Raw genomic sequence first — 56212 nt, forward strand, 5'->3', positions numbered from 1 at the left:
CCGCTTCGATACCCAATGGATATTCTGATGAAACGCTGGCCGGCATCAAACGACTACCGACCCACGCACCTAGGCCGTCCGCACGCCTCAGGCAGGGCGTCCTGCCAAGCCGGTCAGGATCTCCTGGACCACCGAGGCGGTGGTGCGCAGGGCATCGACGACAGTGCGTTCCCGGGCGGCGGTGAGTTCCTCCTCCGGAACCGAGACGGACAGGGCGTCGTGGCCCGTGCCATAGCAGTCCAGGTGCACCGCCAAACAGGCCACACCCTCGGTGTTCTGGCCGATCTCCCGCGCGTAGCCGCGTTGGGCGACGAGCGCGAGCTCCTCGTGCAGGGCGTTCGGGGACGTCAGCGTCCGGGGTGTCAGGGCCTCCAGTTCACGGATGGAGCCGTCGGCCGTCGCGGGGTCGGCCGGGGGCAATTGCGCCAGGATGGCCTGGCCCAACGCCGTGGCATGGGCCGGCAGCCGGCGCCCGACCCGGGGAATGGGCCGCTCCCGGCCGGGGGACTCCCAGGTGGCGAGGTAGACGATGTGGTCACCATCGAGCCGGCCGAAGTTCACTGTGGCGCCGAGACGCCGGCCCAACAGCCCCAGATGCGGGCGGACCACCTGCAGCCAGGGATCGGCGTCGAGGTAGGTGGTCCCGGCCAGCAGCGCGCGGATTCCGATGCCGTACGTGGCTCGGTGTGCATCGGTGCGGACCCATCCGGCGTCCGTGAGGGTTTTGAGCAGCGCATAGACGCTGCTGCGCGGGGCGCCCATGGCGGTGCACAATTCGCGGATGGTGACCGGATCTCCACCCCGCGAGGCGAGGAGTTCAAGGACCTCGATGGCGCGTGCCGCCGACTTGACCTCGCGGACTCCTACGTCCGTGGCGGGGTGGGTGCCCATCTGACCTCCAGCGTGTGTGTCGCACCAGCATAGGCAGCACGACGTCCAATCCGCGGTGATCCCGACGGGAAACGCGGGGCGGGGTGGTCCGGGTCAGGGGCGCTTGCCGACCCGCGGTTTCACCGCGTGCACCGGACAGCCGGCCTCCAGCAGCACGCGCTGGGAGGTGGAGCCCAAGAGCAGCTTGCCCACGGGGGAGCGCCGCCGGAGCCCGATCACCAGGTGCGCGTCGGCCTCATAGGAGGCATCGATCAGCTCATCCCCGAGATCGGCATCGGCGGCCAGCTGGCGCACCTCGAGCCCGACGCCGGCCCCTGCCGCCCGGTCCCGGAGTGCCGCGAGCTCCGTTCCCTGCGGCTGGTTCTCCCCGGCTGGGCACAACAGCACGACGCCGGTGCCGCGGATTCCTGCCTCCTCGAGGGCCGCGTCGATGGCCGCCTGGGCTTCGGGTGTGGTGCCGAAGCCGGTGTAGATGCTCATGGGTGCTCCTGCTGTTATCGGCTAGCGGATCGGGGTGGTCAGGGTGCCGGTGGCCAGGTAGCTGCGCAGGTTCTCCAGGACAAGCGCCGCCATGTCGGCCCGCGTCTCGTGGGTGCCGCTGGCCACGTGGGGCAGAAGCACCACCTGGTCGAGCCCGAGCAGTTCCTGGGGCACGTGGGGCTCATCGGCGAAGACGTCCAGGCCGGCGCCGGCCAGTCGGCCGTTGACCAGGGCGTCGACGAGGGCTTCCTGGTCCACGACGGTGCCGCGGGAGATGTTGATCAGGTGGCCCTGCGGCCCCAGGGCATCCAGCACGGTGGCGTCGACGAGTCCACGGGTGGAGGGCCCGCCGGTGGCTGCGACGATGAGCACGTCCACGGAGGAGGCCAGCTCCTGCGGGCTGGACCGGTACCGGTAGGGGCTCCCCTCGACCTCGTGGCGGTTGTGGTATTCGATGGTGCAGCCGAAGCCCTCGAGCCGGGTGGCGATGGCCTGGCCTATGCGGCCCAGGCCGAGGATGCCCACGGTGCGCCCGGTGGCTCGGGTGGTCAGCGGGAAATTTCCCTCGGTTTCCCAGGAGCCGGCGCGGACGTACCGGTCGGAGGCGCTCGTGCGGCGCAGGACATCGAGGTACAGCGCCAGCGCGGTGTCGGCCACGCAGTCGTTGAGGACATCTGGCGTGTTGCTCACGGTGATGCCACGGCGTTCGGCCTGCGCCACGTCGGTGGAGTCGTAGCCGACGCCAAAGCTGATGACTGCCTCAAGATGCGGAAGCCGGGCCATCAGGTCGGCATCGACGCCGAAGCGACCCGAACACACGGCGACGCGGACCGCATCGCCGTGCTCGTCGAGGTGGGCCTGCCGGGCCGGGGCATCGTCGGGAAGCCGCGTGGCGCCGAACTCTTCCACCAGCGCCGCCGAGACCACCGGATTGACCGGGCCGACCTGCAGGATGTTGGTGCCGGTGATGCCGGCAGGGGAGGCGGCCGGTGCCGCTGCGGGTGAACTCATGCCTCGAGGCTACTGAGGGGCATCAATGCGCGTCCAACACGCAATTAGCATTGATCGATACCGGCCCGGCATGGAGGTCCCGTCACCCCCGGGATGTAGCGGAAGTCACACTGCCCCGCGGTTCACCCCGGACCGTTTCCGCGTCGTCACGGGCGATATCGGCTCTTGACGCGCCCCGGGTCCGTCCACAAGCTGGTCCATAGGACGCAGCTTTCGGCTCCCTATGTAGACGGCTCGACCACTCGATAGCCCCACTCGCGAAGGAAAACAACGATGTTTGATATGCGGAAGACCCTGACGGATCCGGCCCGGCGCCGCCCGTTCGCCACACTGGCCGTCCTGGCCGTCGGCTCCAGCCTGGCCATGACCGGCTGCGCCGTGGCCAACTCGAACGACGCCGGGGGTGCGGGCTCCGGCGCGGCCTCGGACACGCTGCGGGTGGTCCTGCAGCAGGAGCCACCGACCCTGGAGCCCTGCGAAGCCAACCTGACGAGCACGGGCGTGGTCGACCGCTCGACCATCACCGAGCCCCTCATCGAACGCGACCCCACCAGCGGTGAGCTCCAGCCGAAGCTGGCCACCGAATGGAGCTCGGACGACGACACGACCTGGACGCTGAAGCTGCGCACCGGTGTCACCTTCCACGACGGCAGCACCTTCGACGCCACCGACGCCAAGACCACGATCGACCGCGCCGTGAACTCCAAGCTCGCCTGCAACGTCGAAGGCTACGTGTTCGGCGATGAGGACCTCAAGGTCAAGGTCATCGACCCCGAGACGCTGCAGGTCACCGCCCCGAAGGCCGACCCGATCCTGCCCCTGCGCCTGTCGTTCCTGGAGGTCGTCCCCAGCGAGACCTCCAGCACCAAGAAGGTCCGCGAACCCATCGGCACCGGGCCCTACAAGCTCGAGAAGTGGGACGCCGGCCAGAAGATCACCCTGGCCGCCTATGACGGCTACTGGGGCGACAAGCCGGCCTACGCCAAGGCCCAATACGAATGGCGTTCCGAGGGCAGCGTCCGTGCCGCCATGATCACCGCCGGCGAGGCGGACATCGCCACCGGACTCAGCCCGGAGGACAACATCGGGGACCTCGGGGTCCCCTACCCCAACAACGAGACAGTCGCGTTGCGCATGCACAACAACAAGGCGCCGTTCACCGACATCCGGGTCCGCCAGGCGGTCAACTACGCCATCGACAAGGACTCGATCGTCAAGAACCTCTATGGGGGCCGTGACAAGGTCGCATCCCAGCTGGTGCCCGAGGGCGTCGTCGGCCACTCCGATTCGCTCGAGGCCTGGCCGTACGACCCGGAGAAAGCCAAGCAGCTCGTCGCCGAGGCCAAGGCCGACGGAACCGACACCTCGGCTCCGATCGACATGATCGTGCGCACCGCACAGTTCCCCAAGATCGAGGAACTCGGACAGGTCATCCAGGAACAGCTGACCCAGGCCGGGCTGAAGGTCAACCTGAAGATGCTCGAAACCAGCCAGCAGCTGACCTACCAGGTGCGCCCGTTCGCCAAGACCAGCGGCGACCTGATGCTCATGGTCCAGCACGGCAACCAGGCAGGGGACGCGGCGTTCACCGTCGACCAGTACATGCTCTCCAACGGCGCCCAGAGCGCCTTCGGCACCCCGGAGCTGGACGCCCTGATCAAGAAGGCCGACGCCGCCACCGGCGAGGACCGGCAGCAGGCCTTCGAGAAGGTCTTCGCCTACCAGAACGAGCACGTCGTCCAGTTCGCCCACATCGCCCACCAGACCGGCATGATCGGCAAGTCGAAGGCGGTCGACTACACGCCGAACTCGTCCACGGGCGACGAGCTGCGACTGGCCGAGGTCACCCCGGCGAAGTAGCCGGGGAGCCATCGAGGAGGAAACGAGCCACACATGCTGACGTATCTGCGGAAAAGGATCATCTCCAGTGCACTGCCACTGGTGGTCGTCGTGGTCGGGGTCTTCGCCCTGGCCCGCATGACCGGCAACCCGGCGGCGCTGTACCTGCCGCTGAGCGCCACACCGGAAATGCGCGCCGATTTCATTACCCGTAATGGACTGGACCAGCCGCTGCTGGTGCAGATGGGCAACTACTTCGGCGGCGTCCTGCACCTGGACTTCGGCACCTCGTTGCGGACGGGGGAGGCGGCCGGGGCCATGGCCCTGCGCGCCTTCCCCGCCACCCTTCAACTGGCCGGCGTGACGATGGCCCTGGCCATCGTGCTCGCCGTGCTGGTCGGCAGCTGGGCCGCCCTGAAGCCCAACGGCGTGATCGACCGCATCGCCAGCTTCTTCTCGATGGCAGCCGCCTCGATCCCCGACTTCTGGCTCGCCATCGTCGGGATCCTGGTCTTCGCCATCACCCTGGGCTGGGTTCCGACCTCCGGGGTGGAAACCTCAGCGGCCTGGATCCTGCCCATCGCGACCCTGCTGATGCGCCCGTTCGGCGCACTCGTCCAGGTGGTCCGCGGCGCCATGGTCTCCGCCCTGTCCGAGCCCTACATCCGGCTTGCCCGCAGCAAGGGAGCCGGCCAACGACGCGTCATCACCCACCACGCCCTGCGCAACGCTGCGGCACCGGCCCTGACAGTGGCCGGTGACCTGACGGTCGGGTTGGTCAACGGTGCGGTGGTGGTCGAGACGATTTTCGGGTGGCCGGGCATCGGCAAGCTGATGATCGACTCGATCCTGCAGCGCGATTTCGCCGTCCTGCAGGCCTGCGTCCTGCTCACGGCGATCGCGATCTTCACCCTGAACATCGTCATCGACCTGCTCTACGCAGCCCTGGACCCCCGCGTCCGCCCCGCAGCCTCCGGCCGCCGCCGGGCACGGCGCACCGACACGCCACCGACCACCCCCGCCCCCTCCGTCGCCCCCACGGCCATGGCCGGCGCGGCACGGTCCTAGGAGGAGAGCACCATGAGCACCACAGAACCACTGCACGACGCCGGTGCACCGGAACCGTCGTCGGCGCCATCGGCGCGCAACGCCAGCAGGTCCACCACCCCCTCGATGTTCCGCCTGCTGTTGCGCGACAAGTTCGCCACCACCGGCGCCGTCATCCTCGTGATCGTCCTGGCCACCGCGGCGTTCGGGCCGGCCCTCATGGGCGACCTGGCCACCAAGCAGAACCTGATGTTCGCCAACAAGGCACCCTTCGACCCGGCCAACGGCTGGGAGTACCTGCTCGGCTCGGATTCCCTGGGCCGCTCCGAACTGGCCCGGCTGGTCGTCGCGACCCGCACCACCCTGCTCGTGGCCATCCCCGCCGTCGCGGTCTCCCTGCTCGTGGGCTCGCTCTGGGGCGTCTGGGCCGGCTACCACCGGGGGATCCGCGAGACGGTGTCCATGCGCATCGCGGACATCATCATGTCCTTCCCCTCGCTGCTGCTGGCCGTCGTCGTCCTCTACGTCTTCAGCCCCTCGATCGCCAACATCGTGCTGATCCTGGCGATCACCCGCATCCCCATCTACCTGCGCACCGCACGCGCCGAATCCGCGGAACTGCAATCGCGCACGTTTGTCGATGCGGCGCGGACCTTCGGAACCCGGCCCAACGCGATCATCCTGCGCCACGTCATCCCGATAGTCACCCCCACCTTGTTGACGCTGGCCACGCTGGAATTCTGCTACGTGATGCTCGCCGAGTCCTCGCTGAGCTTCCTGGGCATCGGCATCCAGCCGCCGGACATCAGCTGGGGCCTGCTCGTCGCGCAGGGGCGGCAGTACCTGCAGACGGCCTGGTGGCTCTCGATCTTCCCGGGCATCGCCATCGTCGTCACGGCCATCGCCGCCAACATGCTCGCCGCCTGGCTGCGCATCGCCACCGATCCCGCGCAGCGGTGGCGGCTGGCATTGCCCGGACGCAAGAAGATCATCACCTCCATCCGGACCAAGGAGTCGAAGTGAGCATGACCGCAGATTCGTCCGCCACCATCGAGGCGCCCACCCGACGCGAAGTGGTCCTGGACGTCGAAGGACTCGACGTCGACATCAGGACACCGTCCGGAACCGTCAGGGCAGTCTCCGACGCGGGTTTCACCGCCTATGCCGGGCAGACGCTGGCCCTGCTGGGTGAATCCGGCTGCGGCAAGTCCATGACCGCCAAGGCGGTCTCCGGGCTGCTGGATCCCATCGCCCACGTGGCCGGTGGGAGCGTGAAGCTCAACGGCCGCGACCTGGCTGGGGCCTCCGAACGCGATCGGCTGAAGATGGCCGGCACCGAACTGGGCATTGTCTTCCAGGACGCTCTGACAGCGCTGAACCCGGTGTATCCGGTGGGTGTGCAGATCGGGGAATCCTTCAGGATCCACCGCGGCATGAACCGCAAGCGGGCCCGCCAGGAGGCCATCGAGCTGATGCGCCGCGTCGGGATCCCCGAGCCGGAATCCCGGGTCGACGCCTACCCGCACCAGTTCTCCGGCGGCATGCGCCAGCGCATCCTCATCGCCATGGCCGTCGCACTCGGACCCCGCCTGCTCATCGCCGATGAACCCACCACGGCGCTGGACGTCACCGTGCAGGCCCAGATCATGGAGCTGCTGCGCCGGCTGCGCACCGAGGAGGACATGGCGGTCGTGCTCATCACCCACGACCTCGCCGTCGTCGCGGAGGAAGCCGACGATGTGACAGTCATGTACGCCGGTACGGTGGCCGAATCGGGGCCGGTTGACCAGGTCTTCTCCCGCCCGGCCCACCCCTACACGCGTGGACTGCTGGACTCCGTGCCGGTCAACGCCGAACGCGGATCGCAGCTCTCATCGATCGCCGGGAGCCCACCGGAACTCAAGGACATCCCCACCGGATGCGTCTACCAGGACCGCTGCCCGCTGGCCAGCGCCATCTGCCGGGCGGAACGACCTGCCCTGCGTGAAGTGGTGCCCGGCCAGTTCGCCGCGTGCCACTTTGCCGGAGAAGTCCACCACGGCACGACCCCTCAGGAGGCACGGTCATGAACACGACCTTGAAGCACGGCCCGGACCCCGTGTACGTGGCACTGCGCGTCACCGACGTGACCAAGACCTTTCCCGTGGCCCGCAGCTCCTCGGGCAACAACCGCCTGCGCGCCCTCGATGGGGTGAGCTTGAGCGTGGGCCGCGGGGAGACCCTGGGGCTGGTCGGCGAGTCGGGATGCGGCAAGTCCACGCTGGCCCGCACGCTCATGCTCCTGGAAAAGCCGGACTCCGGAACGGTCGACTTCGAGGGCCACGACCCCTTCTCGTTGCGCGGCAAGGAACTGCAGGCCTGGCGGCGCCGGGTGCAAATGGTCTTCCAGGACCCCTTCGCCTCGCTGAACGCGCGCATGACGGCCGGCCAGATCATCTCCGAACCCTGGGCCACGCACCGCAGCCTGTACCGAACGGCCCGTGAACGGGAGGCCCGGCTGCGTGAACTGCTGCAGCTGGTGGGGCTGCGGCCCTCCGACGCCCGGAAATCCCCGCAGGAGTTCTCCGGAGGTCAACGACAGCGCATCGGCATCGCCCGCGCCCTGGCGCTGAACCCGGACCTGATCATCCTCGACGAACCGGTGTCGGCCCTGGACCTCTCCGTGCAGGCCCAGGTGCTGAACCTCCTCAACGACCTGCAGCAGAAGCTCGGAGTGAGCTACCTGTTCATCTCCCACGACCTCTCGGTGGTCCGCCACGTCACCGACCGCGTCGCGGTCATGTACCTGGGGCGGGTCATCGAAACCGGCAGCACCGAGGACGTTTTCGACCGGCCCCTGCATCCCTATACGGCTTCGCTCATGTCGGCGTCGCCGCGGCTTGACCCGGCGACCCGGCCGACGGAACGGATCGTGCTGCGCGGGGAGCTGCCGTCCCCGCTGGACCCGCCCTCGGGCTGCCGGTTCCGCACCCGGTGCTGGAAGGCCCAGGACATCTGCGCCCAACAGGCCCCACCCCGGGTGACCGCGACCGAGGCGGGACGCGTGGCGCTGCCGATGCCCTCGATCGGCGAGCCCTTGGAGCACGCCGCCGAGTGCCACTTCCCCCTGGCCGACCGCGCCGAAGCCGGTCTGGCGACGAGCGCCGGCGGGGCGTGAGCCCGGGCGAGTACGCCATATTGGCCCTGGCCCTGCTGGTGGGCTCGGGCCTGCAAGGGTCGATCGGTTTCGGCGCGGGCCTGGTCGCCGCGCCGGTCATCGCCCTGGTGCGCCCGGACCTGCTGCCCAGCCTGGTGGTCTGCTCGGCACTGGTCATCACGACGGTGGTCACGATCAGGGAGCGCTCGGAACTGGATCTGAAGGGCGCGGCCTGGGCCCTGGCCGGACGCATTCCCGGCTCGGTCCTCGGCGCCTGGATGGTGGTGGCGATTTCGACCGTCGCCCTGTCCTGGGTGGTGGCACTGAGTGTCCTGCTGGGCATCGGTTCGGCATTCCTGGGCTGGAGGCCGGCTCCGACACGCCGGCTGCTCGTGGGTGCGGGGGCGCTCTCGGGCATCATGGGGACTGCCACATCCATCGGCGGGGCACCGATGGCGATCGTCTGGCAGGGACAGGAACCGGCGCGGCTGCGCGGGACGATGAGTGCGTTCTTCCTCGTCGGGTCGTCGGCTTCCATGCTCCTGCTGGCCGCCGCCGGCGCTGTCACCTCGCAGTCGCTGGTGGCCTTCGCCTGGCTGGTGCCCTTCGTCTTGGCCGGAGTCGGCCTCTCACGGTTGTTCAACCGGATGCTCGATGCCGCGCGGCTGCGGATCGTCGCACTGGTCGTTTCCGCCGGCGGGGCGGTTTTGCTGGCGGTGCGCCTGCTGCTGCCGGTGTAGCGGCCCCCGGCAGCGGACACGATGAAGGCCCCGGCTTGGGGGAAAGCCGGGGCCCTGATTCATCACTCGCACCTTTGAGGTAGTCACCACTCTAGGCGGGCAACCTAGGTACCGGCTGTATGGGGGCAGTGCGTTCGCCCCACATCCCGGCCGGTTCGGGATTGTGCTCAGCGGGCCGGAAGGCCCATGAGCCGTGCCCCGTTGTCCCACAACACGGCGCGCATCCAGTCGTCCCCCAGCCCAAGCCGGGCCAAGGCCTCCAGCTGGTGGGCATAGGGGTAGGGGATGTTGGGGAAGTCGGAGCCCAGGACGATCCGGTCCCGGAGCCCGGGGAGCCGTTCCACATAGCGTGGAGGCATCGGGGCGAACTGGTTGGTGAAGTCGGTGCCGACCATGGTCGTGTCCAGATGGACGCCGGGGTACTGCTCGGCAAGATCGGCAAAGGCATCGTATTCGGGCATGCCCTGGTGCGCGATGACCAGCACCAGGCGTGGGTGGCGTGCCAATAGTTGGCGTACCGGTTCCGGGCCGGTATGTTCGCCGCTGCTCGGTGCCGACCCTGCATGGATGACCACGGGAATCCCGGCTTCCTCGAGCGCCTGCCAGGCCTCGTCGAGCAGCGGGTCGGCCGGTGAGAAGCCGCCGACCGTGATGTGGATCTTGAAGAGCCGGGCACCCCGGGCGATTTCATCGCGTACTTGTTGGCCGGCCCCGGCTTCGGGGTAGAACGTCGCGCACTGCACAGCGCCGGGAACACGCTCGGCGAACCCCCGGCTCCACTCGTTCAGCCACGCTGCCATGCCGGGCTTGTGCGCGTAGGACAAGGCGGGGATCGCCTGCAGCCCCAGCTTGCGGAGCGTGTCCACGCGGGTCTGTTCATCGGTACGGTACTTGATCGGCCAGGCACGCCCGTAATGTTCCCGCGCCTCGTCGAAGTAGGCCCAGACCTTGTGCATCATCGGTTCCGGAAGGAAGTGGACGTGGATGTCGGCCAGGCCGGGGAGCCCCAGAGCGCGGACGAAGGCGGGGATCTCGGCATCAGAGGCCGGTCCGCGTCGGGTGGTGGTCATCAGTCCTCCTGGGCGTCTCGGGTCGGAGTGGGACCCGCTGTCGGCAGTCTAGGTGGAAACGATGGGCGACCTCGAATGCCGACGGACCAGGTTGATCGGCGTGGTGCCGTGGGATATCGCCTCGATGTTGGCCGCGATGTCCGCTGCCCGCCCCACAAAGGTCGCGGTGGCATGGCCCGAGTTGTGGGGTGTCAGGATCACATTCTGCAAGGTGGTGAAATCGACATCGGCCGGCGGGGTCCGCCGCGGCTCGGGAGCGCCCCACCAGACATCGAGTGCGGCGCCACCGATGCCCTGTCCGCTGGTCGGCGGTTCCCGGAGGGCATCGAACAGGGCATGTTGGTCGACCACCGGTCCGCGCGAGACATTGACCAGGAGTGCGTCCGGGCGCATGGCCGCCAGCTCCCGGGCGCCGATCATGCCACGTGTCGCGTCCGAGAGGGGGACGGTGACGACGACGACGTCGGACTCCTCCAGCAGCCGTGGCAGCGCCCCGGGGCCCCGCACCCAACGGGGCGCGATGCCCCCGGGCAGGGCCGCCGTCGGGTCGGAGCGGATGGCCACCGTATCCGCTCCCCAGGCGGAGGCCAGGCGCAAGGTCTCGGTGCCGATGCCCCCGAGCCCGATGGAGCCCACCGTGAGGGAATCGAAGGAGCGGTGGGGCGGAACCGCCGCGTCGTTCGCCAGGTTGCTCCACTGCCCTCGGCGCAGGGCCGCGTCCGTGGGGAGCAGGCGCCGCTCGAGCGCCAGCACTGACATCATGACATGCTCGGCGATGGGGCGCGCATGGTGGAACGTATTGGCCAGCAGGGTTCCAGCCGGCAGGGCGTCCACGGCGATCCGGTCCAGGCCCGCGCCGGTCACCTGCACCAGTTCCGCGCCACAGTCCGCCGCGGCTTCCCCGGAGAGCCGTGAGCAGACCAGCACGTCGCATCCTGCGATGGCCTCCGGCAGTCGAGGGTCGTGCGGGTCCGTCAGGAAGTTCCAGTCGTGCTCGGGTGCCCCGTCCAGCAGATGTGTGGCGAAGCGTTCGATGATCGGGTCGGTGACCACGATCCGCAAGCGTCGACCACCACCGGCTACCACCGGGGTGCCTTCAGTTCGTAGTCGGGGTGGACGCGCCGCATGTAGCCGGTGTCGTCGCGTTCGACGATTCCGCAGTCAAGGTACTGGCGGTGCAGGCGCGCCAGCGCGTCGGAATCCAGTTCAATGCCCAGTCCGGGCCCGGTCGGCACGGTGACGGAACCATCGGCGAACCCGAGGACTCCGGGCTGGATGACGTCATCGGCGGCGTCCTTCCAGGGCCAATGGGTGTCGCAGGCGTAGTCGAGGTTCGGGGTCGCCGCCGCCAGGTGGACCATGGCCGCCAGGCTGATGCCCAGATGCGAGTTCGAGTGCATGGACAAACCCAACCCGAAGGTCTCGGCGAGCCCTGCCAACGTCTGGGAGCGGCGTAGGCCACCCCAGAAGTGATGGTCGGACAAGACGATGTCGATAGCCCCCTGGGCGATGGCCGGGGGGATGTCGGCGAAACTGACGACGCACATGTTCGTGGCCAGGGGCAGGCTGGTGTTGCGGCGGACTTCGGCCATGCCCTCGAGCCCGGTGGTGGGATCCTCGAGGTACTCGAGCTGTGTCTGCAGGCGGCGGGCCACGGCAATTGACGTGTCAACGCTCCACGCACCATTGGGGTCGATCCGCAGGGCCACGTCCGGGAACCGGGCATGAAGCGCTTCGATGGCAGCGGCCTCCTCCTCCGGCGGGAAGACACCGCCCTTGAGTTTAAGTGCAGTGAAACCATGGTCCCGGACCATGCGTTCGGCCTGCTTCACGATGCCCGCGGGGTCAAGCGCCGCGCCCCAGGAATCATCCGGTGCCCCGGGGTGGCCGGACCACTTGTAGAAGAGGTACCCGCTGAACGGGATGGAGGTGCGCACGGCGCCGCCGAGCAGATCGCTGACCGGTACACCGAGCAGGCGTCCCTGGATGTCCAGCGCCGCGACGTCGAAGGCCGAGAGCACGCGGTCGGCGGTGGCCGAACCGGTGACCATGCCGCTCATGCCGTGCCCTCCGGAGGTGGTGTCCTCCAGGAGGGCAGCGGCCACCCGGCCGCGCAGGGTGTTGATGTTGAACGGGTCGGTTCCGATGATGGCATCGGCGGCCAGCTGCAGCCGCCGGAGGTGGGCGGCATCGCCATAGGTCTCCCCGAGCCCGGTGATGCCCGCATCCGTGTGGACCTGGATGATGGCGCGCAGCGCGAAGGGCTCGTGGACGCCGACGGTGTTCAGCAGCGGCGGATCGGCAAAGGCGATCGGCGTGATCTCCACCGATTCGATGCGGATCTTCGTCCTGGGTTTCGTGGAACCGGTGCAGGCCGGGGATGTCGTGCGCGTCGGGGAGGACATGATTTCCTTTGCAGGGTCGGCGGGTTGTGTCATCTCACGGTAGATCCACGGATTGATACCTGTCCAAGCTAAGATATGCACTAGAGAATTCAAGGAGTGAATCGATGTTTTCGTTGGTGCAATTGGAGTCGTTCGTCGCGGTGGCCGAGGAACTCCACTTTGGAACAGCCGCCCAGCGGCTGAACATGACCCAGCCGCCGTTGAGCCGCCAGATCCAGATGCTGGAACGCGAAGTCGATGCCCGGCTCTTCGAGCGCAGCAGCCGCCGGGTTGAGTTGACCGAGGCCGGCCAGACCTTGTTGCCGGCGGCGCGCAGGATCCTGGACTTGTGTACGAAGACCGATCTGGATGTCCGCCGTGTGGCCACCGGTGATGCGGGTTCGATCGTCATCGGCTACACCGCCATCGCCGGCCAGACCGGCCTGCCGACGATCCTGCGGTTGGTGAAGGAGCGGCTCAGCGGGGTGTCCCTGGTCCTGCGCGAGGCAGTGTCAACCGACCAGCTGGACATGCTCGCCAACGGCTCCATCGACATCGGGCTGCTGCGTCCGGTGGTCTCGCGCGCGGGAATCGTTGACCGCCGGGTCCTGGATGACCGCATGGTGGCGGCGTTTCCGCTCGGGCATGAGTTGGCCACCGGCCGCGGGGTGATGATCCGCGAACTCGATTCACTGCCGCTGATGATGTACTCCACGGCGGAGGCCCGGTACTTCCACGATCTGGTCCTGCGGCTCTTCGACAGCGCCGGGGCACGGGCGAATGTCACGCAGTTCGCCAGCCAGATCCCTGCCTTGCTGGCTTTCGTGGCCGCCGGGCTGGGCATCAGCCTGGTGCCCGCCTCCACGATGCGCTGGGCGCCCAGGGAAGTCGCCTTCGAGGAACTGCGCGGTCCGGCAGGGCTGGAGCAGCTCAACCACGCAAACCTCCACGTGGCATGGAATGAATCCAACGGGAACCGGGCGGTGGCCCGATTGCTGGAACTCATCCTCGCCGACGACGGCGAGGTCTTTGACGGCGTGCAGTAGCCGGACATGATGAAAGCCCCAGCCGGACGGCTGGGGCCTCTTTTTCATCACTCGCACCTTGATGAGGTACTTAAGACACTAAAACGCGAACCTTGGTGCCGCCTGTATGCGGGGTGGGTATTCGCCCGGTAACCGTGGAGGTCAGTCGCGGATCGGTTCCCTGCGTTCGTGGACCGCGATGGCGTCGTCGTCGCGTCCACTCCAGATCTTGATGATCGCCCAGCCGACGGCGGTCAGCGGCACCGAGAGCACGGCGCCGACGATGCCGCTGAGCACCGTGCCGATGGTCAGGGCGAGCAGGATGACCAGCGCGTGCAGGTGCAGGGCCTGGCCCATGACCACCGGCTGCAGGAAGTTGCCTTCGAGCTGGTTCACCAGGATGACCACGCCGAGCACGATCAATGCCACGACCGGCCCGTTCGCCACGAGGGCGACCAGGGTGGCCAGGATGCCGGCGAAGGTCGCCCCGACGATCGGGATGAACGCGCTGACGAAGACGATGGTCGCCAGCGGCAGCGCCAACGGGACGTTCAAGATCCACAGGGCGATGCCGATGCCCGCGGCGTCGACCAGGGCAACTGTCGCCGTTCCCCGGATGTAGCCGCCCAGCGTCGTGACCGCCCGGTCGCCACTGGCCTTCCATTTCGGCTCGTGGCTGCGCGGGATCCACGACAGGAAGAACGCCCAGATCTTGTCTCCGTCCTTGAGGAAGAAGAACATGATGACCAGTAGCAGGACCAGCCCGGTGAAGAAGTTGCCGGCGGCGGAGAGCCCGGTCAGGGCGCCTGCTCCGAACTGCTTGCTGGTGAGGAAATCGGTGACGGCCTTCACGCCGCCGTCGATCTGGGATTGGCTGATCTGGAACGGCAGGTCCTTGACGAGGTTCTGGACCTGGTGGAACCCCTGCACCCCCTGGTCCACGAGACCGGACCACTGGGACCGGACCGACAGGACAATCCCGGTGCCGATGCCGCCCAGGACCACGAATGACCCGAGGAAGACCGTCCAGGCGGCGAGCATCGAGGACACGACACGGCGCAGCAGCCGCACGAGCGGCCACAGCGCGCTGGTGAGGATCAGGGCGATCAGCAGCGGCAGGACCACGACGCTGACCTGCGCCAGGCCGACAACCGCCGCCCCGGCCAGGACGAGCAGCAACAGGACCTGGCCGGCCCGGGTGGCACTGCGGCCTAGCCCGTTGGACCACAGCAGTGCGACCCGGTCGGTGGGGGCGACCCGGGCATCGGCAGGACCGAGCGCGTCGGCCTGGACATGTCGTCCTCCGGGCGCGAGCGGGAGGGCGGGGGGCGTCTCGCCGGCCCTGCGGCGGCGGAAGGGGCGGAAACTCATGCGGAGGCCTCGATCGTCATGATTCCCACCCTAAGGGAGACACCACCCCGGCACCGGTTAATCCGCGATGTAGAACAGGCGCTTGTTCACGAATTCGTCCATGCCCAGTGGGCCCAGCTCGCGGCCGAACCCCGAACGCTTGACGCCGCCGAACGGCAGGTCGGCGTCTTCGCCGATGCCGTTGACGTTGGCCATGCCGACTTCCAGGCGCTGGGCGAGCTTGCGGGCCCGCTCCTCGTCCGTGCTGAAGACCGCACCGCCGAGGCCGTACTGGGTGTCGTTGGCCAGCTGTAAGGCCTCCTCGTCGGAAGCGACCTTGTAGACGACGGCGACCGGACCGAAGAGCTCTTCGCGGTAGGCACGCATGTCCTCGGTGATGCCGGTCAGCACGGCAGGGGAGTAGAAGGCCGCAGGACCGTCGTGCAGGGTGCCGCCGGCGTGCAGGGTGGCACCCTTGGACACGGCATCCTGGACCTGTTCATGCAGCGCCTCGGCTGCGGCGCGCGAGGAGAGCGGGCCGAAGGTGCCGTCCTTCTCCTCGGCGGGATCGCCGGGCAGGAGGTCCTTGGCCTGGTCGGCGAGGCCGGCGACGAAGTCGTCGTAGATGTCCTCCATGACGATCATGCGCTTGTTGGAGTTGCAGGCCTGTCCGGTGTTTTCGATCCGGGTGTCCCACGCCAGCTTGGCGGCGGCCTTCACATCGGCCGAATCCAGGACCACGTACGGGTCCGAGCCGCCCAGCTCCAGCACCGCCTTCTTCAGGTTCTTCCCGGCGAGCTGGCCGATGATGGCCCCGGCGCGTTCCGAGCCGGTCAGGGAGACGCCTTGGATGCGCGGGTCGGCGATGATGTCGGCGATCTGCTCGTGGGAGGCAAAGACGTTCACGTAGGCACCTGCCGGGACACCGGCGTCGTCCATGATCTTCTGGATGGCCAGGGCCGAGCGCGGGCAGGTTTCGGCATGCTTGAGGATGATCGTGTTTCCGAGCATCAGGTTCGGCGCGACGAAGCGGGCGACCTGGTAGTACGGATAGTTCCACGGCATGATGCCCAGCAGCGGGCCGACGGGCAGGCGCTGGACCATGGCCCGGCCGCCGCCGATGGCCTTGATCTCCTGGTCCGCCGCCAGGGTGGGGCCCTCGTCGGCGAAGTAGTTGAAGATGTCGGTGCAGAACTCCGCCTCGCCCTTGGACTCCGAGAGGGGCTTGCCCATTTCCTCGGTGATCGTCGCGGCCAGCTCGTCGGCGCGTTCGGTGAATAGTTCGGCGACGCGCTTCACGATGGGAGCGCGTTCGGTGATGGGGAGCGCTCCCCAGGATTCGTACGCCGACTGCACTGCGGACACCGCGTCCTGGACCTGCTCATCGGTGGCGGTGTCAAAGGTCTCGACGACCTCGCCGGTGGCGGGGTTCAGCACGCGGTAGCCGGGCTGGTTGGACTGCTGGGCGGTGGGGGACACTGCCTGACTCCTCTTCGTTGAAACGGGCGGCGACCTCGGTTCGGAGGCGCACCAAACCATCATGTCCCGAATGCCCGGGTTTGTGAATCGGGTCACTGCATCTGCACATTTCGGCTCCCGCGCAACAGTGCAGGGGACCGGAAGAGCGGGTCGGGGGATCGGGGCCCGGCCACTTCGCCAGGCCGGGTGCACTCGTCCACGGGTACACCCGCGGGCGGGCTACAGCAGCAGGATGCCGTCCGCTGCCGCCTCCAGGGTGCCGGGAACCAACGAGTAGTAGGACCAGGTGCCGCGTTTCTCGCGGCGGATCAGGCCGGCATCCACCAGGATCTTCAGGTGGTGGGAAACGGTGGGCTGGCCCAGGTCCAGCGGTTCGGTCAGGTCGCAGACGCACGCCTCGCCGTCCGGTCCGGCCTTGATGATGGAGAGGAGCCGAAGCCGGTTGGGGTCCGCGATCGCCTTGAGGATGCGTGCCGCATCCCGCGCGGTGGCCGCGTCGATGCCGCGGGGTTCGCCGGGCGTGCAGCAGGGGTCGACCTGGGGGGTTTCGGTGCTCAACGTGGTGGCCATGCGTCCATTATGCCCTTATATTGATAGTTGTCGATGTATGGGGAATACTGCAGGCATCGATGACCACCCATCCCCGGCAAAGGATCCCAGCAGACCCGTGAACACCAAGAGCACCACACCCCTGGGGACGGGTGAAGCCGCCGTTGCCGGCCGGCTCTCCACCCTGGATCGATTCCTCCCGTTGTGGATCATCGCCGCCATGGCCGCCGGCCTGCTGTTGGGCCGGTTCGTGCCCGGACTGGATACTGCGCTGGACGCGGTGAAGATCGGTTCGGTGTCCCTGCCGATCGCCATCGGGCTGCTGGTGATGATGTACCCGGTCCTCGCCAAGGTCCGCTACAACGAGACCGGGAGGATCGTCTCCGACCGAAGACTGCTGATCACGTCCCTGGTGATGAACTGGCTGCTGGCTCCGGCCTTCATGTTCGCCTTGGCCTGGATCTTCGTTCCCGACCTGCCCGAATACCGCACCGGGCTGATCATCGTCGGACTCGCGCGCTGCATCGCCATGGTCATGATCTGGAACGACCTGGCGTGCGGTGACCGGGAGGCCGCCGCCGTGCTGGTCTTCATCAACTCCGTCTTCCAGGTCATCGCCTTCGGCGCCCTGGGCTGGTTCTACCTCCAGGTCCTCCCCGGCTGGCTGGGACTGCCGACGACGGCTGCAGACTTCTCCTTCTGGTCCATCACCGCCTCCGTCCTGGTGTTCCTGGGCATCCCGTTGGTGGCCGGATTCCTCACCCGCACCGTTGGGGAGAAGGCCAAGGGCCGGGACTGGTACGAGGGCAGGTTCCTGCCGAAGCTCGGGCCCTGGGCGCTCTACGGCCTGCTGTTCACCATCGTGCTGCTCTTTGCCCTGCAAGGGGGAACGATCACCTCACGACCGTTGGACGTGGTGCGGATCGCGGTGCCGCTGCTGGTGTATTTCGTGGTCGCCTTCGGCGCCGGAATGCTCATTGGCCGCGCCCTGGGCCTGGGCTACGCCAGGACCACCACGCTGGCGTTCACCGCGGCCGGGAACAACTTCGAATTGGCCATCGCCGTGGCCATCGGAACGTTCGGCGTCGCCTCGGGACAGGCACTGGCCGGGGTCGTGGGGCCACTCATCGAGGTACCCGTCCTCGTGGCACTGGTCTACGTGGCCCTCTGGGCCCGCCGGCGCTTCTTCGTCCACCAACCCACCGACACATCCCGCCACCCCTCGCCGTCCAGGAGCGCCTGACATGGCCACCGCCGAACCCGCCACGAGGCCATCGGTCCTTTTCGTCTGCGTCCACAACGCCGGCCGATCCCAGATGGCCGCCGCCTACCTGGCCTCGCTGTCCGGTGGCGACATCGAGGTGCGATCGGCAGGATCCGAACCGGCCGACCGGGTGAACCCTGCCGCCGTGGCGGCCATGGCCGAAGAGGGCATCGACCTGTCCGCCGAAACACCCAAGGTCCTCACCGTGGACGCAGTGCAGGAATCCGACGTCGTGATCACCATGGGTTGCGGTGACACCTGCCCCATCTTCCCGGGGAAGCGCTACGAGGATTGGGAACTCGACGATCCGGCGGGACAGGGCGTTGACGCGGTGCGTGGCATCCGCGATGAGATCAAGGCCCGCATCCAATCCCTCCTGGCCGAATTGCTGCCCATACGCTAGGACCCGGCCGGGACCGCTCCTACGACTCGGAGAACCGGCGCCAGATGTCCACGTTGTCGGCGCCCTTGGTGATCCCGTCGATCAATTCCAGTTCCTTCGCGCTGAACGAGGTGTTCTGCACGGCGCTCAGGTTCTCGTCCAGCTGCCGGGTCGAGGACGCCCCGACGAGCACCGAGGTGACACCACCGTCGCGCAGCAGCCAGGCGATGGCCATCTGCGCGAGGGTCTGTCCCCGTTGTTCGGCCAGGCGCGCCAATTCGCGCACGGTGGCCAGGTTCTCCTCGGTCAGCCCGGCCAGCGAAGAGCGTCCGCCGGAGGGCGTCGCGTTCTTGTCCTCGAGGTACTTTCCGGTCAACAGCCCCTGCGCCAGCGGGGTGAACGCGATGGAGCCCATGCCCAGGTCCTGAAGGGTGTCCAGCAGCCCGTCTTCGACCCAGCGGTTGAGCATCGAGTAGGACGGCTGGTGGATGACCAGCGGGGTGCCGAGCTCGTCGGCGACCTTCTTCGCCGCCGCGGTGCGTTCGGGGGAGTAGGAGGAGATGCCCACGTAGAGCGCCTTGCCCTGGCGCACGAGCGTGTCCAGCGCGCCGATGGTCTCCTCGATGGGCGTTTCGGGATCGGGGCGGTGGGAGTAGAAGATGTCCACGTAGTCCAGCCCCAGACGCTGCAGGGACTCCTCCGCCGAGGCGATCAGGTACTTGCGCGAGGCCCAGTTGCCGTACGGGCCGGGCCACATGTCATACCCGGCCTTGGAGGAGACGACCAGTTCGTTGCGGTACGCCTTGAAGTCGGTGCGCAGCATCCGCCCGAAGTTCTCCTCGGCGGATCCGTAGGGCGGGCCGTAGTTGTTGGCCAGGTCGAAGTGCGTGATGCCGTGGTCGAACGCATGGCGCAGGATCGTCCGCTGGGTGTCGAACGGGCGGTTGTCGCCGAAGTTCCACCACAGGCCCAGGCTCAACGGCGGCAGCACCAGCCCCGAGGTGCCGACCCGGCGGTACCCCAGGGTGTCGTGCCGGTCCTCGGCGGCGGCGTAGGGCCGGTGGGACTCGGAGGCGCGGTCGTAATGGAGGTCGTGGGACAAGGCGGTTCTCCTCAGGGGACGACGGGTGGTTTCAGCCCCATGCTACGCGGTGGCGTCCAACACCTGCCGGGCCAGCCGGTGGCCGACGAGCGGGCCCATGGTCAGGCCGGCCGGGCCGAACCCGGCGTTGGCCCACAGCCCCGGGGCCAACTGGCGCGCGATCGGCAACGCCTCCGGGCTCACGGGGCGGATGCCCACCCGGGTTTCGATGACCGTGGCGTCGGCAAGGCCCGGGGCCAGATCCAGCACCCCGTCGTGGAGCTTGCGCCCTCCGGCTGCGGTGCGGCGCGGATCGATTCCGGTCCCGTCCTCCCGAGTGGCCCCGAAGACCAGCCGGGAGCCGCCGAAGGCCACCATGTAGACGTCGGAGAGCGGGTGCACGCTGGGCCAGTTCCCGGTGTCATGTCCGTCGGCGCGCAGGTGGAGGATCTGCCCGCGCTGGGCCACGACGCCGGTCGCCAGGCCCAGCGGGGCAAGCACGGCATCGGTCCAGGCACCGGCCGCGACGACGATGGCATCGGGTGCCAGCGTCCGGCCGTCAACCTCGAGGTGCGCGGAACCGCCAGGGGTCCGGGCCGGGGCCAACGCGGCGGTGGCGGCGATCAGCTCGGCGCCGTGGGCTTGGGCGCCGCGGATCAGGCCGGAGCGCAGGGACCGGCCATCCACGCGGGCGGCTCCGCTGAGGTGCAGTCCCGACAGGCCCGGGCGCAGCGGTGGGAACAAGGAGCTGGCCTGGTCGGGGTCGACCCGGCGCAGGGTGCCGGCCACCCTGGAACCGGAGATCCGTGAGGAGATGCGTTCCGCCGTCGTGCGCAAAAGGTCCTCGTCGTCGTTGACGATCAGGCCGCCGGTGACGCGGAAGTCGACATCGTCCACGCCCACCGCTGCCAACTCGCGGAGCAACTGCGGATAGTGTTCGGCGCCGGCGGCGTAGAGGTCGTAGAAGGGGCCCTCGCTGCTGGTGGCCCAGGGCATGATGATGCCCGCGCCTGCCGGGGTGGCGGCTCCGTCGGTCTCCGGGTCGATGAGCGTGACGCGGGCCCCGGCCCGGGCCAGGGAGAAGGCGGTGGAGGCGCCGGCGACGCCGGATCCGATGACGGCGATCTGCGGGGATTTCGGTGCGGGCATGAGGCCAGACTACGGTGCGTCGGTGGTGTGCGCGGCGGAGCGGGATTAAAAGAGTGAAGCACCGGCCATAGCGGACAAGGAGGCGACAAACCGCTATAACCGGTGCTTCTGATCACTCGCACCTTTGAGAAGGTTCCTTCAGCTTAACCAGCGAAACTTGGAACCACCTGTGTGTCCGGTGGCAGCTCGATGGGAGTGGATGCGGCTCAGTAGTTCGACGGCGGATCGGAGGCGGGGAAGGACTCGTCTTCCCATTCGTCCACGCGCTCGTCGTCGTGGTCGTGCTGCGCCTGGGCGGTCTTCGCTGCTGCCGCAGCGTCGCCATCCGGTTCGGTCGCCGGTCCGCCGGTGGACGGTTCCTGGGGGTTCTCGCTCATGATGTGCTCCCTCGTTCATGCTCTTGTTCCTTCAGTCTCACCCCGAAGCGGTGGCATGTCGAGGGAAGGAGCGGATAACCGGCGGAATGCGTCCTGACGAGACGAGCACCGGCTGGATCGATAGTTGGGGGGAATCATCGATGGTCCAGCCGGTGCTCTCATCACTCGCACCTCCATGAGGTACCTGAAAACACTAAAGGGCGAAGCTTGGCGTTCGCTGAAAATGGCGGCAACGCGACGTGTGAAGGTGGCCTCCTGCCCGGTGGGCTCCGGGATAACCTGAATCCATGGCCGATGCACAGAACCCGGTGGACGGGACCAGGATCTCCTATGACGTGGCGGGGGAGGGGCCCGCCGTCGTGCTGTTGCACGGGTCGGCCCTCTCGCGGGCCATCTGGCGGGGCCTCGGCTACGTGAAGGCCCTGGAAGGGTTCACCGTCGTGCGGATCGATCTGCGCGGGCACGGACGCAGCGGAAAACCGCATGAGCCGGACGCGTACGCGATGGACCTGTTGGTCGCCGATGTGCTGGCGGTGCTGGATGCCGAGCAGCTGGCCAGCGCAGCAGTGGTGGGGTATTCGTTCGGCTCGCGCGTGGGCTTCTCCCTGGCGGCGACGGCTCCCGAGCGGGTGGAGAAGCTGGTCACCCTGGGTGGGACGTTCAGGCCGCAGTCCGGGCAGGTGGCGAAGGTGTTCTTCGACGGCTACCTTGATGCCCTGCGCACGGGCGGAATGCAGGCCTTCGTCGACGGGCAGCGGCTGGATCCGCAGACGAAGGCGGCGTTCATGGCGAACGATTCGACGGCACTGGTCGCGTACTTCGAACGCACCGAGGTCGAACCCGGACTCGACGAGTCCGTGCTGCCCGACCTCGGGTTGCCGTCCCTGCTGATGGCCGGGACCCGGGATGCCGAACGCTACCTGGACTCCCGCCGGGCCGCCGAGCTGATGCCCGCGGCCCGGTTCGTCGCGCTGCAGGGACGGACCCACGGTTCGACCTTGTTCCCCGCGGACGAGGTCCTGGCCGAGATGCTCCCGTTCCTGCGTGCCTGAGCGGTCCGCGGCCTACTTGTTGAAGGCCGAGACCCCGGTGATGGAACGGCCGATGATCAACGCCTGGACGGTTTCGGTGCCCTCGTAGGTGTGGATCGCCTCGATGTCCGCGAGGTGGCGTGCCACGCGGTTCTTGAGCAGGATGCCGTTGCCGCCGAGCAGGTCCCGGGCGTTGGAGGCAATCTGCCGGGCGGTGCGGGTGCAGGTGTATTTCGCCAGCGACGCCTGCACGGGGGACAGCTCGCCCTTTTCCTCGCGACGGGTCATCTGCATGACCATCAACTGCATGGTGGCCAGCTCCGAGTGCATGCAGGCCAACCGTTCCTGGACCACCTGGGCCGAGGACAGCGACCTGCCGAACTGGATGCGTTGGGACGCATATTGCACCGCCGATTCGTAGCAGGCGGTGGCATGGCCGACGGCGGACCAGGCGACGCCCAGGCGGGTGGCGAAGAGGACCTTGGAGGTGTCCTTGAACGAGTTGGCGCCGGGCATGACGTGTGAATCGGGGACGAAGACGTTTTCCAGGCGGATGTGGGCCTGCCAGATCGCGCGCAGGCTCAGTTTCCCGGGGATCGTGGTGCCGGTGTAGCCCTCCCATTCCTGCTGGACGATGAACCCGCGGATGTTGCCCGCCTCGTCCCGGGCCCAGACGATGGTGATGCCGCCTGTGGAGCCATTGCCGATCCACTTCTTCTCGCCGTTGAGCAGGTAGCCGCCCTCGACGCGGGTCGCCCGGGTCTCCAGCGACACCGAGTCGGAACCGTGGGTGGGCTCGGTCAGCGCGAAGGCGCCCAGGACCTCGGCACGGGCCATCTTCGGGACCCACTCGGCGATCTGTTCGGGGGAGCCGCAGTAGGCGACCGAACGCAGTGCCAGTCCGGCCTGCACGGCGCCGATGGTGCCCACCGAGCCATCGGCGCGGGAGAGCTCCATGTTCACCAGCCCGGCGGCCAGCGTGCTCATCGCCGGGTAGCCCTCGACGTCGATGCCGTCGCGCAGCAGGTCCAGGTCGCCGAGCCGGGTGGCGAGCTGGAAGGGGTAGTCGGAGCGGTCCCAGTAGTCGTCGATGACCGGGCGGACCTCGTCGAGGCCGAAGCGGCGGGCGCGGTCCCAGTAGGCGCGGTCCTCCGCGGGGATGTCGGCCTCGCCGAACAGGCCCGCCGGGTCGACGTCGACCTCGCCCCAGAGCTCGTACTCGGGCTCGACGACGCCCAGCGGGAATTCGGCCAGGGGGGAGTCGGCGGCTGGGGTGCTGGTCCAGGAGGTGCTCATGGGGGTGTCCTTCGGCTCGACACGGCCGGGCGCACTGCGCCTGCGGTCCGGGGTTTTCGTTTCCCCCAGCATCGCTGAAACTGCGGTTCAGGTCAAGACACTGAGTCTCACCTGTGGGTGGGCCGGGCCGGGGTGTCCCCGGCCTCGAGGGCCTGGCGGACCGCCTCGATGACCTCGCCGGTGTTGGCTCCAGCATCGGCGACGGCCACCACGACCCGTCCACCGCCGGCCGGATCCGGCACCGGCCCGGTTCCCTCGATCCGGGGCAGGAACAGGGCGGCGAGTTGGGCCAATTCTGCGGACAGCCGTCCGCGCAGGGTGTCGTCGGGGTCGGAGAGCCAGCTGCGCAGGAAGGCGTTGTGCACCGCGACGACCGCCGCCGCATAGGCGACGACGCCCAGCTGCGCGGTTTCCAGCCCGGGGTCGACGCCGAGGGCTGCCCGGATCCCGCGCCGGAAGGCCCGCTCGTAGCGGTGCGTGCTGACCAGTTCGCGGTCCCGCAGCGAGGGGACCTCATGGACCAGCCGGAACCGCAGCGCGGAGGCCTCCGGGCGCGAGGTGTGGTGGTCGAAGACCGCGAGCGCCGCCGCGCTGACCCGCTCGGCGATGCCGCGGCCGGGCACCGCGAGCTGGCGTTGGACCGCGTCGATGACCGGGTCCATGTCGGAGAAGACCATGTCCTCCTTGGTGCCGTAGCGCCGGAAGAAGGTGCTGCGGCTCATGCCCAGGGCCCCGGCCAGCTGGTCCACGCTGGTCGCGTCGAAGCCGCGTTCGACGAGCAGCCGCAGGGCGGGTTCGGGCACGGTCAGGGTCTGGTCCATGCCGGTGAATCTAGCATGCGGCAGGCTCAGTCGCGGGTCGCCTCCGCGGTGACGGGGCGCCGGAAGAACAGGCAGACGACGGCTGCGAAGACGGCCACCAGGCCCGGCAGCAGCAGCGACTGGCCCAGTGCCGTGGAGAACGCGCCATGCAGGAAGGCGGGGATCGCCTGGCCCATGGTGGCCTCCGACCCGGCACCGGCGGCGGCTCCTGCGTTGCCCGAGTGCGGCATCGTGGCGAGCACCGCGGTGGATTCGACGCTGATACGGGCCTCCATGAGGAACGCGATCAGGGCCGACCCCAGCACGGCGCCGACCTGGCGGGTGGTGTTGTAGACCCCGGAACCGGCCCCGGCGTCGGCCTGGCCCAGGTCGCGCGTGGCGGTGAGCGAGACGGAGGGCCAGATGCCGGCGCTGCCGATGCCCATCACCACGGGCGGCAGCAGCAGCACCCACAGCGGAACGTCGGGGGTGAGCAGCAGGCCGTAGGCGATGATCCCGCCGCCGAAGAGCAGGAAGCCCGGGGCGGCGAGCAGCTTGGGGTCGATCTTGTTGGTCATCTTCCCGGCGAAGGGGGCCAGCACGCCGGAGACCACTGCCATCGGGGCGATCATCAGGGCCGACATCGTCGGGGTCATGCCGCGCACCGACTGCAGGTACAGGATCATCGGGAAGCTCATCGCGGTGATGGCCAGGCCCATCGCGGTGATCGCGACGTTGGCCAGCGAGAAGTTCAGGTTGCGGAACAGGCCCAGCGGCAGCAGCGGCTCGCGCCGGTTGTAATGCTGCCAGATGACGAAGCCGGCCAGCACGATCACCCCGGTGATGATCAGCGACCAGACGGTGACCGGCCCGGCGATCGTGCCCCAGTCATAGGTGTTGGCCTCCTGGATGCCGAAGACGATCAGGAACATGGCCACTGCGGAGAGCACCACGCCCAACCAGTCGAAGCTGTGGCTGTGCCGCGGCAGCTGCGGGACCTTGACCCACACCCGCCACATCGCCAGCAGGCCGACCGGCACATTGACGAAGAAGATCCATTCCCACCCCAGGGTGTCCACCAGCACGCCGCCGACGATCGGCCCGGCCAGCGTCGCGACACCGGCCACCGCACCCCAGACACCCATCGCCGCGCCCCGGCGCTGGGCCGGGAACATGCGGGTGATGAACGTCATCGTCTGCGGGGTCATCATCGCGGCACCCAGGCCCTGGACCACGCGGGCGGCAATGAGCATGCCGATGCTTGGGGAGAGCCCACACCACAGCGACGAGGCGGTGAACAGGGCCAACCCGATCAGGTACAGGTTCTTCGGCCCGAACCGGTCACCGAGCCGGCCGGTGACCAGCAGGGGCACGGCGAAGGCGAGCAGGTAGGCGCTGTTGACCCAGATGACCCCGTTGATCCCGGTGTCCAGCCCGCGCATGATCGCCGGCATGGCGGTGGAGACGATGGTGGAGTCCACCAGGATCATGAAGAACCCGATCACCAGGGCCCACAGGGCGGTCCAGGCGGCGCGGTCGTCCGGGGCGGTTTTCGGGGAGGTCTGTGCGTTGGTCACCGATTGAGACTACTCTGCGCCGGGCGGGTTGGGACCCCCGGAAACCGGTGATCTGGCCGACATCCGCAGCGGCCGCGGTGCGCCGTTCAGGCGGTGCGGACGGTCCCCTCCACGCAGGTGATGACCTGCCCCGAAACCCAGATGCCGCCGTCGTGCCCGGAGAGCCCGACCGCTCCGGCCCGTCCCAGCCGGGTCCCCTGGCGCACGGTGTACGACGACGGGGCCAGGCCCGCCGGGATCATCCACTGGGCAATGCCGGCGTTCAGGCTCCCGGTCACCGGGTCCTCGGGCAGGCCCTCGCCGGGGCAGAAGGCGCGGACCTCGAAGTCGGCGGGGACCCCGGAGACCGCCGATTCGAAGGCCGCGGCGTCGCCGGCCGGGCGCAGCGGCTCCAGTTCGGCGCGGGTGCCCTTCGGGCGGTGTTCGGCGGCGCGGGAGTACGGGCCGGCGTCCACCCCGGGGACCAGATGCGGGCCGATCACCCCGATCTCCAGCCCCTCCAGTGCCCCGAAGTCGGGCTCCAGGGCCAGCACCGCGTCGGCGTCGCGCAGCACCAGCACCGCCCACTGCGGCCCGTTGGCCACCCACTGGTGGTCCAGCACGTCTCCGGCGTCCAGGCCCAACCCTGACATCGCCCAGGCCAGCACGTCCTCCTCCAGCGGACCGGTGCGCTGCAGGGGAGGGGCGCGGAAGGCGAGCCGGTTCCCGCCGTCCTCGTCCCGGGCCTCGGTGCGGACCTCGACGAGTCCCGCCCCGCACTCCTGGACGATGACGCCGGGGCGGTGGGGCCGCCCGCCGGCCTCCAGCCAGGCATGGGCGGTGCCCAGGGTGGGGTGCCCGGCGAAGGGCAGCTCCGTCGTCGTGGTGAAGATCCGCACCCGGTAGTCGGCCGCCGGGTCCGTCGGCGGGAACACGAACGTGGTCTCGGCCAGGTTGGTCCAGTTCGCGAAGCGCAGCATCGCCGCCTCGTCCAGCCCCTCGGCATCGAGGACGACGGCGAGGGCGTTGCCCAGATGCGGTGTCGAGGTGAAGACGTCGACCTGGCGGAACGGGCGGAGGCTCATCGCGCCATCGTGGCACACCGGACCCGGCGGGGGTGGCCCCCGCCGGGTTCATGACGTGATGTTTACCCCGGTGCAGGCATCACCACCGGTGCGCGACGTCGATGACCAGGCGTGAACCGGTCCCCGGGCCGTTGAGGATGAAGGTGCGGAACGGCAGCCGGGCGCGCACGCCGAGCCCGAACGAGCTCTGCCCCTCGAAGCTGCCCAGATAGGCGACCTGCCGGAAGGTCCGGTAGCCGGAGACGTCCACCGCACGGGTGCGGCTGGCAGGACGGTAGGTGGCGGAGCCCGACGGGTTGTACGCCGCCGCGCGCACGACCACCCGCAGGTCGGCAGCGCCGGAGAGCGGGACGTGTTTGCCCTGGCCCTCGGTGTATACGGCGCCGACGTAGCGCACGTCGTAGCCGCGGACCTTGCCGCGCAGGTCGATGACCAGGCGGTCGTAGCAGGTGTGCTGTCCGGCGCGTGCGTTGGTGACGCGTGCGGAGGACATCGTGGAGTGGGAATCGGCGAGCGATCCCCAGGTGATGCCGCAGTACGGCGACGCGGGGGCCGCGACTGCCGGTGCAGCAGGGGCCAGCCCCAACCCCGCGACCAGCAGGGCACTGGCTAGGCCCGCTTTCAGTGTCTTCATTGTTCTTCCACTCCCAAGGACGGTGCATTGGCTGATGCCCCATGGTGCGCCGCGTCGGCCCCCAGGGGAAGGGGTTAATCACGTTGGTGCACGAATGAGATGTACGCGGGGATCCGGGCCCGGTGGGCAGCGGTTTGGGTTCACTGTGGTGGAGCAACGGACACGGGAATCGGCCACCGCGCCCTCCGGGGTCACGAAACGGAACCGTGTCATCCCACGGTAGGACGCCGGCCCACAAGGTTCAGCTCCACGGTGGATCCGCCGGCCGGTGGCGCGGCGGGAGAGTGGAGGCATGCAACAGAACACATCGCACCCCTTCCATCCGTCCGCGGGTACCGCACCGGTGCTGTCCGCCCGCGACCTGACCCGCAGCTTCGGCAGCACCACCGCCCTGGACCGGCTGGGGCTGGACATCCAGGTCGGCGAATCCCTGGCCATCATGGGCCCGTCGGGATCCGGGAAGTCCACCCTGCTCCACACCCTGGCGGGCATCGAACGCCCGGACGCCGGCTCCGTGCTGTTCCAGGACCCCTCGGCGTCCACCGGGCCCGTGGAGATCGCCGCGCTGGGCGAATCGGCCCGTTCGCGGCTGCGCCGCGGGAGCTTCGGGTTCGTCTTCCAGGCGGGCCTGCTCATCCCCGAACTCACGGCCATCGAGAACGTCGCAATGGCCCTGATGATCAACGGGGTGTCCCGCGCAGCGGCCCTGCCGCGCGCCGCCGAATGGCTCCGGGCGCTCGGCCTGGCCGGGATGGAGGAGCGGCGGATCGGCCAGCTCTCCGGCGGGCAGGCCCAACGCGTGGCCATCGCCCGCGCCCAGGTCACCGGGGCCACCGTCACGTTCGCCGACGAGCCCACCGGTGCACTGGATTCGGCGACCTCCTCCGAGGTGCTGGACATCCTCATCGACGCCACCGTCGGCCGCGGCAACACCCTGGTCATGGTCACCCACGACCCGCAGGTCGCCGCCCGCTGCCACCGGGTCATCCACCTGCTCGACGGACGGATCCAGCACGACGCCGGTGTCCCCACCCCGGGTGCGGAGGCGCGGTCATGAGGGCCTTCTCCCTGGCCTGGCTGCTGGGCCGGCCCACCCGCGGACGCCTGGCACCCCAGCTGCTCACCGTCACCGCCTACGCCCTGACCACCGCGCTGCTGCTGCTCGTGGCCGCCGGAGGGCTGTCCTTTAGGGCCGTGCACGACGAGCTGACCGGCATGTACCTGATCCTGGCCGGCATCGCCGTGGTCCTGCTGGTGGTCCCGCTGGCCGTGCTCGGCGGTGCCGCTGCCCGCCTCTCGGCCAGGTCCCACGACGAGCGCCTGGCCACCGTGCGCCTGCTGGGCGGGACCCCGGCGCTCGCCGGTGCCGTGACGGTCATCGACTCCGCGGCGCTCGCCGTGGTGGGCGCCGCCGGCGGCGTGGTGGTGTACCTGGCCTCGGCCCCCGTGGTCGGGCTGGTGCATTTCCGCGGCCGGGCCATCGGCGCCGACATGTTCATGAACCCCGGGATCGTGGCTGCCCTGGCGGCTGCCGTCGTGCTGATCGGCATCGTCTCGGCAGTGGCCGGGCTGCGTCGGCTGAACGTCTCGCCGCTGGGAGTGCGCACCCGGGCCGTCGCCCCCGGAGCCCGCTGGATCCGGGCGCTGGTCGCGGGCATCGTGGTGGTGCTCGCCTTCACCGCCCTGCAGCAGCTCAGCGCCTTCCGCGACCTGGCCGTCATGATCGCCGTGATGCTCGGCGCCTTCGCCGCGGTGCTTGCGGTGCTCAACGTCGTGGGTCCCTGGGTGGTGCGCCGGATGGCCGCCGGGTCACTGCGCAAGGCCGAAACCCCCGAGCGGCTGCTCGCCGCCCGGATGATCCTCGAATCCCCGCAGGCCGCGTGGCGCCAGGTGTCGGGGGTCGCCATGACCAGCTTCGTGGCGGTCTTCGGCGGTGCCGGTGCTGCCATGATGCGCGCCTCCGGCGGCGGGGAAGCCAGCGCGCAGGACCTGGCACTCATCGATGACGTGCTGACCGGCGTGCTGGTGACGATCATCGCCTCGTTCATCGGGGTGTGCTGTTCGGCGGTCATCAACCAGAGCGCGCAGACGCTGGACCGCCGCGACCTGTACGCGAACCTGGACCGGCTGGGGATGGACCCGGCGACCATGGACCGCGCCCGGGTGCGCTCGGTGATGGGGCCCCTGGTCTGGGTGTCGCTGGGGTCGGCCATCGTCGGCTGTGTCATGGTGTTCCCCCTGGTGGGCATCGCCCTGGTCGTCTCGCCGCTGACGATCCTCGTCGTCGCGGCAACGCTGGCCGCCGGGGTGCTGGTGGTCCGCGGCGCGCTCACGCTGGCCGGTTCCCGCACCGTGTTGCGGGCCGCCTAGCAGCGGGCGGGGGAGGAACCCGGGCGGGGCATCGGCGGTGGGCAGGTGTCCCGCCCGACGGTGTTCAGAGTCGGGGCGATTAATCAACCTGGGGTGACGTGACATGAATAACACCAGTAACGATGTTCGTTATTCATGTAGGGCAGGCTAAGTTAACAATGGACTCCTGCCCGCCCGGCCGCTTGGGCCGTCATCACTCGTAAGGAACACAGATGTCCTCCATCAAATTGCGCCTCGGCGTCCTGCTGGGTGCATCCGCCCTGGCCCTCACCGCCTGCGGTGGCACCACCTCGGCCGCGGCACCCGCCTCCGGGAACGCCGCCACCGTCGAGATCCAGGACAACAACGGCACCCAACAGGTGGCGACCCCGCCGGTCTCCGTCGTCGCGACGGACAACCGGACGTTCCAGACGCTCTCGGACTGGGGCATCCAGCTCACTGCCGGTGCCGTGTCCCTGATGCCCGACACCATTGCCTACACGAAGGACGACTCGATCGTGGACCTGGGCAGCCACCGCGAACCCAACCTGGAAGCCGTGGTTGCCGCCGAGCCCGACCTGATCGTCAACGGGCAGCGCTTCGCCCAGTTCCACGAGGACTTCACCCGCCTGGCGCCGGAGGCCACCGTCCTGGAACTGGACCCGCGTGACGGGGAGCCCCTCGACGCCGAGCTCAAGCGCCAGACCACCGTGCTCGGCGAGGTCTTCGGCAAGCAGGCCGAGGCCAAGCAGCTCAACGACGATCTGGATGCAGCGGTCGCCCGCGCGAAGAAGGCCTACGACAAGAACGACAAGGTCATGGCCGTGATCACCTCCGGTGGAGACATCGGCTATTCCGCGCCGGGCAACGGGCGGACCCTGGGACCGGTCTTCGACATCCTGGGCCTGACCCCGGCCCTCGAGGTGGAGGACTCCAGTGAGGACCACCAAGGTGACGACATCTCCGTCGAGGCCATCGCGAAGTCGAACCCCGACTGGATCCTGGCCATGGACCGCGACGCGGCAGTGGCCGCCGATGATGCCGCCTACCAGCCGGCCGATGAGCTGTTGGCCAGCTCAGCCGCGCTGAAAAGCGTCCCGGCGGTGAAGGAGCAGCACATCGTCTACATGCCTGCCGACACCTACACCAACGAGGGCATCCAGACCTACACCGAGTTCTTCAACTCCTTCGCCGACGCCCTCGAAGGCTAGGACCGAAGCGGCACCATGACCACCACGACCCAACGCGCTGCCTCCAAGGACAGGCTCTTCGAACCACGGCTGCTCATCGGCGTCGTGGTGGTTGGTGCCCTGCTGGTGTTCTCCCTGTTCACGGGTGTCTACGACATCTTCGGCGGCGAACGCGGCGGGGAGATGTTCTCCATCACGCGGATCCCGCGGACCATCGCCCTGGTGCTGGCCGGTGCGGCGATGGCGATGTCGGGCCTGGTGATGCAGCTGCTGACACAGAACCGCTTCGTGGAACCCACGACGACGGGAACCACCGAGTGGGCCGGGCTCGGGTTGCTGGCCGTCATGATCATCGATCCCGGTGCCAGCATCACCGTGAAGATGATCGGCGCCGTTCTGGCGGCGTTCATCGGCACGATGGTCTTCTTCGGCTTCCTGCGCCGGGTCTCGTTGAAGGAATCCTTGACGGTCCCGATCGTCGGCATCATGCTCGGTGCCGTCGTCGGGGCCATCTCCACGTTCATCGCCCTGCAGACCGACATGCTCCAGAGCCTGGGCATCTGGTTCGCCGGCAGTTTCACCGCGGTGCTGAAGGGCCAATACGAGGTGCTGTGGATCGTCGCGGTGGTGGGGGTCGCGGTCTTCCTGGTCGCCGACCGGTTCACCGTCGCGGGCCTCGGCGAAGAAGTGGCCACCAACGTCGGGCTGAACTACCACCAGGTCATCCTGCTGGGCACCGGGCTGATCGCGGTCGCCACCGGCGTCGTCACCGTGGTGGTCGGGAACCTGCCGTTCCTGGGCCTGATCGTGCCGAACATCGTCTCGATGTTCCGCGGCGACGACCTGCGCGGCAACCTGCCCTGGGTCTGCCTGCTGGGGATCGGCATCGTCACCGTCTGCGATCTGGTGGGACGCATCATCATCATGCCCTTCGAGGTCCCCGTCTCGCTGATCCTGGGGGTCGTCGGGGCCGTCGTCTTCATCGGCCTGCTCCTGAGGCAGCGTCGTCGTGCCTGAGACCCTCACGCCCAGGCGCGCCACCGTGGCCATCGCGCGCTCCACATCCCGCAGCTCGGGCCCCCTGCCCACCGCCCGCGCCCGCCGTCGCTACCGGATCGTGCTGGCGGTGCTCATCGTCCTGGCCGCCGCCTTCGGCTGGGGCCTGCTGGCCTGGGACAACCCCATGCCGGCGGGCACCGCCGGCTTCTGGCGGATCGCCGAATTGCGGGGTACCGGCATCGTGGTCATGATCGTGGTCGCCTTCTGCCAGGCCATGGCCACCGTCAGCTTCCAGACGGTGACGAACAACCGGATCATCACCCCCTCGATCATGGGTTTCGAATCCCTCTATGTCGCGGTGCAGACCGCTGCGGTGTTCTTCCTCGGGGCCGCCGGCATCACCGCGGTCCAGGGCCTCGGGCAGTTCATCGCGCAGGTACTGGTCATGGTCGGGTTGTCGGTGGCGCTTTACGGATGGCTGCTGTCGGGAAAATACGGGAACCTGCAGGTCATGCTGCTGATCGGCATCATCGTCGGCGGCGGGCTCGGTTCCCTGTCCACCTTCATGCAGCGGTTGCTCTCCCCGAGCGAATTCGACATCCTCACTGCCCGGCTCTTCGGTTCGATCTCCAACGCCGAGGTCTCCTACCTGCCGATCGCCATCCCGGTGTGCCTGGTTGCCGGGGGGCTGCTCTGGGTGAGGTCCCGACGGCTGGACGTGATGGCCCTGGGCCGGGACACCACCACGAACCTCGGGATGAACCACCGCGCCGAGCTCATGCGCACCCTGCTCCTGGTTTCCGTTCTCATGGCCATCTCCACCGCCCTGGTCGGCCCGATGACCTTCCTGGGATTCCTCGTTGCCACGCTGGCCTACCAGCTCGCCGACACGCATGAGCACCGGTACGTCTTCCCGGTGGCCGTGCTCATCGGGTTCGTCGTGCTGGCGGGCTCGTATTTCATCATGAAGAACGTCTTCTACGCCCAAGGTGTCGTCTCGATCATCATCGAGGTCATCGGCGGCTCGCTCTTCCTGTACTTCATCCTGAGAAAGGGCCGCCTGTGATCACCCTGACCGACGTCCGCAAGAGCTACGGCGACGAAGTGGAGATCGGGCCGGTCACCCTCGAGATCCCGACCGGCGGCATCACCGCCCTGGTGGGGCCCAACGGAGCCGGCAAATCGACGCTGTTGACCATGATCGGGCGGCTCCTGGGCATCGACGAAGGAGCCATCGAGGTCGCCGGCTACGACGTGGCGGGCACCGCATCGAAGGACCTGGCCAAGATCGTGTCCATCCTGCGCCAGGAGAACCACTTCACCGCGCGCCTGACGGTGCGCCAACTCGTCGGGTTCGGCCGGTTCCCCCATTCACGCGGCCGCCTGACCACCGTCGACGAGGAGGCCATCTCCCGGTCCATCGACTTCCTGAACCTGGCCGACCTGGAGAACCGCTACCTCGACCAGCTCTCCGGAGGCCAGCGGCAGCGAGCCTACGTGGCCATGGTGCTGGCCCAGGACACCGAGCACGTGCTGCTGGACGAGCCGCTGAACAACCTGGACATGAGGCACTCGGTCCAGATGATGCAGCACCTGCGCCGCGCCGCGGAGGAGCTGGGACGCACCATCGTGCTGGTCATCCACGACATCAACTTCGCCGGCCACTACGCGGACCACATCTGCGCGGTCAAGGATGGCAAGGTCGTCGAATTCGGAACCCCCGAACAGATCATGACCGACGACGTGCTCAGCCGGGTCTTCGATACCCCGGTCCAGGTCATCGATGGACCGCACGGACCGCTGGCCGTCTACTACTGACGCCGGCCCGCCGCCTGCTGGCACCGGATCGGCCCGTTGCCTACAGTGGGTCCATGAACTCCCGGACCTTGCTGCGCTTGCTGCCCCTGGCCGCGATGGCGGCCGTCGTGGTGGGTGGATTCCTCCTGCTCCGGTCCGAGTCCCGGCCCGCGACCTTCGGGTGGTTCGCATACGCACCCCTGGCGGAGGGGGCCGGCACCTGGGAGGGGCTGCACGTCATCTCCACTGGCGGACTGGTCGGGACGGCCGTCCTGGTCCTCGGACTGGTGGTCCTGGCATTTTGGTGCGGCCTGCGCCTCGGCGCGCGCCGTCCCCGCACGCCGTAGCACCACGGTGCACGTCCACCGCTGATCCCTGCCGCTGCCGTTGACGCGGAAAAATCCGGCGGCATTAGTCAGGCGTCAGCGTAAACCGTGCGGGCACCGGTGGGCGACGTGCTCGGCCGTGTTTGCGCCGTTGCGCAGAAAATTCCACTTCGCTGTGACAACGACTCATCTTGTCGACTGTAAAGACAAGCTTTCAATCACAAATATTCAATATTGAAGAAGTCTTTCAAAATTAGTCAACACATGCTTAGTATCCGTAGCGTGACCCGGTTCGGCCCGCAATGGAGCGGCCGACGTTTTCGGGAAAAACCGACGCAAGGAGTGCATCATGGGTGTTAAGCGCCCCAGACTGACCCGCGCCATGACCCTGTCCACCGCGGCATTCGTGGGAACCTGTTCGCTGGTGGGAGGGCTCGGGGTCTTCCCGGCCACCGCAGCGGCCCCCACCACGCTGCCCGTCACCTCGGACGCCGTCCCGGTCTCCCAGGCGGCGGCCCATTCGGCCACCGTCAATGTCGGCGGGCTGGAAGCAGGAACGACCTACGACCAGTTCATCGTCACCTACAAGGACTCCGCCCGGACCGCAACGAAGCAGTCGCGCGTCCAGTCCCTCGCCCCCGCGGCACGGGAGGCAGGGGTCGGCATGAAGGAGCTGCGCAGCACGGCCACCGGCGCCCACGTCGTGAAGGCCGATGCACAGATGACGGCGAAGGAGGCCCAGCAGTTCATGGTCGACGCCGCAGGATCCGGAACGATCTCCTCGATCGAACCTGACGTGCGCATGACGATCGCGGCGCCGACCCCGAACGATTCACGGTACGGCGAACAATGGGACTTCACCGGCTCCGCGGGCATGCGCACCCCTGCCGCCTGGAACTACTCCACCGGCAGTGGCGCAGTCGTCGCTGTCCTGGACACCGGGATCACCAACCACTCGGACCTGAACGCCAACATCCTGCCGGGCTATGACTTCGTCTCCGATTCCACCGCCGCCCGCGACGGCAACGGCCGCGACGCCAACCCCGCCGACCAGGGTGACTGGTTCAACGCGGGGGAGTGCGGCTCGGGCCAGTCCAGCAGCTCCTCGTGGCACGGCACCCACGTGGCCGGAACCATCGCGGCGGTGACCGGCAACGGCAAGGGTGTTGCCGGAGTGGCACCCAACGCCCAGGTGGTCCCGGTCCGGGTCCTGGCCAAATGCGGCGGCATGCTCTCGGACATCGCCGACGCGATCGTCTGGGCCTCCGGTGGATCGGTGCCGGGAGTGCCCTCCAATCCGAACCCGGCCGATGCGATCAACATGTCCCTCGGTGGCGGCGGCGCCTGCGGAACCACGTACCAGAACGCCATCAACTCCGCCGTCTCACGCGGGACCTCGGTCGTCGTCGCCGCCGGCAACGAACAGCAGAACGCGGCGAACTCGCGTCCGGCCAACTGCAGCAACGTCATCACCGTCGCGGCCAGCAACAAGTCGGGTGGCATGTCCTGGTACTCGAACTACGGATCGCTGGTCGACGTCACCGCGCCCGGTGGTGACACCTCCACCGCCGGAGGCGGGATCCTCTCCACGCTGAACTCCGGCCGCACGACGCCGGGCGCCGAGGCCTATGCCGAATACCAGGGCACCTCGATGGCCACGCCCCATGTGGCCGGCGTCGTGGCCTTGATGCGCGCGCAGAACCCGGGCATGAGCCCGCGCACCGTGGAATCGTCGTTGAAGGCCGGCACGCGGGCCCTGCCCGGTGGCTGCTCGATGGGCTGCGGTGCCGGTCTGGTCGATGCCGGGAAGGTCCTGGCCAACCTCGGCGGCTAACCGCAGCAAAGCACAGGATGGCGCTGGCCGGAACCGCTCAGGGGGTTCCGGCCAGCGCTCCGTCATGCAGCTGCAACACCCGGTCGGCGCGCCCCGCCAGCAGCGGGTCGTGGGTGGTGACCAGCACGGCGACCCCCCGCTGGGTGGTCAGGGAGCGCAGCAGGTCCATCACCGAGGCGGCGGTGTGCGCATCCAGCTGGCCCGTCGGTTCGTCGGCAATGAGCAGCTGGGGCTCGTTCGCCAGCGCCCGGGCGATGCCCACCCGCTGCTGCTGCCCGCCCGAGAGCTCCCCGGGACGCTGGTCCCGGTGTCCGGACAGGCCCACCAGGTCCAGCAGTTCGGCGACCCGGGCATCGCGGAGGTCCGCGGGGGTGCCGACGATCCGCAGCGGAACCTCCACGTTCTCGGCCGCCGTGAGCATCGGCAGCAGGCCGAACCCCTGGAACACGAAGCCCAGGTGCCGTTGGCGCAGTTCCACGCGGTCGGCCTCCCGCATCGCGGTCAGCTCGTGCTCCCCGATCCACACCTGCCCGGCGTCGGGGCGGTCGAGGCCGCCCAGGCAGTTGAGCAGGGTCGTCTTCCCGGAACCGGACCTGCCACGGATGACCAGCAACTCCCCGGCGTCGACCTGGAGGTCGATGCCCGCACAGGCGTGCACCGCCGTCGTGCCCTGCCCGTAGGTCTTCTCGATGCCGGTGGCCCGGAGCGCCGCAGTCATGGTTTCTCCTGCCCGGGGCCGGCGTGACGGCCCCGTCGTGGGGGCGATGGGGCGGTGGTGGGCGCATCCCCGGGGCGGACCGTGATCTGGTCGGGGTGCAGGGCCAGCCGGACCCGGTCGCGCAGCCCCAGCGCGCTGACGTAGTCGGAGGGCAGCTGCATGCGCCCCGCGTGGTCCAGCACCGCGAATTCCTCGGCGGTGCGCGTCGTGACGCCGGCCTCGGAGATGTTGGTGCTGCGCAGGACCTCGGTGGAGCATCGGCCGTCGCGGATCTCCACGGTGCGCTGGACATGCTCGGCCACCGCCGGATCGTGGGTGACGATCAGCGTGGTGATGCCCAGTTCACGGTTGACCTGGCGCAGGGCCTCGAGGACATCGGCGCTGGTTTCCTCGTCCAGCTCGCCGGTGGGCTCATCGGCCAGCACCACCCGCGGGGTGTTCGCGATCGCCACCGCGATGGCCACCCGCTGTTGTTCACCACCGGAGAGCTCGGTGGGCCTGCGATCGGCACAATCGGCAACCTCCAGCAGGCCAAGCAGTTCCACCGAGCGCCGGTGGGAGGCGTCGCCGCCGGCCACGGTGGCCGGGAACGCGACGTTCTGGGCCGCCGTCAGGTATGGCAGCAGGTTCCGGGAGGTCTGCTGCCAGACGAAGCCGGTGGTCTTGCGGCGGAAGGCCAGCCGTTCGGCGCGGCCCATGGTCGTCAGGTCGTGCCCGGCCAGCCGGGCAGAACCCGCAGTGGGCCGGTCCTGGCCGGCCAGGATGGACAGCAGCGTGGACTTCCCCGAGCCGGACGCACCGACCAGGGCCGTCAATTCGCCGCGTTCGAGCCGCAGGCTCAACCCCTGCAGTGCCTGCACCTCGACGGAGGCATGCGCGTAGATCCGCACGAGCTCCTGGCACAGGATGTCAGGCTCCGGCGGGGCAAGGGCGGGGGCGGTCGGGGTGGTCATGTCAATCTCCGATCCTCAACAGGGTGGATGGATGCTGGCGCCGCGCCAGGACGGCGGCGGCGACAACTGAACACAGGACGACGACGAGCAGCCCGCCGAAGAGCAGCGTGAGCAGGACGGGATCCGGGACGACCACCGGCGACGCTGGACCTCCGGTGAACGGGCGCAGGTCCACGGTGGCGTTGAGCAGGTACGGCAGCGCCACTCCCAGCGGGATGCCGCCCAGGGCCGCTGCGGCGAGCAGCGGCCCGAGTTCCCACACCAGCAGCCGGGAGTCGTCGCGGGCCGGGAACCCCAGTGTGCGCAGCAGCCCCAGGAGGCGGTTGCGGGCCGGGGCGTTCCCGGCCGCGACCAGCAGGATGGCCAGGGCCGACAGCACGGCGGAGACGGCCACCAGGACCACCAGCGCGGCGGCCAGGCCCGCGGTGGTGGGGGCTGCGCGCAACGCCGCCGCCCGTTCCCCGGGGTTGGCCACGCCCAGCGAACCGACGTCCCGGAGCTGGGGCAGCGAGGCGATGTGGGCGCCGATCCCCGCCGCGTCGGCCCCGTCGTCGAGGTGGAGCAGGACCGTTTGTGGCTCCAGGACGGTCCCGCTGGCGTGTTCCAGCCGTTTGGAGTCTGCCAGGATCCACCGGTCATCGGCGGTCAACCCCGTGGCATCCGGGGCCACGGCCGTCACCGTGATCCGGGTGCCGCCGGCGATATCGGCGTCGACGGTATCGCCCACCGACAGCCCCAGGGAGGCCGAGGCGATGACCGGGACCCCTTCCTGGCCGGTGGCATCCAGCCGGGCCAGCGACGCGGGATCCACGGCGCCCGGATATCCTGCCTGGGCCCGGCCCAGCTGCCGGCTGTCGGCGGAGATCAACCGGACACTGAGCTGCCGGGCGCCGGCCTCCACCTCAACCCGTTGGGCACCGTTGAGCGCCGCTGCGGCCGACACCCCGGGGACGTCGGCGATCGCCGCCACCTGGTCTGCGGTGAATCCGGCAGCGCCCACGCGCACGTCGGCGCCGATGGCGGTGCGCGCCGTGGATTCGATGCCGTGGTCGAGCGTGGAGAGGGTGAGTGCCGAGAACGTGGCCATCGACAGACCGATCAACAGGGCCAGGACCGGAATCATCCCCCCGGCGGGGGCACGGTGCGCCCGGGCCGGGCCGAGGAACCCCGTGAGCCCTGGCCGCCGCTGGCGCAGGCGCAGCAGCCAGGCCAGTGGCAGGGGGAAGACGCGCAGCACCAGGACGCAGACCAGCAGGGCCAGCAGCAGGGGAGTGATGGTCAACAGCGGGGCCAGTGCAGGGCCCAGCCGGGCACCGTCGGCGCGCACCAGCAGCCAGCAGGCCACCGCGGCGGCGGCCAGGACGAACAGCTCGGTGGCCAGGCGCAGTTGCCGGGCCATCCGGGTCGCCGGGCGGGCCGGGGCCGCGCCCGTCCGGTCCGTCCAGGGCATCAGGCCCAGAACCGCTGCCGGGGCGAGCCCCAGCAGCAGGGGCAACAGCCAGCCGGCAGTGTCCAGCGGTCCGGGCACGATCGCCGCCGCCGCCCCGACGCCCACGGCGGCCGGGGGCAGCCCCAGCGCCAGCCCTTCGAGCGCGAGCCGGCTGCGCAGTTGCAGCGGCGAGGCGCCCCGGGCCGTGGCCAGCGCCAGCGTCGGGCGGCGCCGCTCCACCACGATCCGCCCGGCCAGCACAAGCGTGGCCAGTGCGATGCCGAGCGGCCCGGCGACCATCATGGTCATGATCTGCCGGGCGGCATCGGTGCGTTCGAGCACCTCGGTGATCTTCTGCGGCGCAGTGGTCTCGAAGCGGGCCGAGACCGTGTTGGGGAAGGGGCCCGAGAACTCGGGGACCTCGAAGGTGCGCTCACTGCCGGCAAAGAGCGCCAACTGGTCCTCCAACCGGGGCGCGGTGGCCGCCGTCAAACCGGAGAGCTCCAGCGGATACCAGATGTGCGTCCTGATCCCGTTGTAGAGCAGCGCCGGTGTCCTCGGGGCCGTGGGGTCCACGAGGACCTGGGCGGAGATCGTGGTGCCGTGCTCGGGTTCGAAACCGATGGACGGTGTGGCCGCTTCGGGGTTCATTGCCCAGTAGCCGGAGGAGGCATCGGAGGGTTCGAAGATCCCCGTGGGCACCAGCAGGAACTTCGTGGGGGCGTCCCCGCGGAGCAGGTGCGTCTGCCCGATGCCCCAACCGGCCTGCTCGGACAGCTCCCGGGAGATCAGCACCGGGATCCTTGCAGTGTCCACCTCACCCTGGGAGACCCGGTCCAGCAGGGAGGGATCTGCGGGCGCCGGCGCCTTGCCCTCCACGATGTCCAGGTGCTCCGCGGCGAACGGGTCAACGGTCAGCGACACGTCCATGGTCCCGATGCCCGACGGCGGGTCCGTCACCGTCCCCGGCCGGGAGGTCGTGCGGAACCGGGCCGGACCCAGCAGATCGGACAGGGGAGGGCCCGCCGCCGCGGCGCTCCGGTTGGTTGCCGCGGCGAAGAGCCCGTACAGGTCCCCCACCTGTGCCGGCAGGGCCACGTCCTGGCCCGCCGGCGCCGGCCCGGTGGGCATCCAGTCGATGGAGACCGCCTGGGGATTGCGGACCCCGGCGGACAGCGAGGAGAGCTCCTGGCGTAGTTCCGCCGTCGTGCTCGATGCCGACAGGCGCGGCCACAGCGCCAGCAACAGGGAGGCCAGCAGCACGATCGCCGCCAGCATCACCGTCCCCGGGGTGAGCCGGTGGAATTGGTGCCGCAGCAGCCGGGGCAGGCGGTAGGTGGTGGGGGTACCGCGCATCATGCGTCCCCCCGCCCGGTGGTGTTCCCGGCGGGCGGGCGGCTGCCGCGGGCCGAGAGCCAGCCGGCGCCGGCCCCCAGGCCCAGGTGGACCAGGATCGCCAGGCCCACGACTCCGGGCACCACCAGGGGCAGGGACAGGGCCTCGGGGACCCCGTGGACCACTGCCCGGACCATGGATGCGTGGGTGAGCGCCACGGCCGCCAGTCCGACGCCGGTGCCTCCGAGGGTGGCCAGGGCACCCAGGAGCGTCATTTCCAGGATCCTGGCCCGCTGCTGGACCGCCGCCGGGAGGCCGAGCGCCGAGAGCAGTGCCACCTCGCCCCGGCGGGTGCGGGCCAACGCCAACACATGGGCCGCCAGCGCGATGGCCGCCACGGCGAAGGTCCCGAACGCCGTGAGCCACAGGACGATCGTGGCCGGGGCGGCGAAGCGCGCAGCTGTCTCATCCACTGCGGTGTCCAGCCGGTCACCGGGGGCCAGCAGGGGTGCGGCGGCAGCTGCCACGGCGGTGGGGTCGCCGGTGTCGACCAGCAGCTGGTTGGGCCGGTGGATCGAGCCGGGCAGGTGCAGTTCGGTGCGTTCCAGCGCCGGGAGTTCCACCAGCACGGCCAGTGTGTCGGTGGTCCCGGGGACCACCTCGACGGTTCCTGCGATCTTGATCTGCACGTTGATTCCGCCGGTTTCGATGCCCAGGACGTCGCCGACGTTGCGCCCCAACTGGTCCAAGAGTGTTTCGGTGACCAGTGCGGGTACCGGTTCCGGCGGCACGGCGGGCCGGTCCACCAGCCGCACGGTGGCGTCTTGGCCGTCGGTGGCGGGAAGGGTGAAGCCGGAGGGGTCGGTGGGGTCGGGGGAGAAGGGTGACTGCTCACCCGGGCGGAGTTCCCCGACCTGCCCGGCGGTGCCCTCGATGGGGTTCGGCAGCAGGCCCAGCTCGGCGGCGGAGGGGAGGTCCAGGTGCTGCCCGTCGGCCGCCAGGGAGGTCAGCTCGACGTGGGTTCCCTCGGGCGAGGCGGAGGCCAGGCGCACGTCGAGGGCGGCGATGGCGGGTGAGGTGATGCCCTCCGGCAGGTCGAACCCCAGGGAAACCTGCCGCCAACCGGAGCGGTGGCCACGCTCGGTGGTCGTGGACTCCAGAGGGACCAGCCGTCCGTCGCTGCCGGTGATCCAGGCGATGGCATCGATCGGATCCTGCCCCGTCGCGGCGCCGCCGCCGGGGGGCTGCGGGCCGATCGCCAGATCGAGGGTGGCCGTATGCGTTCCGGCGGGCAGGCCGACGGCAGGTGCGCGGGGGGTGGGGTGCAGCGCCGCGGCCAAGGTGGGGGCATCGGCCGTGGGAAGTGCACCCAGGGCACTGGCCGTCGCCCCCGGGTCCAGGGCCTGCAGGGATCCGCTTTCCTGGCCGAATCGGGTCGGCAGGGACAGGGCGAGGGTGGCCGAGCTGACGTGGGGAAGCGCGGCGTAGGGTGCCGGGTCCGGCAGCCCCCGGGGTCCCTCGAGCAGTGAGGAGCCGGCCACGTCGATCCTCACCGGTGCCGCGTTGGCCAGCAGGCCGCTGGTCCGGGTGGCCGCGGCAAACGTCGAGCCGTAGGACATCGCCACCACCGACGCCGCGAGGGAAACGGTGACCAGGAAGACCGGCAGGACCAGGGCCAGGGTGTTCCGGGCCAATCCGGTGAGCGTCGACGGGAGCAGGAACCCCGGGCGGCGGCGCGTCGCGGAGGCCAGTGCCCGGCAGGCCAGGGCGACCGCGAGCACGGTTGCCCCTCCTCCGGAGAGAACGAGCAGGGCCGTTGCCCACGCGGCCGGCGGGTTGACCCGGGTGGTCCCGTCGGCCATCCGGAGCAGCGGACTGCCGGAGACCCGCAATTGCCAGAGGCAGAAGGCGGCGACGCACAGGGCGAAGACCAGGGCGATCACCGACAACGCCGACGCATTGCGCCCACCGGGACGTTCAGTGCGCCGCGCCCGATCCAGCCGGAGCACTTCGGCCCGGCCCGCCTGCAGTCCCAGCGCTCCCGCACCCGCCAGGCACCCGAGCACCATGACCGCCGGGACGGCCCACGTGCCGGAGAGCACCGCTGGCACCAACGGAACCCCGGCGGAACTGGCCCCATCGAGCCAGCCGAGCAGCGCCGGTACGGTGGCCACGGCAGCGGCCCACCCGGCCGCAGCGGCCACCAACGCCAGCAGGCCGGTTTCGAGCGCGTTGGAGAGGGCCAATTGCCACCCGGACACCCCGCGCGCGAGCAGCAGACCGGTTTCGCGGCTCCGTGAACCGGCCAGCAGGCGCAGCAACTGGACCAGTGCCACGACGCCGACGGCGGCCAGTGGGACCAACGCGCTGGGCAACATCGCACCGACCGCCTGGGTTCCCTGGTCGGCGGTGCGCAACGCAGCGGCCAGGTTCCCGGAGCCGACGACCCCCGAGTTGTTGATGTGGGGGTCCTGGACCATCGCCGGCACCAACGCGTCGACGCCCGCGCCCAACCGGCCCAGATCGGCGTCGCCGATGTGCCCGGGGTCCGCCGTCAGCGTCCAGACGAGTTGGCGGTCCGGGAACGTCGCGGTCAGCTCCCGTGCCGGCAGGACGGCCAGCGCGGGGGCCGTGGTGGAGCCGCTCGGTGCGTCGGGCGCCAGCAGGGCCTCCCCGGTGGTGGTGGGGTCCACGATGGCCCGCACGGGCAGACGCAGTCCACCTGCGGGGCCGTCGGCCACCAGGACGTCGCCGACGTCGAGGTGCCAGGCATCCGCCGTCGTGCTGGTGATGGCCACCCCGGGGGTGCCCTCCGTGGGGAAGGTGCCTTCGCGGACCGGAAGCCGGTCCGGCGCACCGTCGAAGGACGTGAACTGGACGCTGGCTCCGTCCGCGACACCCCGGACCGGGTAGATGCCGCTGCGCTGCGAAACGGTGGCATCCAGGCCCCCGGAGAGTCCCATCCGCTGCATCAGTGAGCTGGCCGTGGCCTGCTGGGCCGCCGGATCCCCCGAGGCGGTGGTGTGGATGCGATGCAGGAGAGGCGGGGCGTGCACCGGGATGAGGGTCGAGCGCAGGGCCTGGACGCTGGCCAACTGGCTGTAGGCCAGGGCGCCGGCCAGGATCGCGGTCAGCGCCAGGATCGTCACGCCGAGCAGGGCCAGCAGGCGCGACCGTGAGGCAGCCCGCTTGCGTAGTGACGTGGCCCCCACGTGCCGTCCTGACCTGAAGTGTTCCTTTGATGTTTACTTCGTCAGCCTAGAGTGTGATCCGGCCCACCGCCACCGAGGTCTTCTTCGGGCGTCGGAGTGGCGGTGGTGTGGCGGCTCAGCGGCCGCGTGCGGCCAGGCGGACCACCAGTGCGTCGGGGGCAAGGCGCGCGAGGAAGGTGATGACCTTGTACTTGGTACTGGGGATCGACACGGAGCGCCCGGCCATGGCGTCGGTCAGGCCGCTGCGCACGACCTCCTCGGCCTCCAGCCAGGACCAGGACGGGATGGACTTCTTGTCGATCTTCATCCGGTCGTGGAATTCGGTGTGGGTGAAGCCCGGGCAGACCGCCGTGACGGTAATGCCGCGGTCCCGGTAGAAGACGTTGGCCCACCGGCTGAAGTTGACCATGAAGGCCTTGGCCGCCGAATAAGTTCCGCGCGGGGTGAAGGCGGCGGCGGAGGCGACGTTGATGATGCGCCCGCCGCCGATCTCCGCCATGGTCCGCAGGGCGGCGTGGGAGAGGATCATGGGGGTGCGGATGTGGATGCCGAGGTGGGTGAGCTCGTCGGAGAGGTCGTTGTCGGCGAAGTTCCCGGTCAATCCATAACCGGCGTTGTTCACCAAGGTGGTGACGGGCTGGTTGGAATCGGCTAGCCGGTTCGCGACCATCTGCACGCCCGACTCGGTGACGAGGTCGGCGCTGATGGTCTGGACCTGGACGGCATAACGGGCCCGCAGCGACTCGGCGGTGGAGTCCAGGCGTTCCTGGTCGCGGGCCACCAGCACCAGTGAATAGCCCTGGGCCGCCAGCTGCCGGGCGAACTCGGCACCCAGGCCCGCGGTGGCCCCGGTGATGAGCGCGATGACTGAAGGTTGCGCGGAATAATGCGTCTCGGGATGCTGCGTGGGGCTGGCCATGTCTCGACTGTAGCGGGGTGCACCGGCCAGTCCAAAGAGGCGGAGCCGACGAGACGGAATCGTCACCGGGAGGCAATAGGCAAGCCCGGCTTTGCGTAATAACCCGGGCTAAGGCTAGCCTAACAAGACAGTGTTCTTCCGGGTGTTTGCCCGGGCCAACCGCGAAGGGAGTCCAGCGTGGATGCCAGCGTCCTTGTCCGCGCCGAACCACCCCGCGCGGTGTGGGGTCGATGTGCCGGCCACTGATTCCCTAGGCAGCGCCGGAGACCCCGAGCAGGTAGTGCATTTGGGCTGCGACCGAGCGTTCGGCCGCGCCGCGTACCGCGGGGTCCACGTCGGCATAGACCAGATCGGTCACCTCTCCGATGGATGGCCGCGCCCCGGCCGCTGCGCCGCCCAGGCGGGCGAGTGCCTCCCGGACCTGGTCCAGCCGTTGCAGCCGGTGTTCGGCGTACTGCTCGACCACCGTGCCCAGATGTGGGTGCGCCGGCCCGTGGGCCGGCAGCAGGACGGCATGGCCGAAACCGGAGAGCACGTCCAGGCTGGCCAGGTAGTCCCCCAGCGTGCCGTCCGGAAAATCGAGGATGGTGGTTCCGCGCCCCAGCACGGTGTCCCCGGTGAGGACCGAGCCGTGGTGTCCATCGTCGGGCAGCAGGAAGCACAGCGAGTCCGAGGTATGGCCCGGAGTGGTCACCACCTGGATCGCCAGGCCGGCCACGGTGATGACCTCGCCGTCCACCAGGGGTTCGGCGGCCCGGCAATGTTCGGCGAGCGCGGCGCGCACCGGGGCGCCGGTCAGCTCGTGCAACCGGTCGATCCCCTCCGTGTGGTCGCCGTGCCGGTGGGTGATGAGGATCAGTTCGACGGCGCCCTGGCCGGCCAGCGCCTGCAGGTGGCCCTCATCGGCGGGGCCGGGATCCACCACCACGGCGGCGGCATCCGGGGCGGCACGCAAGATGTACGAATTGGTCCCGTCCAATGTCATCGGCCCGGGATTCGGGGCGGTGATCAGGACGGCGGCATCGGTCACGTGCAACGGCGGGGCGGGCGTCGGCTGGATCATGCCGCCAGTCTAGGGCAGCGGCGTCGACCCGGCCCCACGTCCCGGCCAGCAGGATGGCGCCCACCCGGCGCGAGCACACCCCACCAGCGAAGGAACCCATGAACCCCCTGAACGCAGAGCGGCTGTCCCAGGACATCCCCGCCGGTGCGATCACCCTGATCGTCGGCGCCAACGGCAGCGGCACCTCGGCCCTGCTCCGCGACCTGGCGGCACTGCACGCCGCCGATCCGGCCGACCCGCAGGGCCTGTTGGCCGAACCCCACCCGGGGTTCGAGGGGGCCACCGCCCGCGAGTACGTGGCCCGCGGCCGGGCGCCGCAGGGCTCCGCCTCCGCGGGATGGACCGGGAGCGACGACGAGGCGATCGACCGTGCGCTGCTCGCCACCGGGTGCACTGGCATCGCCGACCGCCACGAGGCGGACCTCCTGGCAGATCAGCTCCAGCTGCTCGCGGTGGCCCGGGTCCTGGGCCGGGAGACCGGCGTCGTGCTGCTGGACGAACCGACCAACCACCTGGACGTGGCGCAACGGCTGCTGCTGCTCGACGCGATCGCGGACCTGAACCGCAGGAACGGCACCACGGTGGTCATGGTGGTGCACGACCTCAACCTGGCCACCCGCTACGCCGACCACCTGGTGGCGCTCGTCGACGGCGCGGTGGCCACCTCGGGGCGGCCGTCCGAGGTCTTGACCGCCGAGCTGGTCCAGGACGTGTTCGGGTTGCCGGCCCGGGTCATCACCGACCCCGTTGCCGGATCCCCGCTGGTGCTGCCGATCGGCCGCCACCGGGTCCTGCGGCCCGAGGCTGCGGAGGCGCGGGACACCACGCGCTTCCGCACCACCCGCCTCGACGACGAGGCCCCGACGGCGGACACCGGCCGGGGTGGGGTGCCCGGGGCGGGGGAGGATGGCGGGGAGGCCGCCGTCGTGCAGGAACCGCGACGCCCCTCGGTCGAGGTCTGCCCGACCCTGGCCTTCGGCCTTACGGCTGTCGATGTCCAGGACCTGGGACCCAGTTTCCGCCGGTTGACCCTCGCGGGCCCGGAACTGGAGCACTTCGGCACCGGCGGCCACCCGCTGGATCTGCGCATCAAGGTCCTGGTGCCGCCGCCCGGCGAGGGGGCCGTGGAGCGGATGCGGGCCCTGTTCGCCGACCTGGCCCCGGGCGGGACCATCAGCGACGAGGACGCCTCCGGCTGGTACCGCACGTGGTTGGCCAAGGACCCGTCCGAGCGCGGCTCGATGCGCACCTACACCGTCAGGTCCTTCCGTCCGGCCGGGCACCCCGGCAATGCCGGGGTGGACCCCGAGCTGGACCTGGACTTCGTGCTGCATGTGCGCCGCGAGAACGGCGTGCTGGTGGGCGGGCCCGCCTCCGTGTGGGCCGCCGAGGCCCAGATCGGCGACGAGGTCATCATCCTGGGTCCCAATCGCGCGTTGTGCGGCCACGACTACGGGGGCATCGAATTCCGTCCCGGGCAGGCCCGGCGCATCCTGCTGGCCGGCGACGAGACGGCGGCCCCGGCGATCTGCTCGATCCTCGAATCGCTGCCGCCGGGCATCACCGGCGACGCGTTCATCGAGGTGCCCACGGTCGAGGACATCCAGGGGTCGTTCACCCGTTCCGGCGTGGCAGTGCAGTGGCTTCCCCGGGGGATGCAGGCCCCGGGGGACCTGCTGGAGGCGGCGGTCCGCTCCGCCGTTGCCGTCCCCGGTGCCGGCGCCGTGGACCCGGGCAAGGACTTCGAGGACGTGAACGTCGACGAGGGCATCCTGTGGGAGACGACGTCGGGGTCGGGCCAGCCCTTCTATGCGTGGATCGCCGGGGAGGCAGGGGTCATCAAGTCGATGCGCCGCTACCTGGTCCGCGACGTGGGGATCGACCGCAAGCAGGTCTCGTTCATGGGGTACTGGAGGACCGGCCGGGCCGAGGGGTAGCCGGCGGCGGCTGCGTCATGCCCTGGACGGACCGGCCGGACCTCCGCCGGTGGCGAGGAGCGCCAAGGCCGCCTGGCCCTGTCCCCGGGGGCCCTCGTCGAGAGTCAGCCACGACGTGTGGTGAGGATCGCCAAGGGCCCGGAGGAGCGCGTTGATCCGTTTGCGGTCGCTGCCCTTGTACTGGGCTTTGAGCGTGAGCGGATCTTCCACCGTGGCCAGGAGGACGGCCGCATCGTCAGGGTGCCGGGAGCGGTCCCTGGAATCGTCGAGGTAGGCGGCCGCCTTCAGCATCAGGGCCCCCAGCTGGTCGGGGACGCTGATCGTCGCCGATGTGCCGTCCTCCATCACGACCTTGCAGTCGACTGTTCGTTGAAGCGCTTGGGTGCCGGCCGGAACACGGACCACCGGCCGACCAGCCAGCGTCCACATGTCGGATGGCATGTTCACGGCCAGTTCGAGGCATTGGGGCCACGGGTGCCCCCACCCACCTGCGGGGGCGTCGGCGGTCCACTGCTCACGCACCGCGGAACCCGTCGAGTAGTTCGTCGAGCACACGCTCTCCGGCGCTTCGCTCGCGCGTGGACAGGGAATCCATGAGGTCCAAGGCGATGGCTGCGATCGGCGCCACCTCCGAGGAAGGCACGTACATGAGGTCTGCCTCCCGGAGGACGATGTCCCCGGCTGGGTCCGTTGTCAGTGCGAACGCCTTGGCCAGGGCCTCGGCTGTCCCGGCACCAACGTACCCGTCGACCTGGCGGTGTCCTGTAGCCAGACCGAACCGCAGGGCTGCATTCTGGTCATCCGCGATGGCAGCGGATCCGGTGGAAAGCACTTCCCTGGTGAGGTGATCGGAGATCGAGCGGTGCCCGCGGTAGCGGTGCACTGTCGAACGGTTCCGGGCCAGGGCATGCATCCGGTCGGCGTCCATGGTCGAGTCGCGCAACGCCGTGCGGAGCCGCGACCGGTTCTGCGGTATCAGCCACTCGGCGCTGCCGCCGGCCATGAGATCGATGGCGGCCCAGGCGGTCTGGTGGGCCCAGCCGGGACCGCGGCGTCGAGAATAGCCGGCCAGGCGCTGCACGGAGGCCGGATCCAGCAGGAAGCTGCGTCCGGCACGGCCAGCCAGGGGGAGGCGGCCGCTGGCGACCCATGCGCGGACGGTTTTCACGTCCGTGTCCAGGGCCGCCGCTGCATCCTTCGTGGTCATGTACCGGAGGGGGGCCATTATCAGGTTCACCCCTTCAAGAGGGCATTAGTGGTTATTCTTGATGTAATCACATTACGCCCTTTGAGCACCCGTTAGTGGTTACTGCTGAGGTTTTGCGTGGTCACAACCGGTGGGCCCCATCGGTCCTGCGGTCCGTTGAAGCAGATCAGTTTCCGCCCGGTGCATCCAGGTAGCTGATGCCGGTGAGCTCCTCGGAGAGCTCCCAGAGCCGTCGGGCCGCCGCGGGATCGTGGGCCGCCTCGATGGACTTCGCCCGACGTGGCGCCCCGCGCAATTCACCGGGTCCGCCCGGCCCGAAGTAGTCCCCACCCCGGGCCCCGGGGTCGGTGGCCGCCCGCAGGGTGGGCCGGGCGCCTTCGCCAGGCCGGGGCATCACGGCGTTGAACACCGCACGGACCGGGCGGAGTGCCGGCCGGTCGAAGACGTGGCCGAACAGGTCCGTTCCGACGACGCCCGGGTGCGCGGCGACGGCGATCGTGTCCTGGCCAGCCGCGCGCAGGCGCCGGTCCAATTCATCGGTGAACAACAGGTTCGCCAGCTTCGAGCGGTTGTAGGCGGCGCCGGGGGAGTACCCGCCATCGGCGAACAACGGATTCGCGAAGTCCATCGACCCACCCCGATGGGCCAGGCTGGAGAGCGTGACGACGCGGGAGCCCGGCGCCGCCGCCAGGGCGTTCAGCAGCAGGCCGGTCAGGGCGAAGTGGCCCAGGTGGTTGGTGCCGAACTGCAACTCGTATCCGTCGGCCGTCAGCCCGTACGGGGTCATCATGATGCCCGCGTTGTTGACCAGCAGGTCCAGGCGGTGGTGTGCGGCGGGGAACGCCTCGGCGAAGGAGCGCACACTGGCGAGGACTGACAGGTCCAGGGCCAGGACCTCGGCACGCAGTTCGCCGACAGCGCCCACGGCGTCAGCTCGCAGCCGGTCCAGCGCGGCAGTGCCCTTGGCCGTGTCGCGGCAGGCGAGGACGACGTGTGCCCCGTGCAGGAGCAATGCGCGGGTGGTCGCGAAGCCGAGCCCGTTGTTGGCGCCGGTCACAATGGCCGTCTTGCCGGTCAGGTCACCGATGTCTGCGGTGGTCCAGGCGGTGGTGCGTGGCATGGGGTGCCCTCCTGCCGATGGGGTACGCGTTCACTCCCCACACTAGGCGTGGGGACCGCAGTCCGTTTCCCCGGCGAGCACGCCCAACAGGCGGGCCAGTTCGGCGCGCTCGCCGGAGTCGAGCCGGGCGAAGTATTCGTTGGCCTGTTCGCGTCGTGCCGTTTCGACGCCGGCGCGCAGTTCGTGGCCGGCGTCCGTGAGTTGGACCAGGACGGCCCGGCGGTCATGCGGGTCGGGAATCCTCTCCACGAGCCCCTTGCCCTCGAGCTGGTCCACCACTTCGGTGGCCGATCGCGGGGCGATCCGCAGCTGCTCGGCCAACGCCTTCAGGCGCAGCACACCCTCGGGTGATGAGACCGCGGCACGCAGGGCCGCCGTCGTGCCCCGGCCGGAATCCGTGGCGGGCCCCCCGCCGGGGGCGCAGGCGTCCCCATGCCGAGCCAGGGTGTTCAGGGCACGCCACTGGTGTGGTGTCATGTCGAACGGCGCCAGCTCGTGAGCCCACCGCCGGCGCAGCCCGCGGAACGCCGCGTGGAAGAGCTCGCCCAGATCGGGTTCGGTGGCGAGCCCGGGGCCGGCGACATCGGTGGCAGGAGTGGTCATGCCACGAGTATACCCATTTGCGGGGCAACCACATAGTGAGGTAACCTCTGGATAGTTGGCGCGACACCCGCGCAACCCCTTCGACCCAGGAGGTGGTGCCGATGGCATCGGTCCCGAACCCCACCCCGTCCTCCGCCCCCGCCTCGGCTCCACCCGCTGCCGGCGTCATGGGAGGCGGCCGTCCCGGCGGCCCGGGACCCGCCAAGGTCAGCGCGGCGGACCGCAACCAGCTCACGGACCACCCGGTGAGCCTGCGCCGCGTCGCCGCCCTGTTCGCCCCGCACCGGCGCATGATCATCATCCTGGTGCTGCTGATCAGCCTCGCCTCGATCGCCGGGCTAGCCCAGCCGTTCCTGATCCGCGGGATCATCGACGACGCCATCCCGAACGCGGACATCCCGCTGCTGGCCACCCTGGCCGGCGCCATGGTCGTCATCGCCGCGATCACCGCACTGATCGGCGTGGTGCAGACCTGGATGGCCACCGACATGGGCCAACGCGTCATGCACACCCTGCGTTCGGGCATGTTCACCCACCTGCAGGCCCAGTCGTTGGCCTTCTTCACCCGTACCCGCGGCGGCGAGGTCCAGTCCCGGCTGACCAGCGACATCGCCGGCATGCAGTCGGTGGTCACCACCACCGCGACGTCCATCGCCTCGAACCTGACCACCGCAGTCGCCACGGCCATCGCCATGGTCGCCCTGTCGCCGATGCTGAGCATCCTCTCGCTCATCGTCATCCCACCCGCGGTCATCCTCAGCCGCCGTGTGGCCCTGATGCGCCGGGACATCACCGCCGACCGGCAGGCCGAACTCGCCAACCTCTACACCCAGGTCGAACAGGGCCTCTCCGTCTCCGGTGTCCGCCTGTCCAAGACCCTGGGCACCACCGGACGCGACGCCGAACGCTTCACCGCCAGCTCCCACCGCCTCATCGGCCTGGAACTGCGCTCCCAGCTGGCCGGACGCTGGCGCATGGCCACCATGCAGATCGTGTTCGCCGCGATCCCCGCCATCATCTACCTGGCCGGCGGCTTCCCGGCGGCCACGGGTGGGATGACCATCGGCACCATCGTGGCCTTCACCGCGCTGCAATCGGCGATTTTCCGCCCCATCATGGGCCTGCTCAACGTCGGCGTCCAATGGGTGACCGCCATGGCGCTGTTCAGCCGGATCTTCGAATACCTCGACCTGGTCCCGGACATCACCCCGCCCGAACACCCGGTGGCCATCGACCCGGCCGCCGTGCGCGGGGAACTGCGCTTCGAGGGTGTGGGCTTCTCGTACGACGGCGAGGCGAAGGTCCTCTCCGACATCGACCTGGTGGTGCCGGCCGGGACCGCGACGGCGATCGTCGGGGCCACCGGCTCCGGCAAGTCCACCCTGGGCTCGCTGGTCCCGCGCCTGCACGACACCACCGACGGCCGGGTCACCGTCGACGGAATCGACGTCCGGGACCTGGCCCCGGCGGACCTCTCCCGGATCGTGGGCATGGTGTCGCAGGAGTCCTACCTGGTGCACGCCTCGATCCGCGAGAACCTGCTGATGGCCGATCCCGAGGCCGACGAAGCCACTCTGTGGGCGGCGCTGGAGGCCGCGCAGATCGATGGCCTGATCGCCTCGCTTCCCGAGGGGCTGGACACGCTGGTGGGCGCCCGCGGGCACCGGTTCTCCGGCGGGGAGCAGCAGCGCCTGGCCATCGCCCGGACCATCCTGCGCAACCCACGGGTCCTCGTGTTGGACGAGGCGACCTCTGCCCTGGACAACACCACCGAGGCCCAGGTCCAGGCGGCCCTGGACCGGCTGGCCGAGGGGCGGACCACGATCACGATCGCCCACCGGCTCTCTACGGTCGAGCAGGCCGACCAGCTGGTCGTGCTGGATGCCGGGCACATCGTCGAGCGCGGGACACCAGCCGACCTGCGTGCCGGAGACGGCCCGTTCGCCCGGTTGGCCCGCTCCCGTGCCCAGGCGGACGGATTGTCGCTGGGGATCAACCGGTAGATTCGGCGGTCGCCGTGGCGGCAGCGCGTTGGCCGGCCATTCCGCGGCCGATCATCGAGGCGCCGGCCAAAAGCATCAGGACCGGGATGACGTAGAGGCTCCCCGGCGGTTCCAAGTTGGCTGCATTACCATCCTCCAGGAGCTGGGTCACCGGGAACATTTGGAGCGCAACGTCCAGCATTTGGATCGCGAATAGCAGGACCAGGCCCGTGCAGACCCAGCCCAGACCGCGGTGGAGCATGACATGTTCAAGTGGCTTCCCCATGCCTGGAGCATAGCGGCAAGGTCTTCGATATCGTGCCGGCGACGGCCCAACGCGGCCGTGTAGCGGGTGACGGTGATGGGTGGTTCCACCATTCGACGCCTAACCCAATTGCACGGCACCCCAGCCGAGGGCCGCGATGAGTGTCCACGACAGCAATGCCACCAGCAGGGCCCGCCACCCGGTCCGCACCAGCTGGCCCAACCGCACAGCAGTACCGAGGCCAAAGAGCGCCATGGCCAGCAGCGCCGTTTGCACTGTATCCACGGCGTCGGTGACCGAAGCCGGAAGCGGAACAAAGGTGCGTACCAACACGGCGAAGATGAAACCAGCGACAAAGAGCGGCACGATGGGTGGCCGCTTGCCTCCAGCGGTGGGGGCGCCCTCGCGCTTCCGCATGACAACCGAGGTGATGGCCACCATGGGTGCGAGCATGAGCACGCGGGTCAGCTTCACCACGATGGCGACGGCGAGCGCTGCGGATCCGGCAATCTGCGCGGTGGCGACCACTTGTCCGACGTCGTGCACGCTTGCCCCAACCCAGTGCCCGAACTGCAGCGAATTGAGCCCCAATGGATGCCACAGCAGGGGAAGCACGGCAATGGCCAGCGTTCCGCAAAGGGTCACGAGCGCAACCGGAGTGGCGGTTTCCTCGTCCTTCGACTTCACGACGTGGCTCATCGCGCCGATCGCCGACGCGCCACAGATCGAGAAGCCGGTCGCGATCAGCAGGGGTTGGTGGCCAGGCAGCCCGAACAGGCGCCCCAGCCAGAGTGTCGCGACGAAAGTGACCACCAGGACGGCAACGACGGTGACGATCGAGATCCAGCCGAGGTGGGCAATGTCGACGAGGCTCAGTTTGAGTCCGAGCAGGACGATGCCTAGCCGCATGAACTTCTTGGCGGCCAGGCTCAAACCGGGAGCGAGGGTGCCAGTGAGCGCCCCGCGGGTAGACGGAAGCTGTGCGACCAGGATGCCCAGGGCAACGGAAGCGGTCAGCAGCGGGATGGCTGGCACGACCGTGTGGATGCCCCAGGCGAGCAGGGCAGCTGCCCCCGCGACTCCGACGCCCGGCAACCAGGCAGGCGGGCCTCCAGTGCCGGTGGGGTCGGCGGGTCCCCGTCCTTGGCGCGTGGCCACGGAGCGTGGGTGATCGGGGCGGTCATCTGCTGGGTTCACAGGTCTACTCTGGCGCAGACGGCCGGGCCGCGGTAGTCGGCGTAAAGTTGGCGGGGTACAAGGGAGAGTTGTAGGTGATTCAATTTGCTCGGTCCGCACGTGCCTGATCTTGCAGGCTTGGAACTACTGGTGGCCGTCGACGAGCTCGGCAGCCTGACCCGGGTTGCCGCACGCCTCGGGGTGTCCCAGCAGGCTGTCTCCTCGCGGATCCGATCCCTGGAAGGCCAGATCGGGGCGACGCTCATTTCCCGGACTCCACGGGGGTCGACACTGACCGAGACCGGTTCCATGATCACCGGCTGGGCCGCTGATGTGCTCGCCGCTGCCGGGCGGATGGAAGCCGGCATCGAGTCGATCCGCGCGCACTCACTGCGCCAACTCGACGTCGCCGCGAGTCTCACCATTGCGGAGTACCTGTTGCCGCGTTGGCTGGTCACCCTGCGTTCCCGGCAAGAAGCTGCAGGCCAGGTGCCCACACGCGTCGGGCTCAGCGCAGTCAACAGCGAAGCGGTGATCGACCTGGTCCGGAAGGGAACGGTACCGCTCGGGTTCATCGAAACACCGGACATCCCCTCGGACCTGCATGCCATCACCTTGGACCGGGACACATTGAAAGTGGCCGTGTCCCCGACCCATCCGTGGGCACGACGACGGAAACCCGTCACGGCGCGGGAACTGGCCGGGACGCCGCTGATCACCCGTGAGGAGGGATCGGGGACCCGTAAGGCCCTCGAGTACTTGTTCGAGGAGCTCGGCGGGGTTGCCGGCACGATCGCTTCACCCTGCGTCGAGCTCTCCAGCACCGCTGCGGTCAGGACGGCTATCGCGTCCGGCGTGGCACCGGGGGTTCTCAGTTCCCTGGCGATTTCCGACGATCTGGCTCTGAGGCGCCTGGTTACCGTTGAAACGACCGGCATCAAGCTCACGAGGAACCTGTCTGCAGTGTGGGCGGATGGCCCGCGTCCCTCGCAAGCGCCTGCACAGGACTTGGTGGCGATTGCCCGACGATCGCTGGCCCACTAAAGAACTTTGCGTGAACGCCTTTGCGTGGTTCGGCCTCATCGTCGAGTACCGCGATTTGGTCCCTGCGCACCACCACCATCACCACCATCGCCCACCGTCTCTCGGCCGTCGTACGGGCCGACCAGATCTTGGAGCTGGAATACCTTCAATCCCGGGCGACCAGCCAAAGCGCCGCAGCAGCATCGCTCGGCAGTGAAGCCAGTGTCCCGCCGTCGTGCTCAATGGAGACGGTGCCCGCGTCGGCCGTCGAGGTGCCGAGGACGATGACGGACCCGGGGCCCAGACCCTGGTCGGCGAGCAGGCGCAACACTGCCGGGTCGTCGTCGGAGATGCGCGTGACCTCGTAGCGGCCAGGGCCGGCGTCGGGGAGATTGACGGCGTGCTCCGGGTGCGGCGACGTGCCGTCAGCAGCGGGGATCGGATCGCCATGCGGATCGCGTTCGGGGTGGCCCAGCAGGGTGTCGATGCGCTCGATCATGGTCTCCGAGACGGCATGTTCGAGGTTCTCCGCCTCATCGTGGACCTCTTCCCACGAGTAGCCCAGCGTGCGGACCAGGAAGGACTCGATGAGCCGGTGCTTGCGGACCATGGCCACGGCATGGCGTTCGCCGGCGGCGGTGAGGCGCACCGGTTTGTAGGGTTCGTGGCTGACCAGGCCCTGGGCGGTGAGGCGGCGGATGGTGTCCGAGACGTTGGCGGCGGTGGTGCCGAAGCGCTCGGCCAGGGCCTTGCCGGTGATCGGGGCACCTCCCCATTCGGTGGCCGACCAGATGGCCTTCAGGAAATCCTCCGCGACCCGGGTGATCTCCTCGCCCGGGGCGGGCGCGGCCATCATGAGGCCCCCGTCGCGGTCAGGAAGAGCAGCAGCAGGTTCAGTGCGACGATCGCAGCAGTGATCGCCCAGGCGAAGACCTGGGTCGCGGGGGAGTTCGCGTGGGCACCCATGACCGAGCGCAGGCTTGTGTAGCGGACCAAGGGAATCAGGGCGAAGGGGATGCCGATGGACAGGAAGACCTGGCTGAGCACCAGCGCCCACGTCGGGTCGACGCCGATGGAGAGGATGAGAAGTGCGGGGATGATCGTCACGATCCGGCGTGC

At 69.3% G+C, this 56212-nt stretch carries 52 protein-coding genes (1 of these 52 cut by a window edge); 21 read left to right on the forward strand and 31 right to left on the reverse strand.

Annotated features, from left to right (window positions below; translation table 11 throughout):
* Positions 1-87 precede the first annotated feature (87 nt).
* The 3 genes from ACN0TP_RS13400 to ACN0TP_RS13410 all read right to left on the reverse strand — a co-directional run bounded on the left by ACN0TP_RS13400 (position 88) and on the right by ACN0TP_RS13410 (position 2382).
* A complete protein-coding gene (locus tag ACN0TP_RS13400; protein WP_417219725.1) occupies positions 88-891 on the reverse strand; it encodes an IclR family transcriptional regulator in 804 nt (267 codons plus the stop codon).
* A gap of 93 nt (positions 892-984) precedes the next feature.
* Positions 985-1371, reverse strand: coding sequence for a universal stress protein (locus tag ACN0TP_RS13405; RefSeq protein WP_417219727.1), 387 nt, complete (start codon positions 1369-1371; stop codon positions 985-987).
* A gap of 21 nt (positions 1372-1392) precedes the next feature.
* Entirely contained in the window at positions 1393-2382 is a 990-nt protein-coding gene (locus ACN0TP_RS13410) for a 2-hydroxyacid dehydrogenase (RefSeq protein WP_417219729.1), read from the reverse strand.
* A 273-nt stretch (positions 2383-2655) separates the two neighbouring features.
* On the opposite strand from ACN0TP_RS13410, the gene ACN0TP_RS13415 reads away from it, so the two are divergent.
* From ACN0TP_RS13415 to ACN0TP_RS13440, 6 genes are read left to right on the forward strand one after another with little or no spacing between them, the layout of a single operon-like run.
* Positions 2656-4242 (forward strand): ABC transporter substrate-binding protein, encoded by a 1587-nt coding sequence (locus ACN0TP_RS13415; RefSeq protein ID WP_417219731.1) that lies wholly within the window; start codon positions 2656-2658, stop codon positions 4240-4242.
* 33 nt (positions 4243-4275) lie between these two features.
* Positions 4276-5289, forward strand: a complete 1014-nt coding sequence (locus ACN0TP_RS13420; RefSeq protein WP_417219733.1) for an ABC transporter permease — start codon at positions 4276-4278, stop codon at positions 5287-5289.
* A 12-nt stretch (positions 5290-5301) separates the two neighbouring features.
* A complete protein-coding gene (locus tag ACN0TP_RS13425; protein WP_417219735.1) occupies positions 5302-6291 on the forward strand; it encodes an ABC transporter permease in 990 nt (329 codons plus the stop codon).
* Positions 6292-6293: 2 nt separating this feature from the next.
* A complete protein-coding gene (locus ACN0TP_RS13430) occupies positions 6294-7337 on the forward strand; it encodes an ABC transporter ATP-binding protein (RefSeq protein WP_417219737.1) in 1044 nt (347 codons plus the stop codon).
* Complete coding sequence (locus ACN0TP_RS13435) at positions 7334-8425, forward strand: ABC transporter ATP-binding protein (protein ID WP_417219739.1); 1092 nt, start codon at positions 7334-7336, stop codon at positions 8423-8425. The genes ACN0TP_RS13430 and ACN0TP_RS13435 overlap by 4 nt, the downstream gene beginning before the upstream one ends.
* Entirely contained in the window at positions 8422-9144 is a 723-nt protein-coding gene (locus tag ACN0TP_RS13440; RefSeq protein WP_417219740.1) for a sulfite exporter TauE/SafE family protein, read from the forward strand. Before ACN0TP_RS13435 ends, ACN0TP_RS13440 begins: the two co-directional genes overlap by 4 nt.
* Positions 9145-9311: 167 nt before the next feature.
* Here the strand turns inward: ACN0TP_RS13440 and ACN0TP_RS13445 are convergent, their stop codons facing one another.
* The 3 genes from ACN0TP_RS13445 to ACN0TP_RS13455 are packed head-to-tail and all read right to left on the reverse strand — an operon-like array spanning position 9312 to position 12619.
* Positions 9312-10214, reverse strand: coding sequence for an amidohydrolase family protein (locus ACN0TP_RS13445; protein WP_417219742.1), 903 nt, complete (start codon positions 10212-10214; stop codon positions 9312-9314).
* A gap of 48 nt (positions 10215-10262) precedes the next feature.
* Entirely contained in the window at positions 10263-11300 is a 1038-nt protein-coding gene (locus tag ACN0TP_RS13450; protein WP_417219743.1) for a 2-hydroxyacid dehydrogenase, read from the reverse strand.
* Complete coding sequence (locus ACN0TP_RS13455; RefSeq protein ID WP_417219745.1) at positions 11294-12619, reverse strand: glucarate dehydratase family protein; 1326 nt, start codon at positions 12617-12619, stop codon at positions 11294-11296. The genes ACN0TP_RS13450 and ACN0TP_RS13455 overlap by 7 nt, the downstream gene beginning before the upstream one ends.
* A gap of 104 nt (positions 12620-12723) precedes the next feature.
* Between ACN0TP_RS13455 and ACN0TP_RS13460 the strand changes: the two genes are divergently transcribed.
* Positions 12724-13644 carry a LysR family transcriptional regulator gene (locus tag ACN0TP_RS13460; RefSeq protein WP_417219746.1) on the forward strand — a complete coding sequence of 307 codons (921 nt, stop codon included), beginning with the start codon at positions 12724-12726 and terminating at the stop codon, positions 13642-13644.
* 141 nt (positions 13645-13785) lie between these two features.
* Here ACN0TP_RS13460 and ACN0TP_RS13465 read toward each other — a convergent pair whose 3' ends face one another.
* The 3 genes from ACN0TP_RS13465 to ACN0TP_RS13475 all read right to left on the reverse strand — a co-directional run bounded on the left by ACN0TP_RS13465 (position 13786) and on the right by ACN0TP_RS13475 (position 17022).
* Positions 13786-14994, reverse strand: a complete 1209-nt coding sequence (locus tag ACN0TP_RS13465; RefSeq protein WP_417219748.1) for an AI-2E family transporter — start codon at positions 14992-14994, stop codon at positions 13786-13788.
* A 57-nt stretch (positions 14995-15051) separates the two neighbouring features.
* Positions 15052-16452: an NAD-dependent succinate-semialdehyde dehydrogenase gene (locus ACN0TP_RS13470; RefSeq protein ID WP_417219750.1), complete on the reverse strand. Its 1401-nt coding sequence runs from the start codon at positions 16450-16452 to the stop codon at positions 15052-15054.
* A 219-nt stretch (positions 16453-16671) separates the two neighbouring features.
* Complete coding sequence (locus tag ACN0TP_RS13475; RefSeq protein WP_417219752.1) at positions 16672-17022, reverse strand: ArsR/SmtB family transcription factor; 351 nt, start codon at positions 17020-17022, stop codon at positions 16672-16674.
* 37 nt (positions 17023-17059) lie between these two features.
* Here ACN0TP_RS13475 and arsB point away from each other — a divergent pair, with 37 nt between their 5' ends.
* Both arsB and ACN0TP_RS13485 read left to right on the forward strand, forming a co-directional pair.
* Positions 17060-18244, forward strand: coding sequence for an ACR3 family arsenite efflux transporter (arsB, locus tag ACN0TP_RS13480; protein ID WP_417219754.1), 1185 nt, complete (start codon positions 17060-17062; stop codon positions 18242-18244).
* Position 18245: 1 nt separating this feature from the next.
* Positions 18246-18668, forward strand: coding sequence for an arsenate reductase ArsC (locus ACN0TP_RS13485; protein ID WP_417219756.1), 423 nt, complete (start codon positions 18246-18248; stop codon positions 18666-18668).
* Between the two features lie 19 nt (positions 18669-18687).
* Here ACN0TP_RS13485 and mgrA read toward each other — a convergent pair whose 3' ends face one another.
* The 3 genes from mgrA to ACN0TP_RS13500 form a co-directional block, all read right to left on the reverse strand.
* Positions 18688-19749 (reverse strand): L-glyceraldehyde 3-phosphate reductase, encoded by a 1062-nt coding sequence (mgrA, locus tag ACN0TP_RS13490; RefSeq protein WP_417219757.1) that lies wholly within the window; start codon positions 19747-19749, stop codon positions 18688-18690.
* Positions 19750-19791: 42 nt separating this feature from the next.
* Positions 19792-20877, reverse strand: a complete 1086-nt coding sequence (locus ACN0TP_RS13495) for an NAD(P)/FAD-dependent oxidoreductase (protein ID WP_417219759.1) — start codon at positions 20875-20877, stop codon at positions 19792-19794.
* 206 nt (positions 20878-21083) lie between these two features.
* Positions 21084-21254, reverse strand: a complete 171-nt coding sequence (locus ACN0TP_RS13500) for a hypothetical protein (RefSeq protein ID WP_417219760.1) — start codon at positions 21252-21254, stop codon at positions 21084-21086.
* A gap of 287 nt (positions 21255-21541) precedes the next feature.
* On the opposite strand from ACN0TP_RS13500, the gene ACN0TP_RS13505 reads away from it, so the two are divergent.
* On the forward strand, positions 21542-22306 hold the full coding sequence (locus ACN0TP_RS13505; RefSeq protein ID WP_417219762.1) for an alpha/beta fold hydrolase: 765 nt from the start codon (positions 21542-21544) through the stop codon (positions 22304-22306).
* Positions 22307-22318: 12 nt separating this feature from the next.
* Here ACN0TP_RS13505 and ACN0TP_RS13510 read toward each other — a convergent pair whose 3' ends face one another.
* From ACN0TP_RS13510 to ACN0TP_RS13530, 5 genes are all read right to left on the reverse strand, one after another.
* Entirely contained in the window at positions 22319-23581 is a 1263-nt protein-coding gene (locus tag ACN0TP_RS13510; RefSeq protein ID WP_417219764.1) for an acyl-CoA dehydrogenase family protein, read from the reverse strand.
* Between the two features lie 107 nt (positions 23582-23688).
* Positions 23689-24402, reverse strand: a complete 714-nt coding sequence (locus tag ACN0TP_RS13515; RefSeq protein WP_417219766.1) for a TetR/AcrR family transcriptional regulator — start codon at positions 24400-24402, stop codon at positions 23689-23691.
* 26 nt (positions 24403-24428) lie between these two features.
* Positions 24429-25958 carry a DHA2 family efflux MFS transporter permease subunit gene (locus ACN0TP_RS13520; RefSeq protein ID WP_417219768.1) on the reverse strand — a complete coding sequence of 510 codons (1530 nt, stop codon included), beginning with the start codon at positions 25956-25958 and terminating at the stop codon, positions 24429-24431.
* 86 nt (positions 25959-26044) lie between these two features.
* Positions 26045-27022, reverse strand: coding sequence for a PhzF family phenazine biosynthesis protein (locus ACN0TP_RS13525; RefSeq protein WP_417219770.1), 978 nt, complete (start codon positions 27020-27022; stop codon positions 26045-26047).
* A 79-nt stretch (positions 27023-27101) separates the two neighbouring features.
* On the reverse strand, positions 27102-27656 hold the full coding sequence (locus ACN0TP_RS13530) for a hypothetical protein (RefSeq protein WP_417219772.1): 555 nt from the start codon (positions 27654-27656) through the stop codon (positions 27102-27104).
* A gap of 292 nt (positions 27657-27948) precedes the next feature.
* On the opposite strand from ACN0TP_RS13530, the gene ACN0TP_RS13535 reads away from it, so the two are divergent.
* The 8 genes from ACN0TP_RS13535 to ACN0TP_RS13570 all read left to right on the forward strand — a co-directional run bounded on the left by ACN0TP_RS13535 (position 27949) and on the right by ACN0TP_RS13570 (position 36151).
* Positions 27949-28713: an ABC transporter ATP-binding protein gene (locus ACN0TP_RS13535; protein WP_417219773.1), complete on the forward strand. Its 765-nt coding sequence runs from the start codon at positions 27949-27951 to the stop codon at positions 28711-28713.
* Positions 28710-30026, forward strand: a complete 1317-nt coding sequence (locus tag ACN0TP_RS13540) for a permease (protein ID WP_417219774.1) — start codon at positions 28710-28712, stop codon at positions 30024-30026. Before ACN0TP_RS13535 ends, ACN0TP_RS13540 begins: the two co-directional genes overlap by 4 nt.
* A gap of 212 nt (positions 30027-30238) precedes the next feature.
* Entirely contained in the window at positions 30239-31216 is a 978-nt protein-coding gene (locus ACN0TP_RS13545) for a siderophore ABC transporter substrate-binding protein (protein WP_417219775.1), read from the forward strand.
* 15 nt (positions 31217-31231) lie between these two features.
* Entirely contained in the window at positions 31232-32212 is a 981-nt protein-coding gene (locus tag ACN0TP_RS13550; RefSeq protein WP_417219778.1) for an ABC transporter permease, read from the forward strand.
* Positions 32205-33260, forward strand: a complete 1056-nt coding sequence (locus ACN0TP_RS13555) for an iron chelate uptake ABC transporter family permease subunit (protein ID WP_417219780.1) — start codon at positions 32205-32207, stop codon at positions 33258-33260. The genes ACN0TP_RS13550 and ACN0TP_RS13555 overlap by 8 nt, the downstream gene beginning before the upstream one ends.
* A complete protein-coding gene (locus ACN0TP_RS13560; RefSeq protein ID WP_417219782.1) occupies positions 33257-34012 on the forward strand; it encodes an ABC transporter ATP-binding protein in 756 nt (251 codons plus the stop codon). Before ACN0TP_RS13555 ends, ACN0TP_RS13560 begins: the two co-directional genes overlap by 4 nt.
* 53 nt (positions 34013-34065) lie before the next feature.
* Positions 34066-34338: a hypothetical protein gene (locus ACN0TP_RS13565; protein ID WP_417219783.1), complete on the forward strand. Its 273-nt coding sequence runs from the start codon at positions 34066-34068 to the stop codon at positions 34336-34338.
* Positions 34339-34666: 328 nt separating this feature from the next.
* A complete protein-coding gene (locus ACN0TP_RS13570) occupies positions 34667-36151 on the forward strand; it encodes a S8 family peptidase (protein WP_417219785.1) in 1485 nt (494 codons plus the stop codon).
* A 37-nt stretch (positions 36152-36188) separates the two neighbouring features.
* On the opposite strand, the gene ACN0TP_RS13575 is transcribed toward ACN0TP_RS13570, so the two are convergent.
* The 6 genes from ACN0TP_RS13575 to ACN0TP_RS13600 form a co-directional block, all read right to left on the reverse strand.
* Positions 36189-36869 (reverse strand): ABC transporter ATP-binding protein, encoded by a 681-nt coding sequence (locus ACN0TP_RS13575; protein ID WP_417219787.1) that lies wholly within the window; start codon positions 36867-36869, stop codon positions 36189-36191.
* Positions 36866-37822, reverse strand: a complete 957-nt coding sequence (locus ACN0TP_RS13580; protein ID WP_417219788.1) for an ABC transporter ATP-binding protein — start codon at positions 37820-37822, stop codon at positions 36866-36868. The genes ACN0TP_RS13575 and ACN0TP_RS13580 overlap by 4 nt, the downstream gene beginning before the upstream one ends.
* Position 37823: 1 nt before the next feature.
* Positions 37824-40610 (reverse strand): FtsX-like permease family protein, encoded by a 2787-nt coding sequence (locus ACN0TP_RS13585; protein WP_417219790.1) that lies wholly within the window; start codon positions 40608-40610, stop codon positions 37824-37826.
* Positions 40607-43798 carry an FtsX-like permease family protein gene (locus ACN0TP_RS13590; protein WP_417219792.1) on the reverse strand — a complete coding sequence of 1064 codons (3192 nt, stop codon included), beginning with the start codon at positions 43796-43798 and terminating at the stop codon, positions 40607-40609. Before ACN0TP_RS13590 ends, ACN0TP_RS13585 begins: the two co-directional genes overlap by 4 nt.
* A gap of 115 nt (positions 43799-43913) precedes the next feature.
* Positions 43914-44717: an SDR family NAD(P)-dependent oxidoreductase gene (locus ACN0TP_RS13595; RefSeq protein ID WP_417219794.1), complete on the reverse strand. Its 804-nt coding sequence runs from the start codon at positions 44715-44717 to the stop codon at positions 43914-43916.
* A gap of 250 nt (positions 44718-44967) precedes the next feature.
* Positions 44968-45780 (reverse strand): MBL fold metallo-hydrolase, encoded by an 813-nt coding sequence (locus ACN0TP_RS13600; RefSeq protein WP_417219796.1) that lies wholly within the window; start codon positions 45778-45780, stop codon positions 44968-44970.
* Positions 45781-45878: 98 nt separating this feature from the next.
* Between ACN0TP_RS13600 and ACN0TP_RS13605 the strand changes: the two genes are divergently transcribed.
* Positions 45879-47717 (forward strand): SIP domain-containing protein, encoded by a 1839-nt coding sequence (locus ACN0TP_RS13605; protein WP_417219798.1) that lies wholly within the window; start codon positions 45879-45881, stop codon positions 47715-47717.
* A 15-nt stretch (positions 47718-47732) separates the two neighbouring features.
* Here ACN0TP_RS13605 and ACN0TP_RS13610 read toward each other — a convergent pair whose 3' ends face one another.
* The 4 genes from ACN0TP_RS13610 to ACN0TP_RS13625 all read right to left on the reverse strand — a co-directional run bounded on the left by ACN0TP_RS13610 (position 47733) and on the right by ACN0TP_RS13625 (position 50647).
* Positions 47733-48062, reverse strand: coding sequence for a hypothetical protein (locus tag ACN0TP_RS13610; protein ID WP_417219799.1), 330 nt, complete (start codon positions 48060-48062; stop codon positions 47733-47735).
* 169 nt (positions 48063-48231) lie between these two features.
* Positions 48232-48924 (reverse strand): helix-turn-helix domain-containing protein, encoded by a 693-nt coding sequence (locus tag ACN0TP_RS13615; RefSeq protein WP_417219801.1) that lies wholly within the window; start codon positions 48922-48924, stop codon positions 48232-48234.
* Positions 48925-49090: 166 nt separating this feature from the next.
* On the reverse strand, positions 49091-50044 hold the full coding sequence (locus tag ACN0TP_RS13620; protein WP_417219802.1) for an oxidoreductase: 954 nt from the start codon (positions 50042-50044) through the stop codon (positions 49091-49093).
* A gap of 42 nt (positions 50045-50086) precedes the next feature.
* Positions 50087-50647 (reverse strand): MarR family winged helix-turn-helix transcriptional regulator, encoded by a 561-nt coding sequence (locus tag ACN0TP_RS13625; protein WP_417219804.1) that lies wholly within the window; start codon positions 50645-50647, stop codon positions 50087-50089.
* Between the two features lie 101 nt (positions 50648-50748).
* On the opposite strand from ACN0TP_RS13625, the gene ACN0TP_RS13630 reads away from it, so the two are divergent.
* Complete coding sequence (locus tag ACN0TP_RS13630; protein WP_417219806.1) at positions 50749-52650, forward strand: ABC transporter ATP-binding protein; 1902 nt, start codon at positions 50749-50751, stop codon at positions 52648-52650.
* On the opposite strand, the gene ACN0TP_RS13635 is transcribed toward ACN0TP_RS13630, so the two are convergent.
* Both ACN0TP_RS13635 and ACN0TP_RS13640 read right to left on the reverse strand, forming a co-directional pair.
* A complete protein-coding gene (locus ACN0TP_RS13635) occupies positions 52640-52915 on the reverse strand; it encodes a hypothetical protein (RefSeq protein WP_417219808.1) in 276 nt (91 codons plus the stop codon). The two genes, ACN0TP_RS13630 and ACN0TP_RS13635, sit on opposite strands and share 11 nt — an antisense overlap.
* 99 nt (positions 52916-53014) lie before the next feature.
* Positions 53015-53989: a YeiH family protein gene (locus ACN0TP_RS13640; RefSeq protein WP_417220037.1), complete on the reverse strand. Its 975-nt coding sequence runs from the start codon at positions 53987-53989 to the stop codon at positions 53015-53017.
* Positions 53990-54190: 201 nt separating this feature from the next.
* Between ACN0TP_RS13640 and ACN0TP_RS13645 the strand changes: the two genes are divergently transcribed.
* Positions 54191-55114, forward strand: coding sequence for a LysR family transcriptional regulator (locus tag ACN0TP_RS13645; RefSeq protein ID WP_417219810.1), 924 nt, complete (start codon positions 54191-54193; stop codon positions 55112-55114).
* 145 nt (positions 55115-55259) lie between these two features.
* Here the strand turns inward: ACN0TP_RS13645 and ACN0TP_RS13650 are convergent, their stop codons facing one another.
* Both ACN0TP_RS13650 and ACN0TP_RS13655 read right to left on the reverse strand, forming a co-directional pair.
* Positions 55260-55949, reverse strand: coding sequence for a metal-dependent transcriptional regulator (locus tag ACN0TP_RS13650; protein WP_417219812.1), 690 nt, complete (start codon positions 55947-55949; stop codon positions 55260-55262).
* A protein-coding gene (locus ACN0TP_RS13655) for an Nramp family divalent metal transporter (RefSeq protein WP_417219814.1) crosses the window boundary here: on the reverse strand, positions 55946-56212 show its end. It continues 978 nt past the right edge of the window; the window shows 267 of its 1245 coding nt (coding positions 979-1245); its start codon lies off the right edge, out of view — the gene reads right to left on this strand; its stop codon occupies positions 55946-55948. Before ACN0TP_RS13655 ends, ACN0TP_RS13650 begins: the two co-directional genes overlap by 4 nt.

Source organism: Arthrobacter sp. (genome assembly GCF_048266065.1).
In the GTDB taxonomy this organism is placed as follows: Bacteria; Actinomycetota; Actinomycetes; order Actinomycetales; family Micrococcaceae; genus Arthrobacter_H.

Excerpts from the sequence above, each read along its gene's own strand:
- ACN0TP_RS13400 (WP_417219725.1), bottom strand. The coding sequence starts at position 891 with ATGGGCACCCACCCCGCCACGGACGTAGGAGTCCGCGAGGTCAAGTCG.
- ACN0TP_RS13405 (WP_417219727.1), bottom strand. The coding sequence starts at position 1,371 with ATGAGCATCTACACCGGCTTCGGCACCACACCCGAAGCCCAGGCGGCC.
- ACN0TP_RS13410 (WP_417219729.1), bottom strand. The coding sequence starts at position 2,382 with ATGAGTTCACCCGCAGCGGCACCGGCCGCCTCCCCTGCCGGCATCACC.
- ACN0TP_RS13415 (WP_417219731.1), top strand. The coding sequence starts at position 2,656 with ATGTTTGATATGCGGAAGACCCTGACGGATCCGGCCCGGCGCCGCCCG.
- ACN0TP_RS13420 (WP_417219733.1), top strand. The coding sequence starts at position 4,276 with ATGCTGACGTATCTGCGGAAAAGGATCATCTCCAGTGCACTGCCACTG.
- ACN0TP_RS13425 (WP_417219735.1), top strand. The coding sequence starts at position 5,302 with ATGAGCACCACAGAACCACTGCACGACGCCGGTGCACCGGAACCGTCG.
- ACN0TP_RS13430 (WP_417219737.1), top strand. The coding sequence starts at position 6,294 with ATGACCGCAGATTCGTCCGCCACCATCGAGGCGCCCACCCGACGCGAA.
- ACN0TP_RS13435 (WP_417219739.1), top strand. The coding sequence starts at position 7,334 with ATGAACACGACCTTGAAGCACGGCCCGGACCCCGTGTACGTGGCACTG.
- ACN0TP_RS13445 (WP_417219742.1), bottom strand. The coding sequence starts at position 10,214 with ATGACCACCACCCGACGCGGACCGGCCTCTGATGCCGAGATCCCCGCC.
- ACN0TP_RS13455 (WP_417219745.1), bottom strand. The coding sequence starts at position 12,619 with ATGTCCTCCCCGACGCGCACGACATCCCCGGCCTGCACCGGTTCCACG.
- ACN0TP_RS13460 (WP_417219746.1), top strand. The coding sequence starts at position 12,724 with ATGTTTTCGTTGGTGCAATTGGAGTCGTTCGTCGCGGTGGCCGAGGAA.
- ACN0TP_RS13465 (WP_417219748.1), bottom strand. The coding sequence starts at position 14,994 with ATGAGTTTCCGCCCCTTCCGCCGCCGCAGGGCCGGCGAGACGCCCCCC.
- ACN0TP_RS13475 (WP_417219752.1), bottom strand. The coding sequence starts at position 17,022 with ATGGCCACCACGTTGAGCACCGAAACCCCCCAGGTCGACCCCTGCTGC.
- arsB (WP_417219754.1), top strand. The coding sequence starts at position 17,060 with ATGGGGAATACTGCAGGCATCGATGACCACCCATCCCCGGCAAAGGAT.
- ACN0TP_RS13485 (WP_417219756.1), top strand. The coding sequence starts at position 18,246 with ATGGCCACCGCCGAACCCGCCACGAGGCCATCGGTCCTTTTCGTCTGC.
- ACN0TP_RS13495 (WP_417219759.1), bottom strand. The coding sequence starts at position 20,877 with ATGCCCGCACCGAAATCCCCGCAGATCGCCGTCATCGGATCCGGCGTC.
- ACN0TP_RS13500 (WP_417219760.1), bottom strand. The coding sequence starts at position 21,254 with ATGAGCGAGAACCCCCAGGAACCGTCCACCGGCGGACCGGCGACCGAA.
- ACN0TP_RS13505 (WP_417219762.1), top strand. The coding sequence starts at position 21,542 with ATGGCCGATGCACAGAACCCGGTGGACGGGACCAGGATCTCCTATGAC.
- ACN0TP_RS13510 (WP_417219764.1), bottom strand. The coding sequence starts at position 23,581 with ATGAGCACCTCCTGGACCAGCACCCCAGCCGCCGACTCCCCCCTGGCC.
- ACN0TP_RS13515 (WP_417219766.1), bottom strand. The coding sequence starts at position 24,402 with ATGGACCAGACCCTGACCGTGCCCGAACCCGCCCTGCGGCTGCTCGTC.
- ACN0TP_RS13525 (WP_417219770.1), bottom strand. The coding sequence starts at position 27,022 with ATGAGCCTCCGCCCGTTCCGCCAGGTCGACGTCTTCACCTCGACACCG.
- ACN0TP_RS13530 (WP_417219772.1), bottom strand. The coding sequence starts at position 27,656 with ATGAAGACACTGAAAGCGGGCCTAGCCAGTGCCCTGCTGGTCGCGGGG.
- ACN0TP_RS13535 (WP_417219773.1), top strand. The coding sequence starts at position 27,949 with ATGCAACAGAACACATCGCACCCCTTCCATCCGTCCGCGGGTACCGCA.
- ACN0TP_RS13540 (WP_417219774.1), top strand. The coding sequence starts at position 28,710 with ATGAGGGCCTTCTCCCTGGCCTGGCTGCTGGGCCGGCCCACCCGCGGA.
- ACN0TP_RS13545 (WP_417219775.1), top strand. The coding sequence starts at position 30,239 with ATGTCCTCCATCAAATTGCGCCTCGGCGTCCTGCTGGGTGCATCCGCC.
- ACN0TP_RS13550 (WP_417219778.1), top strand. The coding sequence starts at position 31,232 with ATGACCACCACGACCCAACGCGCTGCCTCCAAGGACAGGCTCTTCGAA.
- ACN0TP_RS13565 (WP_417219783.1), top strand. The coding sequence starts at position 34,066 with ATGAACTCCCGGACCTTGCTGCGCTTGCTGCCCCTGGCCGCGATGGCG.
- ACN0TP_RS13570 (WP_417219785.1), top strand. The coding sequence starts at position 34,667 with ATGGGTGTTAAGCGCCCCAGACTGACCCGCGCCATGACCCTGTCCACC.
- ACN0TP_RS13575 (WP_417219787.1), bottom strand. The coding sequence starts at position 36,869 with ATGACTGCGGCGCTCCGGGCCACCGGCATCGAGAAGACCTACGGGCAG.
- ACN0TP_RS13580 (WP_417219788.1), bottom strand. The coding sequence starts at position 37,822 with ATGACCACCCCGACCGCCCCCGCCCTTGCCCCGCCGGAGCCTGACATC.
- ACN0TP_RS13585 (WP_417219790.1), bottom strand. The coding sequence starts at position 40,610 with ATGATGCGCGGTACCCCCACCACCTACCGCCTGCCCCGGCTGCTGCGG.
- ACN0TP_RS13595 (WP_417219794.1), bottom strand. The coding sequence starts at position 44,717 with ATGGCCAGCCCCACGCAGCATCCCGAGACGCATTATTCCGCGCAACCT.
- ACN0TP_RS13600 (WP_417219796.1), bottom strand. The coding sequence starts at position 45,780 with ATGATCCAGCCGACGCCCGCCCCGCCGTTGCACGTGACCGATGCCGCC.
- ACN0TP_RS13605 (WP_417219798.1), top strand. The coding sequence starts at position 45,879 with ATGAACCCCCTGAACGCAGAGCGGCTGTCCCAGGACATCCCCGCCGGT.
- ACN0TP_RS13610 (WP_417219799.1), bottom strand. The coding sequence starts at position 48,062 with ATGGAGGACGGCACATCGGCGACGATCAGCGTCCCCGACCAGCTGGGG.
- ACN0TP_RS13615 (WP_417219801.1), bottom strand. The coding sequence starts at position 48,924 with ATGACCACGAAGGATGCAGCGGCGGCCCTGGACACGGACGTGAAAACC.
- ACN0TP_RS13620 (WP_417219802.1), bottom strand. The coding sequence starts at position 50,044 with ATGCCACGCACCACCGCCTGGACCACCGCAGACATCGGTGACCTGACC.
- ACN0TP_RS13625 (WP_417219804.1), bottom strand. The coding sequence starts at position 50,647 with ATGACCACTCCTGCCACCGATGTCGCCGGCCCCGGGCTCGCCACCGAA.
- ACN0TP_RS13630 (WP_417219806.1), top strand. The coding sequence starts at position 50,749 with ATGGCATCGGTCCCGAACCCCACCCCGTCCTCCGCCCCCGCCTCGGCT.
- ACN0TP_RS13635 (WP_417219808.1), bottom strand. The coding sequence starts at position 52,915 with ATGGGGAAGCCACTTGAACATGTCATGCTCCACCGCGGTCTGGGCTGG.
- ACN0TP_RS13650 (WP_417219812.1), bottom strand. The coding sequence starts at position 55,949 with ATGATGGCCGCGCCCGCCCCGGGCGAGGAGATCACCCGGGTCGCGGAG.